40 protein-coding genes, 1 tRNA gene and 1 CRISPR repeat array are annotated in these 52745 nt (G+C 50.4%); of the genes, 23 read left to right on the forward strand and 18 right to left on the reverse strand.

Annotated features, from left to right (window positions below):
* Window positions 1-284: 284 nt before the first annotated feature.
* From cas6e to B153_RS0119415, 7 genes are read right to left on the reverse strand one after another with little or no spacing between them, the layout of a single operon-like run.
* On the reverse strand, window positions 285-941 hold the full coding sequence (cas6e, locus tag B153_RS0119385; protein WP_020598401.1) for a type I-E CRISPR-associated protein Cas6/Cse3/CasE: 657 nt from the start codon (window positions 939-941) through the stop codon (window positions 285-287).
* Window positions 928-1758 carry a type I-E CRISPR-associated protein Cas5/CasD gene (gene cas5e, locus B153_RS0119390; protein ID WP_040761712.1) on the reverse strand — a complete coding sequence of 277 codons (831 nt, stop codon included), beginning with the start codon at window positions 1756-1758 and terminating at the stop codon, window positions 928-930. The genes cas6e and cas5e overlap by 14 nt, the downstream gene beginning before the upstream one ends.
* Window positions 1759-1769: 11 nt before the next feature.
* Entirely contained in the window at window positions 1770-2969 is a 1200-nt protein-coding gene (gene cas7e, locus B153_RS0119395) for a type I-E CRISPR-associated protein Cas7/Cse4/CasC (protein WP_020598403.1), read from the reverse strand.
* A gap of 20 nt (window positions 2970-2989) precedes the next feature.
* A complete protein-coding gene (casB, locus tag B153_RS0119400; protein ID WP_020598404.1) occupies window positions 2990-3583 on the reverse strand; it encodes a type I-E CRISPR-associated protein Cse2/CasB in 594 nt (197 codons plus the stop codon).
* Complete coding sequence (gene casA, locus B153_RS0119405; protein ID WP_020598405.1) at window positions 3580-5193, reverse strand: type I-E CRISPR-associated protein Cse1/CasA; 1614 nt, start codon at window positions 5191-5193, stop codon at window positions 3580-3582. The genes casB and casA overlap by 4 nt, the downstream gene beginning before the upstream one ends.
* Window positions 5194-5201: 8 nt before the next feature.
* Window positions 5202-8102 carry a CRISPR-associated helicase Cas3' gene (gene cas3 / locus B153_RS0119410; RefSeq protein ID WP_245564913.1) on the reverse strand — a complete coding sequence of 967 codons (2901 nt, stop codon included), beginning with the start codon at window positions 8100-8102 and terminating at the stop codon, window positions 5202-5204.
* 24 nt (window positions 8103-8126) lie between these two features.
* Entirely contained in the window at window positions 8127-9119 is a 993-nt protein-coding gene (locus B153_RS0119415) for a helix-turn-helix transcriptional regulator (RefSeq protein WP_020598407.1), read from the reverse strand.
* A 155-nt stretch (window positions 9120-9274) separates the two neighbouring features.
* Here B153_RS0119415 and cas1e point away from each other — a divergent pair, with 155 nt between their 5' ends.
* Entirely contained in the window at window positions 9275-10237 is a 963-nt protein-coding gene (cas1e, locus tag B153_RS0119425) for a type I-E CRISPR-associated endonuclease Cas1e (protein ID WP_020598409.1), read from the forward strand.
* Window positions 10238-10239: 2 nt separating this feature from the next.
* Complete coding sequence (gene cas2e / locus B153_RS0119430; protein WP_020598410.1) at window positions 10240-10524, forward strand: type I-E CRISPR-associated endoribonuclease Cas2e; 285 nt, start codon at window positions 10240-10242, stop codon at window positions 10522-10524.
* A gap of 46 nt (window positions 10525-10570) precedes the next feature.
* Window positions 10571-13587: direct repeats of the CRISPR family, unit length 29 nt; unit sequence ATTTTCCCTACACACGTGGGGATGGACCG.
* A gap of 270 nt (window positions 13588-13857) precedes the next feature.
* On the opposite strand, the gene B153_RS0119435 is transcribed toward cas2e, so the two are convergent.
* The 4 genes from B153_RS0119435 to rpoN form a co-directional block, all read right to left on the reverse strand.
* Window positions 13858-13931, reverse strand: a tRNA-Arg gene (locus tag B153_RS0119435).
* Between the two features lie 53 nt (window positions 13932-13984).
* Complete coding sequence (locus tag B153_RS0119440) at window positions 13985-14782, reverse strand: enoyl-CoA hydratase/isomerase family protein (RefSeq protein ID WP_020598411.1); 798 nt, start codon at window positions 14780-14782, stop codon at window positions 13985-13987.
* Between the two features lie 100 nt (window positions 14783-14882).
* Complete coding sequence (locus B153_RS0119445) at window positions 14883-15470, reverse strand: hypothetical protein (protein ID WP_026262279.1); 588 nt, start codon at window positions 15468-15470, stop codon at window positions 14883-14885.
* Between the two features lie 161 nt (window positions 15471-15631).
* Window positions 15632-17080 (reverse strand): RNA polymerase factor sigma-54, encoded by a 1449-nt coding sequence (rpoN, locus tag B153_RS0119450; protein ID WP_020598413.1) that lies wholly within the window; start codon window positions 17078-17080, stop codon window positions 15632-15634.
* A 155-nt stretch (window positions 17081-17235) separates the two neighbouring features.
* Here rpoN and B153_RS0119455 point away from each other — a divergent pair, with 155 nt between their 5' ends.
* The 16 genes from B153_RS0119455 to B153_RS0119530 all read left to right on the forward strand — a co-directional run bounded on the left by B153_RS0119455 (window position 17236) and on the right by B153_RS0119530 (window position 40384).
* Window positions 17236-18714 carry a nicotinate phosphoribosyltransferase gene (locus B153_RS0119455; RefSeq protein ID WP_020598414.1) on the forward strand — a complete coding sequence of 493 codons (1479 nt, stop codon included), beginning with the start codon at window positions 17236-17238 and terminating at the stop codon, window positions 18712-18714.
* Between the two features lie 360 nt (window positions 18715-19074).
* Complete coding sequence (locus tag B153_RS0119460; protein ID WP_211221694.1) at window positions 19075-20817, forward strand: histidine kinase dimerization/phosphoacceptor domain -containing protein; 1743 nt, start codon at window positions 19075-19077, stop codon at window positions 20815-20817.
* A 9-nt stretch (window positions 20818-20826) separates the two neighbouring features.
* Entirely contained in the window at window positions 20827-21564 is a 738-nt protein-coding gene (locus B153_RS0119465) for a response regulator (RefSeq protein WP_020598416.1), read from the forward strand.
* Window positions 21565-21716: 152 nt separating this feature from the next.
* The gene (locus B153_RS0119470; RefSeq protein WP_020598417.1) at window positions 21717-22454 is read left to right on the forward strand and encodes an HAD family hydrolase; all 738 of its coding nucleotides are present in this window, start codon (window positions 21717-21719) and stop codon (window positions 22452-22454) included.
* A 111-nt stretch (window positions 22455-22565) separates the two neighbouring features.
* A complete protein-coding gene (locus B153_RS0119475) occupies window positions 22566-23711 on the forward strand; it encodes a TIGR03364 family FAD-dependent oxidoreductase (RefSeq protein ID WP_020598418.1) in 1146 nt (381 codons plus the stop codon).
* Between the two features lie 227 nt (window positions 23712-23938).
* On the forward strand, window positions 23939-27187 hold the full coding sequence (locus B153_RS0119480) for a SusC/RagA family TonB-linked outer membrane protein (protein ID WP_020598419.1): 3249 nt from the start codon (window positions 23939-23941) through the stop codon (window positions 27185-27187).
* 99 nt (window positions 27188-27286) lie between these two features.
* Complete coding sequence (locus tag B153_RS0119485) at window positions 27287-28858, forward strand: SusD/RagB family nutrient-binding outer membrane lipoprotein (protein ID WP_020598420.1); 1572 nt, start codon at window positions 27287-27289, stop codon at window positions 28856-28858.
* Window positions 28859-29080: 222 nt separating this feature from the next.
* Entirely contained in the window at window positions 29081-30001 is a 921-nt protein-coding gene (locus tag B153_RS0119490; protein WP_026262281.1) for a metallophosphoesterase family protein, read from the forward strand.
* A 3-nt stretch (window positions 30002-30004) separates the two neighbouring features.
* Window positions 30005-30553 (forward strand): HD domain-containing protein, encoded by a 549-nt coding sequence (locus tag B153_RS0119495; protein WP_020598422.1) that lies wholly within the window; start codon window positions 30005-30007, stop codon window positions 30551-30553.
* Window positions 30554-30555: 2 nt separating this feature from the next.
* Window positions 30556-33348, forward strand: a complete 2793-nt coding sequence (locus B153_RS0119500) for a bifunctional YncE family protein/alkaline phosphatase family protein (protein WP_020598423.1) — start codon at window positions 30556-30558, stop codon at window positions 33346-33348.
* 122 nt (window positions 33349-33470) lie between these two features.
* Entirely contained in the window at window positions 33471-33839 is a 369-nt protein-coding gene (locus B153_RS0119505; protein WP_020598424.1) for a hypothetical protein, read from the forward strand.
* Window positions 33840-33889: 50 nt separating this feature from the next.
* On the forward strand, window positions 33890-35176 hold the full coding sequence (locus B153_RS0119510; RefSeq protein WP_020598425.1) for a DUF5690 family protein: 1287 nt from the start codon (window positions 33890-33892) through the stop codon (window positions 35174-35176).
* 205 nt (window positions 35177-35381) lie between these two features.
* A complete protein-coding gene (gene nadE / locus B153_RS0119515; RefSeq protein WP_020598426.1) occupies window positions 35382-37466 on the forward strand; it encodes an NAD(+) synthase in 2085 nt (694 codons plus the stop codon).
* A gap of 37 nt (window positions 37467-37503) precedes the next feature.
* Entirely contained in the window at window positions 37504-38799 is a 1296-nt protein-coding gene (locus tag B153_RS0119520; RefSeq protein ID WP_020598427.1) for an AAA family ATPase, read from the forward strand.
* Window positions 38796-39515 carry an HNH endonuclease family protein gene (locus B153_RS36780; RefSeq protein WP_020598428.1) on the forward strand — a complete coding sequence of 240 codons (720 nt, stop codon included), beginning with the start codon at window positions 38796-38798 and terminating at the stop codon, window positions 39513-39515. The genes B153_RS0119520 and B153_RS36780 overlap by 4 nt, the downstream gene beginning before the upstream one ends.
* Window positions 39516-39526: 11 nt before the next feature.
* Window positions 39527-40384, forward strand: coding sequence for a DMT family transporter (locus B153_RS0119530; RefSeq protein WP_020598429.1), 858 nt, complete (start codon window positions 39527-39529; stop codon window positions 40382-40384).
* Window positions 40385-40466: 82 nt separating this feature from the next.
* Here B153_RS0119530 and B153_RS0119535 read toward each other — a convergent pair whose 3' ends face one another.
* Window positions 40467-41411 carry an OmpA family protein gene (locus B153_RS0119535; protein WP_020598430.1) on the reverse strand — a complete coding sequence of 315 codons (945 nt, stop codon included), beginning with the start codon at window positions 41409-41411 and terminating at the stop codon, window positions 40467-40469.
* 227 nt (window positions 41412-41638) lie between these two features.
* On the opposite strand from B153_RS0119535, the gene B153_RS0119540 reads away from it, so the two are divergent.
* The gene (locus tag B153_RS0119540) at window positions 41639-42697 is read left to right on the forward strand and encodes a hypothetical protein (protein WP_040761729.1); all 1059 of its coding nucleotides are present in this window, start codon (window positions 41639-41641) and stop codon (window positions 42695-42697) included.
* Window positions 42698-42815: 118 nt separating this feature from the next.
* Here the strand turns inward: B153_RS0119540 and B153_RS0119545 are convergent, their stop codons facing one another.
* Complete coding sequence (locus tag B153_RS0119545) at window positions 42816-45626, reverse strand: ABC transporter permease (protein ID WP_020598432.1); 2811 nt, start codon at window positions 45624-45626, stop codon at window positions 42816-42818.
* A 72-nt stretch (window positions 45627-45698) separates the two neighbouring features.
* Entirely contained in the window at window positions 45699-46760 is a 1062-nt protein-coding gene (locus B153_RS0119550; RefSeq protein ID WP_020598433.1) for a glycoside hydrolase family 130 protein, read from the reverse strand.
* Between the two features lie 179 nt (window positions 46761-46939).
* Between B153_RS0119550 and B153_RS0119555 the strand changes: the two genes are divergently transcribed.
* Together B153_RS0119555 and B153_RS38030 are read left to right on the forward strand one after the other, a co-directional pair.
* Window positions 46940-47182, forward strand: coding sequence for a hypothetical protein (locus B153_RS0119555; protein WP_020598434.1), 243 nt, complete (start codon window positions 46940-46942; stop codon window positions 47180-47182).
* Window positions 47183-47250: 68 nt separating this feature from the next.
* On the forward strand, window positions 47251-47415 hold the full coding sequence (locus tag B153_RS38030; protein WP_020598435.1) for a hypothetical protein: 165 nt from the start codon (window positions 47251-47253) through the stop codon (window positions 47413-47415).
* A gap of 81 nt (window positions 47416-47496) precedes the next feature.
* Here the strand turns inward: B153_RS38030 and B153_RS0119565 are convergent, their stop codons facing one another.
* Entirely contained in the window at window positions 47497-48828 is a 1332-nt protein-coding gene (locus tag B153_RS0119565; RefSeq protein ID WP_040761731.1) for a chorismate-binding protein, read from the reverse strand.
* 85 nt (window positions 48829-48913) lie between these two features.
* Window positions 48914-49327 carry a helix-turn-helix domain-containing protein gene (locus B153_RS35500; RefSeq protein WP_020598437.1) on the reverse strand — a complete coding sequence of 138 codons (414 nt, stop codon included), beginning with the start codon at window positions 49325-49327 and terminating at the stop codon, window positions 48914-48916.
* A gap of 277 nt (window positions 49328-49604) precedes the next feature.
* Here B153_RS35500 and B153_RS0119575 point away from each other — a divergent pair, with 277 nt between their 5' ends.
* Both B153_RS0119575 and B153_RS0119580 read left to right on the forward strand, forming a co-directional pair.
* Window positions 49605-51233, forward strand: a complete 1629-nt coding sequence (locus tag B153_RS0119575) for a vitamin K epoxide reductase family protein (RefSeq protein ID WP_020598438.1) — start codon at window positions 49605-49607, stop codon at window positions 51231-51233.
* A gap of 4 nt (window positions 51234-51237) precedes the next feature.
* The gene (locus B153_RS0119580) at window positions 51238-51579 is read left to right on the forward strand and encodes a hypothetical protein (protein WP_020598439.1); all 342 of its coding nucleotides are present in this window, start codon (window positions 51238-51240) and stop codon (window positions 51577-51579) included.
* Here B153_RS0119580 and B153_RS0119585 read toward each other — a convergent pair.
* Together B153_RS0119585 and B153_RS0119590 are read right to left on the reverse strand one after the other, a co-directional pair.
* Window positions 51576-52256 carry an IS630 family transposase gene (locus B153_RS0119585; protein ID WP_083928226.1) on the reverse strand — a complete coding sequence of 227 codons (681 nt, stop codon included), beginning with the start codon at window positions 52254-52256 and terminating at the stop codon, window positions 51576-51578. The two genes, B153_RS0119580 and B153_RS0119585, sit on opposite strands and share 4 nt — an antisense overlap.
* A gap of 14 nt (window positions 52257-52270) precedes the next feature.
* A complete protein-coding gene (locus B153_RS0119590) occupies window positions 52271-52705 on the reverse strand; it encodes a helix-turn-helix domain-containing protein (RefSeq protein WP_020598441.1) in 435 nt (144 codons plus the stop codon).
* Window positions 52706-52745 lie beyond the last annotated feature (40 nt).

The following is a 52745-nucleotide window of genomic DNA, read 5'->3' on the forward strand; positions in this document are numbered from 1 at the left end:
GTAAACGGTTCATCCCCACATGAGTGGGGAATAGGCACCGATGGTATACCAGCCGTTACGGTCGGGCGGTTCATCCCCACATGAGTGGGGAATAGTCCTGCCCACCAATCCGGTCGTTCGGCCCATGCGGTTCATCCCCACATGAGTGGGGAATAGACTGGAAATTTGCGTAAAAATGAGGTTTTTGCGGGTCAAAGAACATTTATGTCATAAGGCAGACATAGGCATATAAAACCAGCCAGTACCACCGAATCAATGGGTACTGGCTGGTTTATGCTGGGAAATTATTGGGGTCGTGCTACTGAGATTAGCCCAAAACCAAATGCCTTAGCTGGGCCAATGCCACTTATCAAGGCCTGTTGCAGTAGGTTAGGTTGAGACACCTGCAATAAACCGTCGAAACGAACTCCATAAAGTGGAATCGCATTTTTACCTTGGCTGCGTCGGTCAGCACCCAGCCAGAAATCATCAGTGGTTGCATACAACACCTGAAAACCATGCTGCTCTCCTTTCCGACGCAGCCAGACATTGGCAGGTGTGGAGCCATCTTCCTGTTCAATGTTGAGCAGTGCAACCCGGCGCCCCTGACTTTTGCCTTCCCGCTTTTCCTTTTTTGTCGGATTCGCTACCAGCCGAAATGCCAGGGTTTGCCCTACTGAAAAAGCGGGGGATATAGGTTTTAACTCAGGCCGATTCAGAAAGTAGGCTTCCGGCAATTCGTTCCAGTTCGGCTCCGTCAGCGACTGAACCAGTACGGTGGGCAGCGCTGCTCCGTAGCCGACTGATTCCAGGCGAAACAAAACGCCGTGTTGAGCGCGGTAGTCAACGCCCGATTCTGTCTGGAAAGCGTGGGACAGTGTCCGGTGCAGTTCGTAGGGGGAACTGACGTCGCGCAGGGCTTCCCGGCAACGAGGGTTTAAGGTTAGTTTAGACAGGTACATGGCTGTGGTTGATGGTATAGATAAGTACATCACGCGGAGCAAATCGGCGTGGTTCGAAAGAGAGGGGCACGTCTGCCCGCTGTACTTGCCGAACGGGCGTAAGCGTCAATCCGTCGATAGTTGATGAGGCTTCCCCAGCATCGACAACATACCGAAGCGCTGGCATAATCGGAGTCGAGTTGTCGCCCTGCGGCCCCCAAAACTTCCGGGCACGCTGGCTTAAGTTCAGCCAGGCGGTATCCTGAGTGGTGAGTAATGCCTGAGCCAGGGGCTGATTGACCACACTTACCTGTGCTGGCTGATCTGAAGCCGCAACCGTGGCGTACCGAAGCGGCAGACTGGGCAGAAACGCCTTACGCCCCAGCCGTAAGGGCCAATGAGGTTGGTTCAGGGCTTCGTCCAGTGCCCGTAAAAGGGTTTCGTCGTCACTCTCCAAACCTACCAGAAAATAGGCATCGGCGAGGTAGTAGCGTTCAGAAAGTACGGTCTCCTGTAAATCGCTGTCTGAGACGGGTTTGCCCGGTCGCAGTTTAGCTTTGGCCCGTAGCACGTTCTGCGCGGTATGGTAATCGCGTCGAACAACCCCTTCCTGGACCACCCGCACCCCGAAGCGTAGAGCCGACAGGTCGGCCAGGGTACGATTTTTTCCGGCTATTAAATGAGTCGGCGTGGCCCGATCCCAGCCGAGAGCCGCACACAAAATCCCGATCACTCCGCTTTTGGATGGCTCTGTCAGGGTTTCGCGAATACCAAATCGACTACTGACACCCCACGACTGCATAGGCCCAGCCAACCGCATGAATAAGGTATATGACATAGACAGGCAGATTAGGCGTTGATCGAATTACCAAGCGATGCAATCAGAGCCGAAACCTCTTCCTGCACCGAAACACCCGCTCCCTGAAGTGCCTTTACGGCTGCATCAGCATCATCGAGCAATACGCAGGAAGCCGACCCATTGAGGCCATACATCTTTTTGAGTTTGGTATAATGGTGGCTCAGCGCATCGATGGCCCGTTCGGTCAGGCTCTGGTCTTTTGAGGGTTGAATGGGTTTCTCAAAGGCATTTGCCAACGAAACCGGCTGCCCACTTTCCCGCACAATAACCATAATGAAGGCGGGTAGCGAATGAGCGGCAAAGGTGTTTTGCTTACCAGATGGACGCGCCTGAATAAATGCCTCGGCAAAAGCAATCACTCCCTCGCGGGCCGCAGCGGCATCACCGCCTAAATTGCCAACCAGCTGGTTCCAGTCTACACAGGCAAAGCGGTAGAAACACGATGAGGCAAAACCCACCGTCCCAATCATACCGGCTCCGGCGTTATCTTCCGGCTGTAGGTCGTCAACAGCCGTAAAGTAATCGAACTCCATGTTCATGCGGTTGACCGAAATGGCGTGGCTCACCTGACAGGCTGCATCGATGTTTTCGGTAGGGCTGTCGGCCAGCATCCGACCAAACAGAGCTACATCCACCGACCGCACATGTTTTGGATACGTTTTCTTGTATTGGTCGGCCAGAGCCACAAAAGGCTTAACGGCCTCAGCAATTGCCTTGTCATGGTCTTCTTTACCTTTCTTGTCGCCTTTAGCAGGTGGGTTAGACCGGAGTGTGGCAATTTTTTCAGCTACAGCAGCGGTTTCTTCACCGGCCTCTAGCAATAGCGCAGCAGATCGCTGTAACTCTTCGGCACCGATATACAGCAGATAATCGGTCATACCCTTATCGTTCACACCGTATAGAGCCTCAAAAAACTCTTCGGCCATTGCTTTGGCTCGCGCTTCGGTTTGCCCACCCTTTACAAGCAGTTTAGCCACTTCGATAGGTGCCCGCTTGGTGCGTTTCCCAAGCCGGTCATGCATCAGGGTTTCGAATACTTCAGACGTTCGCACTGAACGTTTCAGGCATTGCGAAGAAATGCGTTGCCGCCGGTAGCCGCCAAAGTCGCAGTCTTTAGGTGCTCCACTGTCGTCGCGGTTCAGGTTTGAGGGCGGAAAGTTCTGAAGGATGTGAAATTCAATGGTTTTCATGGAATGAATTGGTTTGGGGTTTATACGTTGGTTTGGTTGATAACTTCGGGGGTTTCCATATCTGAAGCGGCTCCGCCACAAGCGGCCTGCCAGTAGTCCCGCGCCCAGCGTCGGCGGGTTTCGTCAGTATCCCAGGTTAGTAAATCGGTTAGGAGTTGCCCAAAATCAATAGGTATTCTGTCAGCCGTAGCAATTCGTTGGATGATGTTCCGCAGTGGTATCGCCAAATCTTCGACTGGGGTGTCGAGCAGGGCGGAGAAGCGTAGGTCAAGGCTATCCTGACCTACGCTAAGTTCGTACCGTAACTTCCGAAGCGAGGCCCCCATTGAGCGCCGTTTAGTCTCTTCGCTGAAGCGCGGCAACTTCAGTTGGTTGCTTTTATCCCAGAATTTGGTGGCATAGAGCGCAAACAGCGTAGCTATCAGCCGGTAGGTATCGAACGTCAAATTGTCGCCGTCGGGCAAGTGTTGCCCCAGAATACGCACATCGCGGAAGTCACCCAAGGGGTTAGTGGCCGCCCGACGCAGTTCGGCCAGATTGGCGCGGCCAGTGGGCCCTTTTTGTCGTTCCAGAAAGCTGATAAACTCAGCCTGTTGGTTGGTAAGTCGATTCATACTGTTTCGGGTTTATTGCTTTTATCGGTTTTAGGGTAAAGTGTTCCATGTCTGAGAACCAGTTCAGCCTCGGCCTGTGCCTGTAACGTACGAGCATCCTGCTGAAAGGACTCCAGTGCCTGACGGAGGGCTTTTTGTGCGGTCTGGCGGAGCGTTGTTTGCCAGCGGTGTTGTAGGTTTTGTAATTCCTCACCTTCGACAGGCACTGTAGCAACCTGCCCCAGAAAAGTATCGAACACGCTACCCAGGATCAACCAGTAACGACTTTCGGCATCAATCATCTGCACAAAGGCATCGCGGTCGGCCCGTTCTACATCGCCAAGGCGAACACCCCAGGGCTTATTAAGCCGCACACGGGTAGCAAAGGCCCGAACAGCCTCGCGCAATCGACCGGCTACTACGCGGGCATCGTCCGTTGACGCCTGAGGTGAATCAATCATTTGCTGTAAAGCGATCCAGCGACTTGGCTCATTGATAATGCTGGGATAGATGGTTACCCGCTCATGCCGCCAAAGCTCCACTTTTGCCTGATCGTTCACCAGTCCAAACACGTCGGCCAGAAGTGGTTCATGGCGAGCCATATCAAGGCTATCAAGAGTGCTGGGGTCGGCAAGCCACTCAAAGGTGCGGGGGGCATGGCCCTGATGCTCACGTGCCATCATGTAGATAGTACTATCCTGCCAGAGCGCCCGGGATGTGCTGAAGCGTATCGGTAGTTCACCTATCTTTTCGTTGTAGTAATAAGCCAGATGGGGGTCGTCGAAGAGCCGCTCCATTTTGCTACCCTGATTATACCGAACCCCCACAGCCACTTTTCCATCCGAATCCGTTATGAGTTGCAAACGGCGGCTCTGGAAGGTAAACAGACTCCGTACACCATATACCTGCCGGTCTTTGAGGGGCTTTGGTGGGTCCTGCGTTTCCCAAGTAGCACTATGTGCGTCTTTATCCACATTTCCCCAAACCTTTTCAGTTGGTGCCAGATTGAGCAGTAATGCCCGGAATAAGGAGGTCTCTCCATTGACCGAACCACGCAGCCAGAAAAAAGCGCCACCAACCAGCGGCCCGTGGCATAGGTTGAACGGCTGCGCTACTCCCCCTCCCAAGGCGGCTGCCTGACAGCATACCAAAGCGCGGGCGGCTTCGGCAAACGTCATGATCTGCGGAACACTGTCGAGGTCATGGCTAAACAGAAGGGCGTTATTGCCACTCGTAGCTGCGTGTTGTAGCCGCGACAAAGGCGAAATCTCTTTCGCATCGGTTTGCGGATGGCCGTAGAAGGGTCTCACCGGCGACAGTAAATCGAAGTGCGTAGAATACTGACGTAAATAGTCATCTATCCTACTGGCATCGAACTGTCCAGCATCCCAGGTGTTGAACCAGTCGGTTTCGTTGACCAGTTCGGGAAACACCGAGGCTACCAATGCCGCTAAGAGCCGGTTGAGCGAAATGGTTTCCAGCGGGTTATCGGTGGCTAATTCGGCAATATCGTGCGCCCGGATAAGGGCTTCGCGTAGCCCCACCGCTGCGGGTGGAGCCGTTCCGGCGTACCGGTTCCCACGCCACCTAACAGGTAGCCAGGGTTCTTCGAGAAGGTTGAACGTAGTCATGATAAGTATTAGGGTTTATTGTAAATCAATCCCAGCCGGTCATTCAATTCTAGGCGAATGCCCCCAACTATAGCTTTATTATCAGTAAGCTCGATGAGCTGAAAGCGTTTGAGTAATCGGTTTTCTTCCTGCTGTTTCTGCCAAGCTTCGTTCGGCTCTTTCCACAAGGCCGAGACAATGCCGCCCTGGCTAATCCGTACGGCTGCGCCGAATATAGAGCGCAGCAAGTCAGGCGTCATAAACAGTTTTTTGCCACGCCGAATCAACGTGTCCCCATTAGGGTTTAGGCTCCACCCGTCATCGGTGCGATGCAGTAGCAGTACCTCGGCATTAACGCCTTCGGGGTCACGGGTAAATGCCTGTAAATGCTTCGGGATATTGCCGTTCGGGTTATCTTCATCTTCAGTCAGCAGTGTTTCTTTTGCCTGGAATAAATCCTGCATATGGTTTGGCGGAGGAATCAGCCGCCCGTCGGCATCGGCCTGTTGACGGCCATTTCGTGCGCTCCAGTCCTCATCGGCCTTTGCGTAATCAGCCTGAGTAGCAGGATTTAACGGTTCAGTAAAGCGAAAGTTCTGGTTATAAACCCGTTCAACCAGTTCGCGATAGCCGGGTAGCGTTCCATCACCCAGCGGCAATGCCCAGCCCTTGCTTTGCTGTAGTATTGTCCATGTTTGCCACAGTAGTTTACGGCCGTAAATGCGCCCATTAGCCGACAACTCATCTACATCCGGCAGGTCGCCCGGTTCGGCTTCTGGACAGGCGATATATAGTTTAGGATTTTCATAACCAGATGGTCGGTTATCGCGCTGGTGACGATGTAACCGTCCGGCTCGTTGCAAGAGCAAGTCTACCGGGGCCAGGTCAGTAATCATGGCGTCGGCATCGAGGTCCAAACTCTGTTCAATGACCTGCGTCCCTACCAGCAAACCGGGACGGCCAGGGCGTTTGGGGCCAAATCGTTCGCGGGCTTTTTCTTCCCGTTCCTGCCGCCATGCCTGAGGCATACGGGCGTGGAGCAACAGCCGATCTTCAGATGGTAGCAACGTGTCATCGTCCAGCAGGTCGAATAATTGCTGCGCCCGGTCTACTTTATTGCAGATAATCAACACCGTAGCTCCTTCGCCAATGAGCTTTCGGGCCAAATCGGCCATTGTGGTAATCTCCTCGGAACACCACTGGAAATGGAGCCGCTGGCCCCGTTTGCTATCAGGTTTAAAAGGGTGTAACGCCATCCTGCCTCCAGCCGACTGCCAGGCAACCGGATAAGGATCCAGCGTACTATCCTCTACCGAATCGGTCTTTGTACCCCAGGCTGCAAGCATTTGCTGTCGAGCTTCACTAGGCAGTGTGGCCGATAACACAACGACGTTGATGTCCAACGCCCGAAGCCACGGCAGCAATCGCCCGAAAAGGGTGTTCATGTAGGTATCGTAGGCATGGACTTCATCGAAGATGATGGTCTTGCCGCAAAGCGCGAAAAGCCGTAGAAAGAAGTGTTTGGCGTAGAGAACGCCCAGAAAAAGCTGATCTACCGTACCAACGCCATAGGGTACCAGCAGTGCCCGTTTTTTCGGCATAAACCACGAGAGAAGCCGGTTCTTAGCCCCCATATCGCCCGGTAATATCCGCTCGTCATCATCGTTATCTACAATAGAAGCGGTCAAGTTGGCAACCACCAGCAGGGACAGAGCATCCTCGCGTAGCAAGTCATTTCCGTGGACAAGCCGTAGGGCAGCCTCATCACCCACATGCGCACCCAGCAGTTGTTTTTTGGAATTACCCGTTAGAAAAGCGGCCAGCCGGGGATACAGACCATCTGAGGTTGACTGCGAGGGCATGGCCGCGTAAATACCCTGACCAAACCGCCCTGCCAGATAAAAAGCTGCTTCGGTTTTACCCTCGCCAGTGGGGGCTTCTATTATTATAAGGTTAGGAGCATTCTTATTCAATAATACTTTACGAGCGATGCTTTGCAATGGTCGTGGCCTATTACCAAAATGAGCCTTAAACGATTTGACCCGTAGTTTGGCCTGATGTTTCAGCCCAGCCAGTTCATACGCCTTCAATGCACCCTCGTGGCTACTTTTCAGGTAATTCGACAAATCGTCGTTGGCTTGTACCTGGTGGTCATAGCACGTTTGCATGGAACCCAGCCAGTCGGCCAGGGTAGCCCACCCGGCAAACGCCATCATCCAATCGGGCCAGCCAGTTCCTGAACGGCGGTCAATGGACTTTTGGTGAGGGACTGGGGGCCAATCGGCACTCCATACCTTGAAAACAGCATTGGCTAAATCAAGCTGTGCCTGTTTCCAGGGGCTATCACCCAGAACAGCTACTATCCGTTTATCCTCCGCTACTCCATCCGTTATACGTCGTAAGCTTAACTTGCCATGATGAATACCTACACAGGTAGCCAGCGCATCGAGCAAAAATTCGGGCAGTGGTTTACCCTGACGGTCTTCGTCAATGTCAGCGTGCAGCCAACGGCGTACAATGGCGATGGATGCATGACCGTGATGCAGTCGATTCGCTTCGGGATGAATGTGTAACCCCGCATCGGCTAGTTTTTTGACAACCTCCGGTGCTGCGCCCGGTATGCCCTGAAAGCTCGGAATTCCCTTGCCCAGATCGTGTAATCCAATCCAGATGCTGAGAAATCGGCCTGCCCCAGCCAGCGACATACCGATACCGTCAGCCATTTTCTGTTTGAGCGACAGGGGTAGAAAGTTGTCCCATAGTATTTGGGCGGCACTACCTACGTCGATGAGGTGCGCCCAGAGCGGGTGGGTCCAATCGGCGGGTAGTCCGTCGATCTTTTCCCGATTGGTTTTGGCCCAGAAGAGCCGCCAGATGTCCATAAAAAGGGGATTGGTTGATACGGTGGGCAAGCTACTTCGGAACTGCATCTGAAGTGGACATTTCGGCGTCCACTAATCGTTCTGATAACGGGCTATCAACTCTTCGGCTTCCTGCCGTAACCGTAGGCGCAGTTCGGCAGGTTCAAGTACGGTAATTCCGACACCCCAGCTCTGGCAGAACGATCGCAACTCTTCAAAGCCTTCCAGTTCATAGGAAACCACCAGTCTACCATCGGAGCGTTCGGTTTCTATCTGTTGAGAACTATGATATTGTCGTTCGTGGAAGTAGCGGGCTTTCTCTGGCTCTACCAGCAGCCGAAGGGTATAGACTTCGCCCGAATTGATAGCCCCCATCGATGCCCAGAAGTAGGTAGTTGGGTCGAAGTCATCGGGAATCTCAAAATAGTTTTCCGGGCAAGGTACAACCTGACTGATTCGAGTTAAGCCAAAGTTGCGAATCGCCCGTCGCTCATGACACCAGGCAATCAGCAGCCACGCTCGTCCACGTTTCACGAAGCAGTAGGGGTCAATCTTTCGGCCAACCGAATCGGTACCGGTTTTAGCCGTGTGGTAATTAATCTGAACAGACTGCCGCTCATCCATGGCGGCTTCCAGTGCCCGGAAGTTTTCGAGCGCGATGAGGTCGGCAGGTGAATTATCGAAGTGCCATTCCTGCAAGGGTTCTTCCAAGTCGAAGACATAGGTGACTGGCCGGGCACGTTCCAGCAATTTGTCGAAAGCCCGTTTGAGTGGTTCAAAGTGGGGTGTTCCGGCCAGAACCGATCGGCTGGCTTTGGCCGCGATGGCCAGTGCCCGGAGTTCACTATTATCGAAATCAAGGGTTGGGATCTGAACGTATTGGCGGTCGGTCGGTAGCGAGAAGATGCGCTTTCTTCCGATTCGATGCTCCTGTATGGGTAGGCCCTGTTGTTTTAACTGCCCAAGTAATCGCTGTACCTGTTTGTGACTTAAACCGGTAAGGTTGCGAAGCTGACCATAGGTAGGTTGTTGACCGCTTTGTAAGCATTGGCGAATAACCGCCAGGGAAGAGGTGGGTTGAGACATGGTATGGTTAAGGTGGGTGAAGGGTCGAATATTAGGAAAATATATTCATATTACAAGCGGCTTGTTGCTGGTGAGAAAGAGTTGCTGGACATGCATATGTCCACTCAAGTAGACGAGGAAATACACATTTGTCCACTCACATTAAAACTCTTTTTATGAAGCACAAACATACGATGCGCGATTTGCCTAAAATCAGGGATTCGCTGTCTTACCTTTATTTCGAGTATGGCCACCTCGAACAGTCGAAACTGGGCGTTGAATTTGTTAATAAACAAGGTAGTATTCCGGTGCCGGTCGCCAGTCTGGCCGCGTTGTTGCTAGGGCCTGGCACAACGGTAACCCACGGTGCCATCCGAACCGTTGCAGAGGCTGGTTGCTCCATTGTTTGGTGTGGCGAACAGGGAGTTCGCTGTTACGCCCAGGGAGTTGGCGAAACTCACAAGGCGTACCGGCTGATGCGTCAAGCTGAATTGTCAGCAACTCCCGAAATGCGCCAACAGGTTATCGAACGTATGTATCGGGCGCGTTTTCCCGAGCCACTACCACCGGGGCTACGAATCGAACAGATTCGTGGACGGGAAGGGATTCGTGTTCGGGAAGCTTATGCCGATGCTGCCCGTCGGTTTGGGGTAGACTGGAATGGGCGAAGTTATAACCGGACTGATTGGGAGGATACCGATCCGGTGAATAAAGCTCTTTCGTCGGCCAATGCCTGTTTGCACGGGTTAGTCCATGCCGCCTTACTTTCATCGGGCTACTCGCCAGCACTGGGATTCATTCACCAGGGCAAGCAGTTATCTTTTGTGTATGATATTGCCGACCTGTATAAAATGCAGGTGACGGTGCCAGTAGCCTTTTCGGTGGTGGCTGAAGGGGTATCTAAACCAGAAACGCTGGTGCGCAAACGTTGCCGGGATGCATTCACAAATTTGAAGCTGTTGCACCGTATTGTTCCCGATGTTGACAGGTTGTTGCGTCTGGATGTGGAATCCGAAGCTCCCGATGGCTTCGACCCCGACGATGACCCCGCTTTGCCGACACCCTGGTGGAGCAAACCTGCTTCTATAGATCATAATGTGGCTGGAGCGCTCGACCGGGAGCCGACTAAACCTCAATAGCTATGATGGTGCTAATGGTAGAACGGGTTTCGCCTTCGTTGCGGGGCGACCTGGGGCGCTGGCTGATCGAAGTGCAGGCAGGTGTGTTTGTTGGGCGTGTAAGTGAATTAGTTCGAGAGGCACTTTGGGAGCGTGCGACCAATCGAGTTGATGAAGGAACCGTTACGATGCTCTGGCGAACCAATAACGAACAAGGTTTTGATATGCGGACTTGGCAACCCAGACAGTACGTTCCGATCAATATTGACGGCATCTGGTTAACTTTGCGTCCGGGTGCCAATACATAATGTTCGTTTTAGCTATAAAACAGGCCCATACGCGCAGTTTTTCAGTATTTTCCCTACACACGTGGGGATGGACCGTAGCGATCATTCATTTGAGACATTAACCCTTTATTTTCCCTACACACGTGGGGATGGACCGCCACCATACCCGCCAGAATGGGCAGTAACAGGATTTTCCCTACACACGTGGGGATGGACCGACTTCCGGGGCTGGGCCTTCGATCCGGCTAATATTTTCCCTACACACGTGGGGATGGACCGAGCAAGAACGAAACAAGGAAATGCTGCGGGAGATTTTCCCTACACACGTGGGGATGGACCGTACCCTGTTCTCGGTAAAATACTTGTTGGTGCATTTTCCCTACACACGTGGGGATGGACCGATTATAGCCCATGTCTCTAGCTTTTTCTTGAAATTTTCCCTACACACGTGGGGATGGACCGTGAAATAAGTCAAGCGACACGGAAAAGCCGAAATTTTCCCTACACACGTGGGGATGGACCGGGCTGAGGGGTACAGCTACGAGGAACTAGCCGATTTTCCCTACACACGTGGGGATGGACCGATGTGACAGTCACCTCAACTGGACAACTCGAAATTTTCCCTACACACGTGGGGATGGACCGGGCTGAGGGGTACAGCTACGAGGAACTAGCCGATTTTCCCTACACACGTGGGGATGGACCGATGTGACAGTCACCTCAACTGGACAACTCGAAATTTTCCCTACACACGTGGGGATGGACCGGCTTCGGAATTTATCCGAAGCCTTAAAACCTGATTTTCCCTACACACGTGGGGATGGACCGGCGGCAACACTGGGTTTGGCCTGGGTTTTTACATTTTCCCTACACACGTGGGGATGGACCGAGATAAAACGCTTTTGAGTTGGGGGATGTTTATTTTCCCTACACACGTGGGGATGGACCGAATTAGTTTATATAGTACACGAGCAAAAGATAATTTTCCCTACACACGTGGGGATGGACCGAACCGTAGCTGCGGCGACTGCTGCCTGTTTGAATTTTCCCTACACACGTGGGGATGGACCGGATGCAGTAGAGAATAATGCCTGCGTAGATAAATTTTCCCTACACACGTGGGGATGGACCGGCCCACAGGGACCTCCAGGTACAGGTGGATCGATTTTCCCTACACACGTGGGGATGGACCGTTTGCTGTACTCGGTAGCCAGCCGGGCGTTTTATTTTCCCTACACACGTGGGGATGGACCGAAGCAGGTGACGGGCGGGAACTGTGGATCAAAATTTTCCCTACACACGTGGGGATGGACCGGACCAGCGGAACGGCGCTGATGAGTAGCCCTAATTTTCCCTACACACGTGGGGATGGACCGTGTTGCTGTGCCGCCACTGATCGAAACCGCACATTTTCCCTACACACGTGGGGATGGACCGGCGTATGGATTTAAACCGGACGGTTCCCGGGAATTTTCCCTACACACGTGGGGATGGACCGGCCAGTACCATAACCCCGAGTCCAGTGAACGCATTTTCCCTACACACGTGGGGATGGACCGATCCAGTTTATCGGCGTTGGTCATCGTGAAGGATTTTCCCTACACACGTGGGGATGGACCGAATCAAGGGGTTTTGTTTGGTTGCAGCAGGTGATTTTCCCTACACACGTGGGGATGGACCGTAATATCGCTCGGTTTCCGAGTTCGGCTAGTGATTTTCCCTACACACGTGGGGATGGACCGAATCAAGGGGTTTTGTTTGGTTGCAGCAGGTGATTTTCCCTACACACGTGGGGATGGACCGTAATATCGCTCGGTTTCCGAGTTCGGCTAGTGATTTTCCCTACACACGTGGGGATGGACCGGGTGCCAGACCATCCAGCACCCGGTGGGGTTAATTTTCCCTACACACGTGGGGATGGACCGGCGAAATTCCCTGTTATTACAGTTATGCTACTATTTTCCCTACACACGTGGGGATGGACCGTCTACCGCCAGCCGCAAAACTGCTATACGGGGATTTTCCCTACACACGTGGGGATGGACCGACATACACTGCCGAAAGGCGAACCAAGGGTGGATTTTCCCTACACACGTGGGGATGGACCGATCGTCTTACCGGTGGCCGGTGGTCTTTAAACATTTTCCCTACACACGTGGGGATGGACCGGGTGCCAGACCATCCAGCACCCGGTGGGGTTAATTTTCCCTACACACGTGGGGATGGACCGGACGCATTGGCGATTGATGAACGATTTGTTAAATTTTCCCTACACACGTGGGGATGGACCGCCAGTTGAGCCTACAGTTACGTAGTCGACAGCATTTTCCCTACACACGTGGGGATGGACCGACTATTCTGCCGATCGAGCCAGTACTCAGCTCATTTTCCCTACACACGTGGGGATGGACCGGTTTCCGTGTCGGAGAGGGGCGAGGTGCGGCCATTTTCCCTACACACGTGGGGATGGACCGCAGCTTGCTCGTACCTCATCCGAGCTAAAAGGATTTTCCCTACACACGTGGGGATGGACCGGACTCATGAAGCTAGGGGGCTTTGGCGGAGGTATTTTTCCTACACACGTGGGGATGGACCGCGATTAAGCGCGACAAGATGGATTCAGACGGAATTTTCCCTACACACGTGGGGATGGACCGACATTCAGAAGGATTACACAGTCTAACTAACCATTTTCCCTACACACGTGGGGATGGACCGGATACAGGCGAAACGGCACCGGATGGCGATTAATTTTCCCTACACACGTGGGGATGGACCGGTAACTGTCAACCTCACGAAGGCCCGTTTTTAATTTTCCCTACACACGTGGGGATGGACCGAAAGGTGGTCTTGTTCCAGTCCTATCGACAAAATTTTCCCTACACACGAGGGGATGGACCGGTGTTTGGTCAGGAAAACATCGTAGCGGCCCGATTTTCCCTACACACGTGGGGATGGACCGAAAGTAAACTTGGGATTGAAGCTCTGCCCATCATTTTCCCTACACACGTGGGGATGGACCGCATATTACGCTCCACCTTCCAGCAGGAGTTAAATTTCCCCTATACACGTGGGGATGGACCGCTAAAATGTCCAGGGTCATTGATAAGCGCATCAATCATGAATCGTTGGAGAATGTGGCAGAATGGCTATCACATAATAAGGCCAGCCAGAAGAGAATACCTTGTGGAAAGTCCAATCAAAAAGGAACCATAAAATAAATAGTTCTGAAAGATGGCTTTTAGGGGTTATAGGACGGTGAAATACAGGATAGTAGAATGTGTGGTATCCCTTGTGGTGACCCTAAACGAAAAAACCACTTAACATTTTGTGTTAAGTGGTTGATAATCAGAGTGCACTCGTAGGGATTCGAACCCCAAACCTCCTGATCCGTAGTCAGGTGCTCTATCCAATTGAGCTACGAATGCATTTCCCGTTGATTGGGAGTGCAAAAGTAGGAAGAAAAAGCACGATTGTCAATCTATCTGCCCGAAAAATTTGGTTTTCTTTTCATCAGGAAAGCGCCAATGCCTTCCAGGGTATCGGTCGATCGCCCTAAAGCGTCCTGATTGTCAGCTTCTTGTTCGAGCTGGTGGTCAAGGTCTGAATACAACGATTGATTCAACACTTTTTTCATGGCTCCAATAGCACGGGTAGGGGCTGACGCATAATAGGCTACTACGTCGTTTACAACATCGTCAAGCTTGGCTGTGGGAACAGATTGGCTTACCAGGCCCATTTGAGCGGCTTCGGGACCATATACCCGGCGCCCTGTACTGCATAATTCAAACGCGCGTTGTGGGCCGATTAGCCGAGGGAGGAAAAACGTAGAGCCTGCATCCGGCATCAGGCCGATGTTGACAAATATCTGGCTGAAATAGGCTTCGTCTGCACATACAATTAAATCACAGGCCAGGGCTAATGAGCAGCCTGCCCCAGCCGCCACGCCATTAATTCGCCCAATTACGGGTTTAGGTAGGTTCCGAATGGCGCGGATCATGGGATGGTAGGTACTCCGCAACGAGTCGCCCAGGTGTAGAGAGCCGTCCGATGAGGCCGCTTTGGCAAACCCCTCTTTAAGATCGGCGCCCGACGAAAAAGCTTTGTCGCCTGCACCAGTCAGCACGACAACCCGTACCCGATCGTCGGCGCCAGCCGCTTCGATAGCTACGGTGATATCCTGAATCAGTCCGGGGCTTAAGGCATTATATACCTGGGGGCGATTCAGGGTGATTCGGCAAACGGAATCGTTGATCTCGTAAAGTAAGTTTTCGTACATACCAGGTAAAGCGAATAATTTGTCAAGTATAGCCATTGGTGGGCAGCTAAACCACGACAATGACTGTCAATGACCCTAAAATGACGTAAAGCGAATGACTTTAGATGAGCCAGAAGACGGTCAGCAAACTTACGCCAAAACCTAATCCTAAACCGGCTGTGATTTGTGAAAGTGTATGGGCATTAAGCTTCAACCGCGCACTTGCGACACATCCTGTCAGAAGAACGAGCAGGAGCAAAGGGAAAAAGAGATCGTTGATGCTGAATTTAAGCATAATACTACCGATCACACCCACTACTCCACCAATACCTACACTGTGGGCGCTGATTTGCCAGCTCAGGCTAATCAGACCTACTAACAGGATAGAGATGGCGGTACTGGCTAATAAAACACCAATTTCGGGCGCTACGGTCGATACCAGCTCCATCCGAAACGTGAATAAATACGCCAGAAATAAGTAAATGATAGCCGTCAGAAAATAGGGCAATCGTCGGTCCTCCAGTGTGTGGAGTTGCAGGCTTTTGACATAGCCACTACGAAAGAGGTAGTAGATCAGCAGCGAGGGTACTGCAAACGTACCGACAAAGATCAGCACCAGTAAGCTGAGCCGTAACGAACTGGAAAAGGCATCCATACCCAATACACTGGGTACCTGAAACAGCAAGACGCCAAACAGCAGTGTAGGCATCAGCAACGGATGAAAAATTACCGAAAGAAAGCGAGCAAAAGACGTTGTCAATGATGAATTATGAATGATAAATGATAAATACTTTGCCGGGTAATCAAGATGCGTTTCTGCAAAGTTAACCTTTGTGACGCTTATCATTTATCATTCATAATTCATAATTATTAAAGCTGTTTTCGTAACCGGGCTACCGGAATATTGAGTTGTTCGCGGTATTTGGCTACCGTGCGCCGGGCAATGTTGTACCCCCGGTCATTTAGTATTTTCTCCAGCTTGTCGTCCGACAGAGGATGCAGCTTGGGTTCGGCATCAATCAGATCTTTCAGGATATTTTTTACTTCCCGGCTGCTGACATCTTCGCCCGTATCGGTCGAAATGCCTTCCGAGAAAAAGTATTTGAGCGGATAAATCCCGAATTCGGTTTGTACAGCTTTGCTGTTGGCTACCCGCGAAACGGTCGAAACGTCCATGTCGATCAACGTAGCAATGTCTTTCAGGATCATGGGTTTAAGCCGCGATTCGTCGCCCGTCAGGAAGAAGTCATACTGGAAGCGAACGATGGCGTTCATCGTTTTGAGCAAGGTTTGCTGGCGCTGTTTGATGGCATCGATAAACCATTTGGCGGCATCCAGTTTCTGCTTTACGAACGTGACCGTTTCTTTCAGGGATTTATTCTGCTTTTTGCTCTTGTCGTAGGTGTCGAGCATATCGGCAAACGACCGGCTGATGCGTAGCTCAGGGGCGTTTTTGGAATTCAGTGTCAGTTCGAGCTTGCCGTTGTTATTGGTCAGAATAAAATCAGGCACCAGGTATTGGGCGGCTCCGGCTTCATCTTCTACAGACCCGGGTTTAGGGTTAAGCTTGATGATGATGTCGATGACTTTTTTAAGCGAATCGTCGCTGATATTGAGTCGTCGCTGGATTTTGTCGTAATGTTTTTTGGAAAACTCATCAAAGAAATCCTCGATGATCCGAATGGCCAGGATGTTGTAGGGGTCGGCCTGGTCTTTCCGCCGGAGTTGCAGAACCAGGCACTCCTGCAGGGTACGAGCGCCAATGCCGGGTGGATCGAACGACTGAATTTTATGCAGAATATCCTCGACTTCTTCGGTTGAGGTAAACACATTCTGCCCGAAGGCCAGATCGTTGACAATGGCCTGCAACGATCGACGGATGTAGCCATCGGCTTCGATACTGCCAATAAGCTGAAGCCCCACGATTCGTTGCTGTTCGGTCAGATTAAGATAGCCAAATTGCTGAAGCAAGGCATCGGTCAGGCTCGAACTGGTGGCCAGAGGCATTTCGCGTTCCTCTTCGGCATAGTTGCCGTCGCCCTGCATTTTGTAGCCTGTATAGTCTTCATCTTTGATGTAACTATCGATGTCCAGATCGTCGTCACGTTCTTTGTAATCGTCTACCTCATCGTACGGATCGTCTTCCTCTTTCTGCTCATATTCTTCGTCCATACCCTCTTCCAGGGCTGGATTAATTTCCAGTTCTTCTTCAATTCGGGTGTCTAATTCAGCGGTTGGTATCTGGAGCAGCTTGATAAATTGTATCTGCTGCGGAGATAGCTTTTGCTGAAGTGATTGGGATAGGCTTAACTTCTGCATGTTGATGCTATAAGCGGTAGAGTTGATCCGTTATGTTGAGCGGTTAAGTTGGTAGCGCAAAACTGCCCCTCACAATTATCAGACCAAAATAGTCAGTTTTTTGTTTTTGTGCACATAAATTTTCTGTGAAGTTGTTAGGCACTACCTTCGCGCTCATGACAAATAAGCTTTACGATACCTCATTAAGCCTACTGACGGATCTGTATCAGGTGACGATGGCCTATGGGTACTGGAAATCGAAAACGGCTGAGAAAGAAGCGGTTTTCAATCTGTACTTTCGGAAAAATCCATTCAACGGGGGCTTTACGATTGCCTGTGGGCTAGCTAATGTGATTGGCTATATTCAGAACTTCGGATTCTCAAAAAAAGATCTACGGTACCTCCGAACGCTCCAGGGCAATGACGGAGAGCCGATGTTTGAAGAGGCTTTTCTGGAGTATCTGGCCAATTTAAAGCTGACCTGTAGCCTTTCGGCCATTCCTGAAGGCACCGTTGTTTTTCCTAACGAACCCATGATCCGGGTACAGGGGCCTATTCTGCAGTGTCAACTGCTCGAAACCCCGCTCCTGAACCTGATCAACTTCGAATCGTTGATTGCAACCAAAGCGGCCCGGTTGCGGCTGGTGGTTGAAACGGATAAGCTGCTTGAGTTTGGTTTGCGGAGAGCGCAGGGAGTCGATGGAGGCATGACGGCCAGCCGGGCTGCTTACATTGGGGGCTGTGATGCTACCTCCAATGTGCTGGCTGGAAAGCTGTACGATATCCCTGTGCGGGGAACTCACGCGCATAGCTGGGTAATGTCGTTCGACGACGAACAGCAGGCGTTTGATACCTACGCCCAGGTACTGCCCAACAACGTTACCCTCCTGGTCGACACCTACGACACCCTGCAGGGCGTTCGGCATGCCATAGAAACGGGTAAGAAATTGCGGGCACAGGGCCACCGACTGGCTGGTATCCGGCTCGATTCGGGCGACTTAGCGTATTTGAGTATCGAAGCTCGTAAACTGCTCGATGCTGCCGGGTTTCAGGATACCGATATCGTAGCCAGCAATGACCTCGACGAAACAATCATCAACAGTTTGAAGCAGCAGGGAGCCAAAATCAATATTTGGGGGGTAGGGACCAAACTCGTTACCGCTTTCGACCAACCGGCACTGGGCGGGGTTTATAAATTAGCCGCTTTACGGAACGATGCAGGGGAGTGGGCTTATAAAATGAAGCTTTCAGAGCAGGCGATTAAAATATCGACGCCGGGTATTCAGCAGGTTCGCCGGTTTCGTGACGAGCGCGGATTCCTGGCCGACATGATCTACGATACTGAAGTTATGAATGGATCGTCTGGAGCCACCACGATGATTGACCCACTCGACTTTACCAAACGACGTCGTTTTGATGCCAGTCATCCCTACGAAGACCTACTGGTACCCGTATTTCAGGATGGCCAGTATGTATATACTTCACCGGGCATTCATGACGTACGGGCGCGGGTACAGGCACAGCTCGCAGACCTGCACCCGGGCGTAAAGCGTTTTGTAAACCCGCACATTTATCCGGTTGGGTTAGAAAAACGGCTGCACGATCATAAGACGGAACTGATCCTTAAGCTTCGGGAAGGGCAAACTAAAAAATAAGCAGCGAACCGAAATCGTAGCATGCACCAGGGTGTGGACCAACCCAGGCGAAAGTGGATCAGTCCTGAGGAATGGATGGGTGATTGTAGAGTTTGAACATAGCGTTTTGATTGAGCAGGTGTGATTAAAAACGGAAAGCGGAAATAAATACTAGCTACCTACTGATAGGTAAATATTTACAAATAAGTCTTATTCTAAAATCAGTAACAAGAGAACCTATGTCAACCCTATGCTTTTTCTTGCCAACCACCATTTTTTTCTTGTGGAAAAAATAATTGTCTAGAAAAACAAGGGGTTGAGTAGATTTGCGGACAGAGGGGTTGTTGAATGCCTATTGACTATCACACCATGCAGTGCTGTTTGCGTGCCTTTTTCGTGCTTATCGGAGGGTTATGGATAATCACATCGAGCCGAAGCATCGCGCAGGAATCTTCCTATCTGAAAGTACAGACCAACCGGCTACAAAAGGCCCAGCAGGCCGAGCAGGATGCGCGGGCAAAAGGAGATTCGTCGCTGCTGGCCGAAGCCTACTATCTGTACGGTAAAACCTACTCGTTTACGGGCGATTATCAGAATGCGCATCGGTATTTTATCAAATCACTTCGTATTCTTGAACCCAAAGGTTTTTCGGAAGAACTGAGTCGGCTGTACTATCGGCTGAGCAACATCGAAATCAAGCAAGGGCATTTGAAAGAGGCTGTGCGGTATGGTCGCTATGCCGTTCATATTGCGCAGGTCTTAAAGTCCGATACCGCAATTTCCCGAGCCAGTATCGGGATGGGACAGGCGTACGCAAATATCTGGACAAGTCAGCGGCCGCAATCCCGGATACCGTACGACAGCAGCCTTTTCTTTTATAGGGAAGCCGAAGCGGCCTGTCGACGGTTAAAGGACAGCGTTGGCGTGGCCGATGTCTATTCGGCTTTGGGCGAACTCCTGGCCATTGCCCGAAAACCACAGGCGGCTACCTATCTGGAAAAGGCATTAGCGTTGTTCCGAATCAAAAAGAAAGAGGATATACTCTTGAAAGTGACGCCACAACTGGCTGGTGTTTACCTCGATAATGGGCAGCTCGATCAGGCATGGCAACTACTAAGTGAGGCCGAAAAACACTATACATCCCGAAACCTGCATGACTACGACACGCAGATAAGTATCGATCTGCAGCTTGTTCGCTACTATGAAAAGACGGGTCAGTGGAAATTGGCCTACGAACGTCTACAGCAAGTGCAAAGCCTGCAGAGCTATGCGTTTCAGGCCGATCATCAGGGGGCCATCACCCGACTCAATGTTGAGTACGAAACGGAAAAGAAAGAAGCTCTGCTGAAAACGCAGAATCGTGAGTTGACCTTACGTGCTGAAAATCTCCAGAGCCAGCGTCGGTTTACCTTTACCCTGTTGCTACTGCTTGGGCTGGTAACGGGTATGAGTCTGGTATTTTTTCGGCTGTATCGACGGAACCAGCGAATCAGCCGCCGAAACGAAGCACTGGTGAAAGAACAGAACCACCGGGTTAAAAATAACCTGCAGGTAGTTGCCAGTCTGCTAAACCTTCAGGCTAAACGGCTGTCGGATGAAACGGCAAAAAAAGCCGTAGAGGAGAGCCGATTGCGTATTCAGTCCATGGCCATAGTCCATCGGCGGCTGTATGATGGAGACGAACTGGCACAGGTTGATCTGGAAGAATTTGTCCGGGAGTTGGTGCAGGGGGTGTTAAAAACCTTTGGATACCCAACACTGGAGCCGCATCTAACGATTGATGCCCTTTCGCTCACGGTCGATAAAGCTGTACCCCTGGGGTTGATCCTGAATGAATTGATAACCAATGCCTGCAAATATGCGTTTCCTGCCAGTAGTACCCCTCAGCTCTGGATTCGCTGCCGCCAGCAGGGAACACAGCTTGAGTGGGTGGTGGCTGACAATGGCCCTGGTTTCGATAAGGCAGAAACGTCATTCTGGGACGATGGTGTTGTTGTACAGCGTACGTCTTTTGGCATGGCCCTGATTGATGCACAGGTGGCTCAATTGTCTGGAACCTATTCGTTTAGCCTTGGCGAAAGCGGCAGGGGAACCCGGTTTAGTATGGTCTTTAAACTGTATTAATGAGGATTTATGAATCCGTTAACGATTCTGATTGTTGAAGATGAAACCATTACCGCCATGGACCTTCGCGAAACGCTACAGGAAGCGGGGCATACGGTTGTGGCGATTGCCCGTACGTTTGAGCAGGCATTGGAGGCTGTAAAAGTTCACCGGCCTGATCTGGCGCTGATCGACATTCAACTGGAAGGCTCAAGTGCCGATGGCATTACAACCGCACGCGAACTGCTGGAAATTCATCGGATGCCGATTATTTATTTGACAGCCAATTCGGAGTCATCAACCTTTCACGCGGCTAAAAAAACGCTTCCGGCAGCCTACTTGCTCAAACCGTTTCGGCACGACGAGTTGAAATTACAGGTTGAACTGGCTTACTATTATTTTCAGTCAATGCTCAAAGAGCCGCAGGAGGCCTTGTCGGTTGGGTATTTGTACCTGCCTGTTGATAAAGGATATGAGCGCGTAAATCCGAATACGGTACTGTACGTGGAAGCTGACGGAGCCTACGTGAAAATTTACCTGACCAATGGCAAAACACACCACATCAGTACCAACCTGAGCCATCTGGCCCAGTACTTTCAGGCCGCTAATTTCTATCGGCTTTCCCGTTCACTGCTCATTAACCTCGACTATGTAGAGCGCGTGGAACCGAATTATCTGTTTTTTACGGATTACCGACCGGCTGTCCAGATTCCAGCTACCAGCCGGAAAGAACTGCTGAAAAAACTGACCATCGTACGAACCAAATAAAACGAGATTCGCTGCCTGGGTGTTTTTGGATAGCTGTTGGGACAGATCGAACAGGCCAGAATCCTAAAAATATTCTCTATTTCTTAATACAAAGCGGGTAGCACGTACTGAAAAAATCCGTTGCTTTACTTCTCCTCAGACAAATTCAATCCATGCAACCCATTGAATTAGTGGTTTTTGATATGGCAGGCACCACCGTTACCGACCACCACGAGGTGGAACGGTGTTTTGCCGAAGCCGCTGCCCAAACCGGCCTCTTCGTTACCGACGAACGAATACTGGCGATGCAGGGCCTTGCCAAACGATATGTGTTCGAAACACTATGGAAAGAACAACTTGGCGAGTTGCATCCTGATATTCAGCGGCAGGTCGATGTGTCGTATGCCTCCTTTCGGCATATTCTGGAAGCCCATTACCGAACGCATGGCGCTACACCAACCGAGGGATGTCTGGATACGTTTGCCTATCTGCGGAGCCAGGGGATTGCGATTGCGCTTACCACGGGTTTTTACCGGGTCGTAACGGATATTATTCTGGAAAAACTGGGTTGGCTCGACGGACTGAACAAAGACTATATAGGTGGGCCAGAGAGCATAATTCAGCTTTCCATCGCCAGCGATGAGGTAGAACGCGGACGCCCCTATCCGTATATGATTGAGCGGGCCATCAAACTTCTCCATGTGAGTAGCCCTAAAGCGGTGATTAATCTCGGCGATACACCTTCCGATTTGCTTTCAGGTCGGGCAGCCGGGGTAGCGCTCAATCTGGGTGTTACCAACGGCACCCATTCCCGCGATCAACTGGAAGCCTATCCACACGATAAATTACTAAACTCGCTTCGGGAATTGCCCGACCTGATTGCCCCCCGGAAAGAAACGATTGAACTATAGAAGAAGAAGGAATCAAGGGAAGGGGGCAGAAAAGGGAAAGACGTTACGTACTTCTCCTCCCTTTCCTGCCTCCTCCCTTTATTCCCTCTCCTCCCTTTCCTCCTTTGATGTATGCCTACTTACGATCTGATTGTTGTTGGTGCCGGAGCACTCGGGACCTTTCATGCCTATCATGCCGCTAAAGCCGGACTGCGGGTGTTGCTGCTCGAAAAAGACCGCTATCCTGTTCAGGCTACCGTACGAAATTTTGGGCAGGTTGTTCCTTCCGGGCTGGCTGGTCGATGGTTCGACTATGGGCGTAGGAGCCTGGAAATTTACCAGCGTATTCAGCAGGAAACGGACCTGACTGCTCGGGCCAATGGTACCATTTACATCGCATCGGATGCCGACGAATGGACACTGGCGAATGAGCTATATGACCGATACCAGCGCGTGGATTATCCATGCTCTTTACTGACCAAAGCTGAATGTCTGGTTAAATATCCCACGTTGCAGCCTGAGTATGTAGTGGGCGGGTTGTTTTTCCCGGATGAAATGAGTGTAGAGCCCGAACAGATGATTCATCGGCTCATTGCGTACGTCCAGCAAAAATACGAGGTGGATTACCGACCTGGCTCGGCTGTTATTGATGTGCAGCCGGATGGGGGAGGGGCTACCGTAACCCTTAGCAATCGCCAGCGCTTTCAGGGAAATCGGGTACTCGTTTGCGGGGGGCATGAAGTTCGTCTGTTGTACCCCGAAATTTTGGCTAACGCCGGATTGGTCGTCAGCAAACTGCAAATGCTGCTGGCTGAGCCTGTAGCTGGCCTTCAGCTTCCCGGAAATATCCTGACCGGATTGACCATTCGGCGGTATGAGTCATTTCAGGAGTGCCCTTCCTATTCGAGCCTAAAAACGCCGGATTCGCTGGCTGAACTCAAAAAATGGGGCATTCATATTCTATTCAAACAGGCCGTTGACGGGTCGATCATCATTGGCGATTCGCATGAATACGCCGACGCTACCCAGGCCGAAGATCTGGGATATCATACGCAGGATTATATCAACGACCTGATGCTGACCGAAGCCCGGCGGATAGTTTCGTTTCCGATTACCATCAAGAAAACGTGGGCCGGTTTTTATAGCCAGACTCCTGCCGAAATCTTCGAGTACGATGTCGATCCGGCTATTCGAATCGTGACGGGCATCGGCGGCAAAGGCATGAGTTCGGGAGCTGGCTATGCTGAGGAGAGTATCCGTAATTGGCTGGATGTATAGGTGTAGACAGGAAGAAATCGAAACATAACGATAAGGTAAAATTGGCTTAATGTTTCGCTGTAAACGGCTTATGTTGTTGATAATGAAGTAAACTAAGGGTAATACTGGCGTGATAGTCGAAACCTACTTTTGCGGGAAATTACTTAAGCAATACTAACCTGCAAAAGCGTATGAAGCCTTCTTTACCGTCTTCAGCGTCATTAACCGGCTCATGTCGACGCCTGTTGATGACGCTTTTAGTTAGTGCGGTGCCCATCCTGTCGGTTTGGGCGCAAACTGTATCCGGGCGAGTTACCTCAGCCGACGATAACCAACCGCTACCGGGAGTGTCGATTGTGGTGAAAGGCTCCTCTACAGGTACTACCTCTCGGGCCGATGGGACCTATTCACTGAATGTACCCGCCAACGGTACGCTGACGTTTTCATTCATTGGCTATCAGACTCAGGAGCTTACCATAGGAAACCGGACTACGATCGATGTGGCTATGGCCGTAGGGACGGCTACCCTGAGCGAAATAGTGGTAACAGCACTGGGTATCAAAAAAGATATTCGTCAGACAGGGGTAGCCATTCAATCGGTCGATGGAGCACAACTGCTGAAAGCGCGTGAACCGAATCCGATCAACTCCCTAACGGGAAAAGTAGCGGGGTTGACCATCGGTGCCTCGTCGGAACTGCTTGGGCGCCCGAACATTTCGTTGCGGGGTAACTCTGATGTACTCTTTGTGGTCGATGGTATTCCCATCACGTCCGATACCTGGAACATCAGCGCCGACGACATTGATACCTATACGGTACTGAAAGGCGCTTCCGCATCTGCCCTGTATGGCTTTCGGGGGAAGAATGGGGCCATTCTGATTACGACCAAACGCGGAACGAAAGACAAGCGTGGTTTTTCGGTGGAAGTGAATACGAGCCAGATGTTCGATCAGGGGTTCATTGCCATTCCGAAAGTACAGGATGAGTACGGCCCTGGCGATCACGGAGTTTATGCGTTTGGCGATGGAAAAGGCAACGGTCTGAACGATGGCGACTACGACATCTGGGGACCAGCTCTGAATGGTCAGTTAATTCCTCAGTACGACAGCCCGGTAGTGCCCGGCCAGACCTTCACGACTAAGTTCCCGAATGGGGCTACCTTTACCAGCGACCGTCAGCCAACGGCCTTCATTCCTCGTGGTAAAGACAACCTCCGTCGGTTCATCCAGACGGGTATCCTGTCGAACAACAACGTAGCGGTAGCGGCTACGGGTGAGAAATACGATATGCGTTTTTCGCTGTCGTATAACTACCAGCGTGGTCTGGTACCCAACACCAAACTGAACGTAGCCAATTTCAACATCACAGGTGGCTATAACTTTTCACCCAAGCTGCGTTTCGAATCGAGTCTGAACTATAATCGGCAGTTCACGCCCAACTTTCCCGATGTGAACTACGGGCCTAACTCGCTGATCTATAACATTATTGCCTGGGGTGGTGCCGACTGGAACATCGATGATATGAAGCAAATCTGGCAACCGGGCAAAGAGGGTACGCAGCAGATCTACGCCGAATACCAACGGTACAACAACCCCTGGTTCCTGGCCAAATACTGGTTGCGTGGTCATTACAACAACAACGTGTATGGCTATGCGTCATTACGGTATCAACTGGCCGATGGGCTGCAGCTGACCGCAAAAACGCAGTTGACGACCTACAATCTGCTCCGTACCGAAAAATTCCCATATTCGGCAACAACCTATGGTCGGGAAGAAGCGCGGGGTGATTATCGTGAAGACCGTCGGGCCCTGTTCGATAACATCAACCAGGTGTTGCTGCAGTACAACAAAAAAGTGACGCCCGATCTGACCATCAATGCCCTGGCGGGTGGCGAAGCACGGGTTTTTAACTACAACTCCGATTTTGCCAGCACCAACTACCTGAACGTTCCGGGCGTATACAACTTTGCCAACTCATCGAACGCATTGATCGCCAATAACTTTCAGGCCGATATGCGCGTACTGTCGGCTTATTATTCGGCAGACTTCACCTTCCGCGATTATGTAACGCTGACCACAACGGGCCGGATGGACAAACTCTCGACCCTTCCGAAAGGCAACAATGCCTACTTCTATCCGTCTGTAGCGTTGAGCACGGTTCTGTCGGACTACATTAATCTGCCAACGAACCTGGGAATTTCGTTCCTGAAACTGCGGGCGTCGTATGCCAATGTAAAAGATGGTCTGACCCAGTCGACGATTGGCACAACCCCCGGTGCTTCGTACCCGCTGGGATATGGCGTTGATTACAGCTCGTCGTATGGTGGGCCAACGTACCAGAACTCGGCGGTATATTCACTGCCGCTCGTGTACAACAACAAACCGTCGGCCTATTACACCAATACGCTCAACAACCCGAACCTGAAGCCGAACTCGACCTCGCAAACGGAAGTAGGTCTGGACATTCGTTTCCTGAACAACCGACTAGCCCTGGATGCGGCTTACTTCATCAGCAACGACGGCCCTCGTATTTTCACCCTGCCTTCATCAGAATCAACGGGCTATACAGGACGGCTGGTGAACGGGATCATGACTCAGAAGAAAGGTGGTGAAATCTCGTTGACGGGCCAGGCTCTACGGACTGCCAAAGGTTTTAACTGGGATATTGTAGCCAACTACTCGACCTATACCGAGCGGCTGAAGGAAGTGTACCCGGAAGGCGGTATCAACACCCTGGCCTCCAACTATTTTGTAGGCAGCAGCAGCAGTTCGCGCTTTATCAACATTGGTGACCGGACCGATGGATTCTATGCGGGATCGTTTATCCGTACGCCCGATGGGCAGTTGATCAACGACGCGGGTGGACGACCCATTGTCAATCCGGTAGCGCAGTTTCTGGGGTATGTAAATCCGAAATTTGTGTGGGGCATCAACAACCGATTCAGCTACAAGAACATCAATTTCAGCTTCCAGTTCGATGGACGCGTGGGTGGTATCATCGGCGATTATGTCCGGCAGAAAACGTTCCAGGGCGGTCGTAACATCGAAACCATCCAGGGTGCGTTTGGCGAAGCCCGTAAAAACGATGTGCAGGCTGTTAAATCGTATGTGGGTGAAGGCGTGGTGTTGACCAGTGGCTCGATCAACTACGATGTAAACGGGAATATCCTGAACTACGGCGAATTGAAATACGCACCGAACACCACCAAAACCTACGCACAGGATTACATTGCCCGGGTGTATGGTCAGGCCGAATCATATCTGATGAGCCGGAGCTACGCCAAACTGCGCGAAGTAATCATTGGCTACACGCTGCCCCAGACGGCCCTGCGTCGGCTGGGTGTAAAACAGGCTAGTGTGTCGGTCGTTGGTCGTAACCTACTCTATTTTGCGAAGTACAAAGACATCGACCTCGACCAATACCTGACGGGTGGCGTTTCGGGTCTGCAAACGCCAACCACCCGACGCTACGGTATCAACCTGAATCTGGTATTTTAAAACGTTTGGCACCCTAAATCCCCTAAAGGGACTTTGGCCACTATTGGATTAAGTCCCCTTAGGGAATTTAGGAGTAAACCGACTATCGACTTTATAATCATGAAACTTCATAAACACATACTCCTTCCGGTTTTGGCGCTGGGGCTGTTGCTGACCAGTTGTGAAAAACCCTTCGATCAGCTTGAACAGGACCCGAACCGGCCTACGAGCGCACCCGCTTCGCTGGTGTTTAATGGTGTGCTGAACGATATGTACAGCATTGCGGGCGGTGGTGCCTGGAACGATTCCCAGCGTTACAACCAGTTCTACGCCAGCAATTACAACTACTACGCCACCAATGAGTATTCCTGGACATCGACTGGACTGTATTACACGACGCTGAAAAATGTGGTAAAAATGGAGCAGGAAGCCAAACGGGCGGGCTTACCGGATGTAAACGCCTATTCGGCACTTGGGAAATTTTTCCGGGCCTATTTTTTCGAGCAAATGACCAAGCGGCTGGGCGATATTCCAATGACGCAGGCCTTGCAGGGACTGGACAATCAGACGCCAAAATATGATTCGCAGAAAGATGTGTACGTCCAGATTTTGAAGTGGCTGGACGATGCGAATAGTGACCTGGCTACGCTGATTGCCAAAAATGACAACAACCTGACAGGCGATATTTACCTGAACAACAGTCTGACCAAATGGCAGAAAGTGGTCAATAGCTATAAGTTGCGGGTGTTGGTTAGCTTGTCGAAAAAAGAGTCGGATACCGATCTGAACATCAAAGCCCGTTTTGCTGATGTGGTGAACAACCCCACCAAGTATCCATTGATGGCGTCGATGGATGATAACCTGCAATATATCTACAACAATCAGTACAACAAGTACAATCGGAATCCCGACAACTTTGGTCAGAATGCCACGCGCGAAAATATGGCCGCTACGTATTTAGGAACATTGACCTTGCTGAAAGATCCCCGGACGTTCGTGGTTGCCGAACCCGCTACGGCCAAAGTGGCTACAGGTGTTAAACCAACGGATTTTGCTGCATTTGTCGGGGCATCGTCGGGCGAAGATCTGGCTATCATGTCGTCGAATGCCAACCAGGGGTTGTATTCGTTCCAGAATAGGAAACATTACTACAGCACCTATACGGCTGAACCGTACATCCTTGTCGGGTATCCTGAATTACAGTTTTCCCTAGCCGAAGGGATCAACCGGGGCTGGGTGGCTGGCAATGCCGAAGACTATTACAAAAACGGTATTCTGGCATCCTGGGGATTTTATGGACTGAAAGATGGAGCCAATACGGTATATTTCTCGGCCGATGGTGGGTATAAAGTGTTCAATACGTATACGGTCAATGTAAGCTTTGCCGATTACTACGCGCAGTCGGCGGTGAAGTATGCAGGCAATTCGGCTGATGGGTTGAAGCAGATTCTGACCCAGAAATACTTGGCCTTTGCGCAGCAGTCGGGTCTGGAAGCGTTTTATAATCAGCGTCGGACGGGCGTACCCACGTTTTTGGTTGGTCCTGGAACAGGGAACAGCCAACGGATTCCGCTCCGCTGGCAGTATCCGGCTACCGAACGGTCGTACAACTCGGCCAACAATACAGCGGCTGTTCAGAGCCAGTATGGCGGTAATGACGACATCAATGCCGCGATGTGGAGTTTGAAATAAACCCTTACCGACAGCCCATGTGAGCAATTGCATGGGCTGTCGTGATAATTGGAAAAAACTACGATACCAAACATCAGTCAATTGGTAGCCTTGTTGTCGAAACCGTTCTCGGTAAAAGCCGAGAGCGGTTATTGGGCGTTTAAGGGGATTCCTTTATTTTTAACGCATTCCTGTTTATCAACGCCCCTAACTGGCGTATTTTTAACCAACTGCTTTCCGTTTATGAACCGTCGAACCCTTCTTAAATCGGCTAGTTTACTCCCTTTTGTTCCTGAGTTAACGGTTGAATCCTCCCCCCAGCATCTGGCGCGTAAACGCAGTGTTCGGTTTGCCTACGTGGGCGATACGCACATTACGCCCGAGACAACACCGATGAAAGGTGTGGCGCAATGCCTGCATCATGTGCAAAGCCAGACTGATAAACCCGCGTTTGTTCTGCACGGGGGCGATGTAATCATGGATGCGCTAAAAGAAGATCGGTCTGGAGTACAGAAGCAGTGGGACGCATGGCATACCGTTATGAAGGCTGAAAACTCATTGCCCATTGAGTACTGCATTGGTAATCACGATGTTTGGGGGTACGACGGCGCCAAGAGTGATCCGATGTATGGTAAAAAATGGGCTGTCGACCTGATGCGCATTGGAGAGCGATACCGTAGCTTTGATCGGAATGGCTGGCACTTTATCATTCTTGATAGCGTGCAGTTGACTCCTGAAAATAAGTGGTATACGGGCTTTATCGACCCGGAGCAGTTGGAATGGCTAAAGACCGATCTGGCAAAAACCAACTCGAAAACCCCCATACTGATTCTGTCGCATATCCCCATTTTCAGCCCTACGGCCTTTTTCAGCGAAAGCAACGTGAAAAATGGCAACTGGGCTATTTCGGGTGGGCTGGTGCTGAACAATACACCCGAATTGCTAAAACTATTTTACCAGTATCCCAATATTAAAGCCGCTTTGAGCGGGCATATGCATTTGCTGGATCGGGTCGATTACAACGGCGTGTCGTACTTCTGCAATGGGGCTGTGTCGGGAAACTGGTGGAAAAGTGATGTGTATCAGCAAACGAAAGCCGGGTATGCTCTTTTTGACCTGTTCGACGACGGAAGCATTGAACGAACTTACCTTCAGTACACATAATCTATGCAAGTTATCGCTGACCTTTTTGCCCAGGGCGGGCAGGATGCTTATTACGGAGAGCCTGTAACCCAGATTGAACACGCATTGCAATGCGCCCATCTGGCCGAGAAGGCCGGAGCCGATGAAGAAACCATTGTCGCTGCTTTTCTGCACGATATTGGCCATTTGCTTCCGCCCGATTTAGCCAATGGCTACATGGATGGGTACGGTACGGTAGACCATGAACGGCTCGGTGCCGACTACCTGCGCGAGCTTGGTTTTTCGGAGAAAGTAGCGCAACTGATTGAGCATCATGTGAATGCTAAGCGGTATCTGGTGTATAAAAATGCGGCCTACTTCGATCGGCTATCGGAGGCTAGTCTGAAAACGCTGGAATTTCAGGGCGGCCCCATGAAACCGGGTGAAGCGCTGGCCTTTGAAACGAATCCCTATTTTCGGGAGATTCTACAGGTACGCGGTTGGGACGAACAGGCTAAAATACCCGGATTGCCCACGCCCGATATGGCGTATTACCTGGCAATGGCCCAACGGGTCGAGAATTCTGCCAATTAAGTATGAGAGTCATACCGTTTATTCTTCTGTTCATTTCCCTGCATACGTTTGCCCAGCGTACCTATACCACATTGCAGGTGCCCGGGCGGGCGGAGTTCAGCAACATTGATACTGCCGGTACATCCGTGTTACCAAGCGGCCGGTATGTGACGCCAGCAGGACGAACCATTCGCATTACGAACGATCCGTTTGGGCTGACGATTTCCCCTAACGGCCAACGGGCCGTGTCGTTACACGATGGGGTATTGACGGTTCTAAACCTGACCCATTCCGGAACTTCTCAGCCTGCGTCGGTGACCGCTATCCGTATTCCCGATTATGCCGGTAAAATTCCGGAAGCCTTAAAAGCTGGCTCGTTTCTGGGCGTTGCCTTTGCCCCTGACAACAAAACGGCCTACCTCAGCAACGGCGATAAAGGGCGCGTACTCATCTTCGACACCGATCAGCTCCGAACCATCGACAGCATCAACCTCGATGGCAATGGCTACACCGACAGCTTTACGTCAGACCTGCTCCTGAACGGCCGTGAACTGTTGGCTCTCGATCGAGCCAATTTTCGGCTGGTTCGGATCGATCTGGCAACCAAACGAATTACGGCTTCGATCCCGACCGGACGGCAACCGTTTGGACTGGCCATTAGCCCGGATCGGCAACTGGCATTTGTGGCCAATGTAGGGCTGTATGCCTACCCCAAAGTGCCCGGTGTAACCAAAGAAAATCAGGAAACGATGGCCCTGAAGTTTCCGCCTTATGCGGCCCATACCAAAGAGTCGGAGGAGGGTGTTGAGGCCGAAGGTCGCCGGATTCCGGGTTTGGGAAGTCCTCTGGTCGATGAAGCCATGAGCGTCTGGACGGTGAACCTGCGAACAAACAAGGTTGTGCGTAAAATCAAGACGGGGGTTCAGATTGGCGAAATGATCGAGGAAGCCGAAGTAGTAGGCGGTGCCTCGCCAAACTCAGTGGTGGTCGGCAGTCGTTATGCGTATGTTTCTAATGCCACCAACGACAATATTTCCATTATCGATTACAAGCCGGGTGGCCGTTCAGCTCCCAAACTGGCTGGAACCATTGCCCTGAAAATTGACCCGAAACTGGATCGGTATCGTGGGCTGATGCCCTTTGGTATGGCGCTAACCAAAGATGAAAAAACGCTGTATGTGGCACTGCTGGCCTTCAATGCGATCGCGGTTGTCGATGTACCGACTCGCACCGTTCGCGGGCTGATTCCGACCGGATGGGGTCCGACTCGGGTAGCGCTATCGCCCGACGAAAACGTGCTGTATGCCATTTCGGCGCGTGGGTATGGTGCCGGACCGAACGGTGGGGCCAGCTTTATGAAACCGCCACAGGGGACATACATTGGTGATATTCAACTCGGTACATTCCAGGCTATTCCCGTGCCAGACAAACCCCAGTTAGCGACTTACACGAAGCAGGTGCTGGCGAATACCTATCAGGCTGTTATCGTTACCGACGATGGCCGGAACCCCTTACCGGCTCTGCCGAAAATACGCCAGACACCCGCCAGTAAATCGCCCATCAAATACATTGTTTACATCACCAAAGAGAACCGGACGTACGATGAGGTGCTGGGCCAACTACGGACTGGGAATGGCGATTCAACCCTTGCCCGATTTGGTCAGGGGGTGACCATCAAAACCCGCGTGTCGACCAGTCGAGGCAATAGCGGACGAACAACCGATACGGCCCTGGATAGCGTTCGGATCACGGCTGCCGATGTGATGCCGAATCACCTGCGGGTGGCGCAGCAGTTTACGTTTTCAGATAATTTTTACTGCGATTCGGATGCCAGTATTCACGGTCATCACTGGATGATGGGCACCATTCCGAATGAGTGGGTGGAAGCCAATGCGGCCTCAAAAGGGCGATTCGATGCGGATTCCAAAGCACCGGGCCGACGATTTCCCAAAACATCGGGTGCTATCGACCCGGAAGATTACAATGAAATTGGCGGTCTCTGGGAAGCGCTCGAACGCAACAAAATCCCGTTCTACAATTTCGGGGAAGCCAACGAATATGCCGGATCGGTAGAAGAATGGACAACGACTCAGTTTGGGGCTGCCCAGCCCGTTGTGTTTCCCATGCCGAAAGCCGTGTATCCACATACCTCCCGCGATTATGCCGGATACAATACCAACGTGCCCGACCAGTACCGGATGGAGCAGTTCGAACGCGAGTTTACGGCCAAATGGCTGGGCAAGAGTAAGCAAAGCATGCCCCAACTCGTAACCATGCAGATTCCGAATGATCACGGCGCCGGTCCACGACCGGATTTCGGCTATCCTTATCTGCATTCATACATGGCCGACAACGATCTGGCCGTGGGGCGGGTATTGCATTTTCTGTCGCGCACGAAGTACTGGAAAAACATGCTGGTCATCATTACGGAAGATGATCCACAGGGCGGTGTTGACCATATTGATGCTCATCGTTCGATCCTGATGATGGCGGGGCCGTATGTGAAACGCGGCTACGTGTCGCATACCCATGCCAATTTCGGTTCGATCCTGAAGGTGATTTATAATATCCTCGGCGTCCCGTATGTGAACCAATACGACCAGACGGCCTCGCTTTTGCAGGACTTTTTCACCGACAAACCCGACTTCCGACCCTACGACGCGATACTGCCCGACAGCCGGGTGTTTGATCCGCAGGCAGCCATGAAGCCCTACAAAAAACCGTTCGACTGGCGCAAAATCCAGAAAGGTCCCGAAATGGACGACCGCGCTGACCAGCGTGCCGAACACTACCGCCAGCAAAACGGCGATTACTGATCGAATGGAACGCTACACCAACTGTTCGCATTATGCTTAATTGTGCTTCGTTGCTTATCTTGCATCAGCGGGGTGGGGCGTAGCCTCTTACGCTCATTCACACGCACTCATTAACCCTTTTTATGCCGAATACAGCCCAACTTTTAGAAGATAGCTTGCTGGTAATCTGGAATAACCGAAATGCTGACCAGCGTTTGGAGGCAATGAAAAGAGTATATGCTCCAGACATCCATTTTTATGAAAGCAACTCAGGCAAAGCGATCATTGGACACCAGGCCATCAATGAACTGATTACGAAATTACAGGCAGAATGGCCGATCGAATTTCAGTTCGAGTTGAACAAGCCATCACAAGTGAACCATTCAATACAAATGATTTCCTGGAATCTTGGCCCTCAGGGAGTTCAGCCTGTGGCAACAGGTATGGATGTGGCCGTTATTGAAAATGATCAGATTAAATCATTATATTTATTTTTAGACGCAACCGAATAGAGACTGCTTTTCAATAACACGCTTCACGCATCAACCTAAACGTCTCCTTTGTGAAATCACCTGCTTTTCTTCGTAACCCTACGGCGTTTGTACTGTATGGCGCTACAGCCGCGTTTTGCACCTATGCCTGCATGTACGCCTTTCGTCGGGGGATTACAGCGGTCACGTTCGAAGGGATGATGTTTGCCGGAGTGAGTTATAAAATCTGGCTCGTAACGGCCCAGGTGTTTGGGTACGCCGTGTCGAAAGGGATTGGCGTAAAGGTCGTGTCGGAAATGTCGCCCAGTCGTCGGGCCATCAATATTTTGTTTTTTGTGGGGGTGGCCTTACTGGCCTTGCTAGGCTTTGCGCTGGTTCCTGCTCCCTGGAACATCGTTTTTCTGTTTCTGAATGGCTTGCCGCTTGGGCTGGTGTATGGAACCATGCTGGGTTTTCTGGAAGGCCGACGCCAGACGGATGCGCTGGTGGCTGGTTTGACAGCTTCGTTCATTTTTGCCTCGGGCTTTGTGAAAACGGTGGCACTGACCATCAAAAGTGCCTGGGGCGTCTCGGAGTTCTGGTTGCCGTTTGTGACGGGCAGTCTGTTTATCCTTCCCATGCTGCTTTCTATTTACGCGCTCACGTTGCTACCACCGCCTACCGACGAAGACCGGGCATCGCGGACACTACGTAAGCCCATGGATGGCGATGAGCGACGTGCTTTTGTGGCCAATTTTCGTCCGGGCCTGATTCTGCTGATCCTGTCGTATGTGTTGTTATCGGCCTTCCGCGACTTCCGGGACAATTTTGGCCCCGAAATTCTGAAAGATGCAGGCGTCGAAAACCCCGGTATTTTCGCTAAAACCGAAACGCTGGTCGCTGTTGGGGTGCTGATTATTATGGCGATGCTCCAGCGCGTGACCGATAATTTCCGCGCCTTTACCTTGCTAAATGGCCTGATGCTGGCGGGCGGGGCGCTGGTTGGCCTGAGTACCTATGCCTACGCATCAGGTATGGTATCGCCCGGAAACTGGTTTCTGCTGACGGGTTTGGGGTTGTATATGGCTTATGTGCCTTGTAACGGGCTGTATTTTGAGCGGTTGATTGCTTCCTTTCGCTACGTCAGTACGGTTGGATTTATCGTTACCCTGGCCGACTGGTATGGGTATCTGGGGAGTGTTGGTGTGCTGCTCTACAAGAATTTCGGCCATGCCACGATCAGTTACCGCGAATTTTTTATCTACGGCGCTTACATCATGGCCGTTCTGTACATCGTACTGGTCATTGGTTCCTACCTCTATTTCAAAGGGCGTTTTCAGGCCGAAACTGTACTTCGGGAGAGGGCAAGTGTGGCCTAGAAGGGGATAAGCCCACTTCTCTTTTAGAATGCAAATCCGCAGAAGGCGGCAGGATTTTTATTGTTTTCCCTTCGCAAATCTATTTTAGCCTCATCTTTGTTATGCTTGCAGTACCTTGTTTCATGGGCGTCGAGCTTTGAGTAAGTAGTTGCTGTTGGAACTGCCCACTCTTTCGCTCTTTCGCTCATTCACTCATTAGAAATACATGAAACTTCTGAAAATTGCCGCCGGAGTTCTGAATCAAATTCCATTAGCCTGGGAACACAACAAACAAAATATTATCAACGCCATTGAAGAAGCGCAACGTCAGAATGTGAGTCTGCTCTGTCTGACCGAGTTGTGTATTTCGGGTTATGGCTGTGAGGATGCTTTTTTTGCGCAGAACACCATCGACCAGTCTATAGCTTCCTTATTGGATATAGTGGAGCATACCAGCGGCATTACCGTAGCTGTAGGCTTGCCTCTACGACACAATAACCGCACCTTCGATGTCGCCTGCCTGATTTCTAACAAGCGGATTCTGGGCTTTACAGCCAAGCAGTTTATGGCTAATAATGGGGTGCATTACGAAACCCGATGGTTCCAGCCCTGGCCGCCCTACCTACGGGATGAGATCAAAATCGGTGATTTTACCTACCCCTTTGGTGATGTCGTTTTCGATTTATCAGGCATTCGGATTGGGTTCGAGATTTGCGAAGATGCCTGGGTCGCCAGTCGGCCGGGGCGACTGCTGTATGAGCGCGGTGTCGATATTATTCTGAATCCCACGGCCAGCCATTTTGCCTTTCTGAAATCGCAGGTGCGTGAACGGTTTGTCGTCGATGCATCACGATCCTTTGGGGTAAGTTACGTGTATAGCAACATGCTCGGCAACGAAGCGGGCCGGATGATCTACGATGGCGATGCGATGGTGGCCTCGAATGGTGAACTACTGGTATCGGGTCCACGGCTGAGTTATGAAGATTTTCTGATCGTTTCAGCCGTTGTCGATGTGGAACTGACGCGCCTGAGCCAAACCCAGAATCGGGCAAATCTCGCCCTAGCTTACCCAAACCTGCGGGTTACCACGACCTTCGACTGGCCCGACATGGCCCCGGTGATTCAGAAAGCTGAACTCGAAGCCTGGGAGCGGGGGGGCTATCTGAAAGAAGAAGAATTTGCCCGAGCGGTAGCCCTAGGCCTGTTCGATTACCTGCGAAAAAGTCGTTCGCAAGGGTACGTACTGTCATTGAGTGGAGGAGCCGATTCGTCGGCCATTGCGGCTCTGGTCTTTCTGATGATTCGGATGGCTGTTCAGAACATTGGTCTGGATGGCGTGAAGAAAAAGCTAAGCTATATCAAGGCCATTCAGGCGTGTAAAACGCCGGAGGAAATGGTCGGTAAACTCCTGACGGTGATGTATCAGGGCACCGAAAATTCTTCCGACGATACGTTCAACTCTGCCAAAACGCTGGCCGACGACATCGGCGCTTCGTTCATGAATATCATGATAAACGGGCTGGTCGAAACTTATCGTGGATTGATTGAGGAACAACTGGGCCGGAAGCTCTCGTGGGATACCGATGATCTGGCGTTGCAGAACATTCAGGCGCGGGTGCGGGCTCCGAGTATCTGGATGCTGGCGAACCTGAACAATGCGCTGTTGCTCAGTACATCGAACCGTTCGGAAGCGGCTGTGGGGTATGCGACGATGGATGGCGACACCGCAGGCAGTATCAGCCCAATTACGGGGATCGATAAACATTTTCTGCGGGGCTGGTTGCGCTGGCTCGAAACCGTTGGCCTGAACGTGAAAAACGAGTGGACACCTGCCGACCGCACCGGAACGGTCAGTGATCCGGCGGCTTCCGATCAGTTGATTAAAGTAAAAGGGTTGAGCGTAGTTAACAACCTGCAACCAACCGCCGAACTGCGCCCCCTGGACAAGAAGCAAACTGACGAAGACGACTTGATGCCCTATGATGTGCTGAATTCGATTGAGGAATCTGCCATTCGGGATAAGCAGCCGCCGGTTGAGGTTCTGAAGATGGTTGAAGTACGGTATGCGGGTAGTTACGACCGGGATCGGCTGTTGCTTTGGGTTGAGCGGTTCTTCAAACTCTGGAGCCGCAACCAATGGAAGCGCGAACGGTACGCGCCCTCCTTCCACCTCGACGACCACAACCTCGACCCCCGCTCGTGGTGCCGCTTCCCAATCCTGTCGGGTGGTTTCGAAAAAGAGCTGGCTGAAATGCGCGACTGGGCCGCCGACCAGAAGCCCAACACCCGGAAAGGCAAGATTGGGTTTTAGGAAAGCCTATCGTTAAATTTGTGAAAAGCTGTTGGGTATGATTACACCAGAAGAATTCCCCTATATCAAATCCCTGTACGTAAACGACTGTTACGCGTACCAAGATTTCGATATTACCCTACATGACTACAAACCATTTAGTCATTTGATTTTGACGGGCAAGAATGGTTCGGGGAAGAGTACGATTTTAGAACATTTACATAACTACATTTCTGGATGGCAAACCATAGATGGTAGATGGTTTCAGGCTAGTAATAACTCTCTTTTACTGTATATTGGTACTTTACGAAACGAAAGAGATGGTAAGCTAAAAACCTATAAACGTTATGATGAAACAGATAATGATTATCGCCAAAGATTGATAAACGAGCTCAATAAATATGAGCGAGTAATCCCATCAATAAATACAGTTGTAGAAGTTTTTTGGGAACAAAATAAATCACTAATTGTCTACTCTTATTTTAAGGCCAAACGTGGGTATCAGTCTCAGAAAGTCGAAGGACCATCAAAAGAATCTGATTTTACTAGTAAAATTGATTCGCCCGAATCAACGGCTTATTTTACGTCATCATTCAAACAGTATTTGGTCAATAAAAAAATAGATCAAGCATTTGCCCAAATCGATCAACTAACAGAGGAGGTAAAAGTTACTGAAGCTTTTTTTGAGACGTTACGTGAAAAGCTTAGTGATATATTTGATATTAGAATTAATTCTATTGATTTTGATCATAAGAATTATGAGTTTTATCTTCATTTAGAAGATGGTCGTAAACTTACGTTCGAAGTTTTACCAGAAGGTTTTTCAGCTGTTCTGACTATTTTAATGGACTTGTTTATGCGGGTTGATTTAATCCGCAAACAACTAAATGAGTACACCTATAATCCTTGTGGAATAGTCCTGATTGATGAACCAGAAGCACATTTACATCTTCAGTTGCAGGAGCAAATTCTGCCTCTATTAACAAGCCTATTCCCGAATATTCAATTTATTGCTGCTACCCATTCACCAGCCGTTATTGCCAGTATAAAAAACGCGACCATTTTTGATCTAACGACCAAAGAAACCCGTATTAGCGAAGAAGCCGTTGGGCGAAGCTATTCGGATTTAATGATGTCGCATTTTGAGTTGAACAATGAGTATTCCAATATTGCGGATGGGATCATTGCTCAGGTTGATAAGGCTGTGGCCGAATTTGGAAATAACCCTGCTCGTTTGCGCGAAGTATTACAGCCGATCTATGATGCGAACAGCGCCTATTTATCACCTACGTTAAAGGTGAAGTTTGAATTATTAATGGCTGAACAAGAGGCCAAAGCAGTTGCCCATTCATGATTAATGTGACTCGTGACTTGGCATCACCCGAGTCATTACGTATTACCCCCGTTATTCAAGCCTATATTGATGCGTGTCTGGAGTACGAAGTGGATCAGACACTTCCTAAAGAAGACCGTACTATTGCCAAGCCGGAATGTAGCAGTTCCTATCGTACTGATGACGTTCTGGAGGCACTGCATCAGGTTTTTCTAGGTAAATGCTACCTGACAGAGAAGGTATTTGAGAGTGTCAGTGAAATAGAAATAGATCATTTCATACCGCGCTCAGAAAGGCCGTCTTTAAAATATGCCTGGTCTAATTTATACGCTTCAGACCACAAGGCTAACATAAGCAAACCAAAGATTTCTCCACCTGGCGGGTACCTTGATCCCTGTAATCCTGAAGATGACGTTGAAACACAGATTTTATACAGCCTCTCAATGGATGATACGCCACATTTTCGAGCATTAGATCCCCAGAATCAAAAAGCAATTAATACAGCGTCATTGCTTAATCGATTACATAAAGACTTGAGAAAGGCCATACAGGATAAACACAATGCGGTTTTAAAAATGATGGCAGAGTGGGGAGCAGCACAAAAAACCGGGGATAAACAGCGGGAGTTTGAATTGGAAATTGCCTTAAAGGAGGTATTGTCCCGGCGAAGTAACTTCACGATGCTGATACGCTCAAGCTATATAGTACGCCGTTTACCGCCTGAATTCTTCGATTAAGCTGGGCTTGCATGAAAACAATTCTTTTCGGTCTTCTCTTTGCGGCACTTTGGGCATCGGCTTCAGTAGCGACCAAGTTTGGGGTACAGTCGGCCCATCCGTTGATTCTGGCTAATATTCGGTTTCTGATTGCGGGTAGCGGAATGCTCCTGTTTGCGTATAAGCTACAGCGTGTGTCAAACGCCTGGCCTACGCGTACCGAATGGGTGCGGTTAACAATCTTCTCGTTACTGAATACGACTATTTACCTGGGTGCGTTTGTATTGGCTATAAAACAGGTATCGGCAGGTATCGGAAGTTTGTCGACCGCTACGAATCCATTGTTTATTGCTCTGTTGTCGGCCTTGTGGCTGCGTCGGAAACCAGGCTGGAACGAAATCGGTGGTTTATTGCTGGGCCTGATTGGGGTAGGGGTTGCTACCTATCCGCTTCTACAAAACAGCTATGCCACGGTCGAAGGGTTACTGATTTTGCTGGTGGGCATGATTTCGGTGTCGGCCGCAACGGTGTATTATGCCCGTTTCGAATGGCGGCTACCCAATCTGGTTATCAACGGCTGGCAGGTGTTTCTGGGAGGATTGCAACTAATACCCTTTACGCTACTGTTTGCTGATTTCTCATCGTCTCACTACGACACACGGTTTTGGGCGTCAGTATTGTGGCTCATTCTGCCGGTGTCCGTAGCGGCTTTGCAGTTGTGGTTTTACCTGGTTCGGCAAGACCCAATTCGGGCATCTCTCTGGCTGTTTCTCTGTCCAATCTTCGGGTTTGCTTACTCGTACCTACTTATGGACGAGCCCATTACGCTTTACACGCTTGCAGGAACTGCCTTAGTGATCGTTGGTTTGTGGTTGGGAAGGAAAGCGTAGAGACGCATCCTTGCGTCTCATATGCGTCAGCCCTGTTCGTCAACAGTAAAACCGTCCGGCCATGAGACGCAAGGATGCGTCTCTACTCTTTTAACACCGTCATCTCAACGCGTCGGTTAAGCTTTCGGGTTGCTTCTGAGTTGTTGCTGGCAATCGGTCGTGTTGGGCCAAATCCACGGGTACTGATGCGATTGGCGGCTATACCGTTCTTTACCAGATAGTCTTTCACTACCTCAACACGCTGTTTGGAAAGACGAAGGTTTTCATCGAAATCGCCCTGGTTGTCGGTATGCCCCGCCAACTCGATTTCGGCCGTCGAATGCTCCTGCATAAAGGCCAGAAGCTGATCCAAGGTTGGCTGGGCTTCGGGCAGGAGTTCGGCTTTGCTCTGTACAAATTGAAGCGCTTTTAATTGGGTAGTGGTTCCGGCGGCAACAACCAGCGGTGGGGGCGTATATATCACTTTGGCGTCCAGTGTTTTAGGCGGAGTGATACGTGAACGGCCAGCGGTTGTACTGTTGCTGGCTGCTGGTTGCTCCGAAACGGGGGGCGTAGTCGATGGGGCCTTTACGGGAGGTGTCGTAACCGTTGAGGTGGTTGTATGTACCGGAGCAGTGGTGTTTTTACTAACGGGATTGGAGGTTGAGCGATAGAGTAGGGTCGGATTCTTGGACCGATCCATGCTAACGGCGGTTGGCGAAGAGAAAGAGAGTTGCTCATCAAGCGTGATATACCCTTCTGCTTTTGCCGTAAAAATGTACGACTGCTTTGGGTCAAGTCTGAGTTGATAGGCACCCTGAGCATTGGTTGTCTGCTGATCGCGGATGGCTCCAGCCTGATTTTTGGCGATAACCGTAGCTCCGGCAATAGGTACTTTGGTCTGACCATCCAAGACAAATCCCTGCACGATGGCAGTACCAGTTGTTGGCGAGACCTGATGGGTCGGTGTGGTTTGGGCCCAGGCAACTGATACTACCTGACTACAGAAAAGGCACCCGGCAATCACTATATATTTAATACACGTCATAGTTTAAAGGCAACGTTGAAACGTACCTCAAAAGTACGTTAAATGCCTTAGAAATGGGCTATTGACGGTGGCTGGAGGTGCTATTTCAAAGTCGGTTTTTGGGGTGATAAAATGGTTCGTAATCTGCTGATAGTCAATGTATTGAATAGTGAAAATAATTGTCGAAAAATGAACGGTAAAATGTGTTTTTTCGTTACTATTGTATGACACAGAAAACCAACGCAACGATGCATTCCCCGAACGCTCAGGCATCCCTTGCACCCGCTTCGACGGGCAATTTGCCGCTCGACGATAGCTGGCGGAAGTCTATTCCGGCGCAAGTGTTTCTGAACCATTTTTTCTCGATGGACTACCATATCCATCACCAGAACGACCTCTTCGACCTTCCTAAATTTCCCATTTTTCAGCAGTTTTATGGGCGTGTGACGGACGAGAGTCGGAAAGCTTTGGAAAAATTATTGCTCAATAGCTGGAGTGCCGAGTATGCGCTTCGGATTACCCCGGTTGTTAACGACGAACAGTATCTGCAAAGCTCTCTGCACTGGACGTTTCCCCAGGCCTATTATAGCGCGTTGTTCAGCGCACGGGCATTTCTGGCGGTTCAGGGCATAAATGTGAGTAACGAAGAATTGATTCGGAAGCGGATCGGGAATATGGTCGTGCGTGGCTATTACCCCGCTTCAATTGGTTATTATGCCCTTGGCCCGATCAACAACTACCGCATTCAACGGTTGCCGATGGCCAAACGGTTTAGTGTAGCGGCTAAAGGAGACTTGCTGTTGCCTTCGCGTGAGGGTTCTGTGCAGGCCGAACTGGCACAGTTTCTGAAAACCACCCGGGATCAACGGGTGAAAGCTTTGCGTAATGCGATTCAGAATAACCCCAAAACGGCCCTGCGTAGTCCCAAAACGGGTGAGATTTTACAGAAGTTCAGTGTTGAACAGTACAAACAACTGGCCAAGCAAATTGGCTATACGACCTATTTCGATATGTTGAGCCGGCTACGGATTTCATCGACCAATCGGGAAATTGAACGGTTTGTCGATTCAGAAATTGATGTGAAGCTGTTTCATCAGAGTCTGGTTAATATTGTTGCCCACGTCAACTCTGTACATGAAGCTTACATTGCGAAAGCACTGGGTGTACAGGCCTATCGGCAGTTGGTCGCCAAGTTGCCATCGTATTTACAGGAGAGCTTTGTGCGCGAACGAATGAACACCATCATCGCGCCCATGTTGAGTACCCCGGCTTCGGATCATGATTCGTTTCTCCGCATGGCCGCTTAAAAAGAAAGGAAATAGTCAGGATTGCCTAGTAGGGCATCTATAAAGTGAAAACCCGGTCGATGGTATGTTGGCCGGGTTTTGTTTTGAGAGGGTAGGTTTTCTGTTGATTCACAACGGGCTAAAGAATTTTCGTGTTATCCCGCTTGTTTGGTTCCAGCCAGGCTCCTAAAGGGTCGATACTAATTCTACGGGCATTGGGTAGGGCAGGAAGCGATATAAATCGTTGATCCGGGTTAGGATGTACTAATTCACGATACAGTTCATGACCAGTTTCGTCCAGCACGACCAGTGGGATATAATCGTTGATTGGGATCGGAAGACGTTTGCCGTTGGGTCCCTCACGCCATTTGCTGGAAAGGATTTCAATCGACAGGCCGTTGGGCAAGTTTGCTACGCGTCCTACTTTAAAATCGAATGCTAAAGGCTCACTCAGGTATGTTTTCAGGTAGTTTAAAGTGTCGGGCAACTGGGCTGACAACGTCTGAGCAAAGGCGACCGACGTGGCAGACGATGGATGCTCAATAGCCTTCTGATAAAACTGGCCAATGGTCATACTGAGGGGCTTAGCTCCCCAGATTTGCTCGACGCTGGTCAAGGCAAGCGCTCCTCGTCCCCGTTCAACGGCATCATTTCCGCTCGATTGCAGTAGCGCAGGTACTTTTCCTCGATTGCGCTGTCGACTTTTGGCGTACCAGGTCGCCCGTTGTGCCAGACGGGCTCGAAGTCGATCGGAACCATATTCCTTCGCGACAAACTGCAATGCCAGGTATTCAGGTAAGCTTTGCGAAATAAACCCATCGCCCGGTTGGCGAACAGGCTTCAGTTTGTGCACTAACCATTGCTTGAATACCTCCCGCGAAATCAGATAGTCGATCTGGTCGAGTTCCGTTGGTTTTCGATAATCGGCTGTCCAACCCTGGCTTTCGGCGAGTTGAATATAGCCCGGTTGGGAACTTACGTCGGCCTTGTTTAAAGGGGTTTCGGTGATTGTTAACCCTGCATAGGGATAAGGACCAAAAATCTGTTCACCCTGCTGGAGTGCCGTTTTAACCGATCGTAGCATGTGCTGAATCAGATACGGGTGATGATGGCGCAGCTGAATCTGAACAGCTTTGCCCGATACAGACGAAAAAGCGCTTGCCTTTGTGGTATAGCGGATCGGCTGGCTATCGACTACGGATGCCGATAGTTGATTCAGATGCCATACTGATAAGCCTAATACAGAAAACAGGGCAACAAAGGCAACCGGATAGGGGCGCTGAAATCCAACAGACCATTGCCGGATGCGTTCGGAGAACCGGGCTGATACGCCCCGGTTCCAGGTCAGTAAATACGTTGTGATAAAGAGTCCGGAAACAGCCCACCATACGATATGCTGCGCTGGGCGAAGCACCGCATTAGCCCCGTAGCCGATCAGATCGGAATAGGTGAGGGAGCCGGGTAAAAAACTGTACGCGTAACCTGTCTGCCCATTTTTAGCCGTCAGGTAGCCAATGAATAACCCCGCAAAAATCAGCAAATTGATGAGGTGGCTCACCAGTCGATTGTTGACCAGAACCGCTATTAAGGCACCAAGGATAATCAACTGGCAATAGCGCAGGAACCCATCTATGAGCAGGTCATCGGCATAAAGTATCCAGTCGATGTCATAGAAATCATTACCTAGCTGCACACCAAGGCCGGTCAGGAAAAGAATCAAGGTGAGTAAGGCGGCTACGCCAAACAGGGCCAATACTTTAGCGATCAGAAAAACAAAATTCGGTTGAGGGAGCGTATCATGAATTGACCAGAAACCAACCGTGCGTTCCGCGAAAATCAGCTCGCCCGTCATGACCAGTAAGAATAGCCCAATAAATACGCCCATGGTTATTCGTAAGGCAGTCATCTGTGAGGTAATGGGCAGTACCGGGAAATTCGGATGGTCTGATAGGCCAGTTACAGAGAGAATAGATAGCAGGGTGAGTAATCCCAGGGTGATAAAAAAGATGGGCTGACGAATCAGATTCAGAAATTCGAATAGAGCCAGTCGGAGGGTGGTTGTCCAGGTCAACCGATTGCCGAACTGTAAATGCACAACAGGTAACGGGTGGTTCGATGGTTTTAAACGGGCCGACTGTTTTTGCTTTGGAAGGATATCGGGTCGTTTTTCAGTAAAATAATCGAACGAAAACCTTTGCTCGGCGTAGGCCAGTAGCCCCAGGGCTAATCCTAACCATAGCATCCGGTTAATAAGAAACAGGTCTGAAAAAACGAGTAATCCCGACGGTTGATCGCTGAACGCCATCGCGTCGACGGATTCACGTGCCATGCCCACGCCAAATGGGTCGAGCAAATGGCCTAAGTCGGATTCTCCCAGCACATTCTGCCCCGATTCGGTAAGCAGAAAATAAAGAACAACTACAAACAGGCTCACGTAGGCGCCCCGAATGCTTCTGAGAAAAACAGTAAGCGCAAACGGGACACTTATAGCAATGAGAATATTCTGGGTCACCAGCCGAATAAACCCATCAACCAGCGCCAGTCCGACTGCCGGAGTATTCAACTTATAGAAGGAAAGAAAAAGCAGACTACCAAGCGGATAAAACAGCCCAAGTAACAAGACCGTCGTATACGTACCCAGAAAGTGACCCGCAAAATGCATTCGGGGCGTAATAGGTAAGGTAAACAGATAAGGCGTTGTCTGGTAATCGAGGTCTTTTGTGAGTGACTGCCCAGCCAGTAAGGTAGCAATCACCGCCAGCATAACCCCCAGCGACGACAAAATCAGGTAGACGATCTGAGTCGTTTCGGCATAGGCATATACCGTGCTCAACTGGCTGGTATACCAGATTCCCTGAGCAAAGGTCAACAGGGCGTAGAGATAAAACGTGGGCTGACGCAACTGGTAGCGCAGCTCAAAACGAGCAACAGTAAGGAGTGGATGGATCATACCCCAAGGTACAAAATCCAGCCTTTTTGTCAATACAAGCGTAGGGGCTATGCGGAGTAAGTGCTTACGGAATTACACACGTACCAGTTCGGCCAGACCTACACCTGAGTCGGCCGCTCCGTAATACATCCAGATTCGGCCCGAATCGGGCCATTGAATCCAGCCATTTGAAAAAACGACGTTAGGAAAGAAGCCTTCCCGCTCCCACGGATGTTCGGGCGTCAGCAGGGGCAGATCGGACCGATCAAGTACCCGTGCCGGATCATCTTTGTCAAGCAAGGCAAGCGCCAGCGAATACGCGTGTGTAGCGTCGGCACCGTGATAGCAGACCAGCCAGCCTTCGTCGGTGAGTATAGGCTCAGGGCCAGCCCCGATTTTTCCCCCTTCCCAACTGTAGGAATGCCCCAGCGGATCGGTGTCTATATGGCCCCGCCCGCCAAACAAAAATCGGTGGTTGCCCCAATGGATACTATCTTCCGATTCGGCCAGCCAGATCGACGGTTTGCCAATTTCCGACACCATAGGCCGATGCAGCAGCCTATATTTCCCGTTGATTCGTTTAGGAAACAGGGCTACATCTTTATTCGGTGGGGGCAAAATCATGCCGATGCGTTCTACATGCTCAAAATCGGTTGTTACAGCCAGCCCTACCCCTGGCCCATGTTCAGATACGGCCGTATAGGTGATCCAGTATTTGCCCTCCAGAAACGTAATCCGGGCATCTTCGATACCAAAGGCTTCATCCAGGCGGGTTGGGAATAAAAAGGGTTTCTCATCGATCTGGAAGTGAATGCCATCCCGACTGCGGGCCAGTCGTAAATGACTCATGGAGGTTAAATAGACCTTTCCGCCCACTGAAAGTAGCCGGGGGTCGTAGGGCTCGCTGGGCTCGGGAAAGCTCCTGACCGATAGGGTGGGGATACCATTTACTACCTCGATGAGTGGGATGCGAATAAGGCCCGGTTCTGCTTTGGGGGCTTCGGCGACACGTAATAGAAGAATAACTTCGTCGTTGAAGAGGCAGGCAGCCGGGTTAAAAGCGCCTAAAACCTCAAATCCCTCAACGCTAGGCTTCACATCATGCGTTTGCAAAATGGGCTGGTCTGATAGTCGCCGGAGCTGATAATTTTTCATTCACTAAGGCCAAATGGCTTTTTTTATCAGTATGTGCAACAATTGTGGCACTATTATGCATAAACTTGATAGCAGGCTTGTAGTTTTGAGCTTTTATTGAATAAGTTTGAGCGCTGGCTAAACCTTCGGGGAAAGAGCCGCGTTATGTCGATTGAACCAACATTTATCCTTTATTGACCATGATTTACCAGCCAACGTTTGATCAGGATGAAGACGTGCTGATGTTGAACCCTGATCCCAAATTTGCTTTTGATGACGACGACGATTTTGACGACGATGACGTTGACTTTGATGAAATAGACGACCCCGGTGTCGATTCAGAGTTTGGGGCCGATGATCTGGATGATTTCGATGAAGACGATCTGGAAGAACTGGACGATGATGACATCGAGGACGATCTGGACGACGATAGCATGGAATAATTAGCCCGGCCCGTATAACTCAGAGAGCGATTTCTGAGTTATACGCTTGTCGAACCAAATACAACGTTATGAAACCAGATCCGGCTGAAGAACCCTTAGTGACGACTAAAAACGCTGACGAGGAGGGTACCGCTCCCGATTCAGAAACCCAGTCGTCGGCTGCCAGTGAAGCAGGTGATCGCACCACCGAAGATGGCTCCCGCGCACCCAACGACCCGGCCGAAGGAGCTTAATCCAATGATTGAATGAGTGAATTGTTGACTGATCTGAATAGAAAAGCTTGCGCCAGCCTATTCAATCAGTCAACAATTCACTCATTCAATCATTACAGAAAGCAGCGTCTGGCACTTCATCTCGGTTTCCTGCCATTCGCGTTCGGGAACTGAGTCTTCGGTGATCCCGGCACCCGCATAGAGTGTTGCCCGTTTGCCTTCGAGTTTCATGCAGCGGATATGTACGAAGATATGACTCGATGGCCCTTCCTGATTCGTATCGATGTTGACAGGGCCTAAAAATCCACTATAAAATTCACGGTCGTGAGATTCATGTTGCTGGATGAACCGGAAGGCTACGTCGCGGGGCGTACCGCAAACGGCCGACGTTGGGTGAAGCAACCGGAGCATGACGGTGCCTAACTGTGGGTAGCGCACGGCTTGGGTATCGACCGTAAACGAAGTGCCCAGGTGCATCAGATTTCCGGCAATAACACTTTTGGGGCCTTCCTCGATGTATTCCCTCAGCCGAATCTTCTTAAAACATTCGATGATGTAGCGGCACACGATGGCCTGTTCTTCAATCTCTTTCTGCGACCACATAGCTTCTGCCGGGCGCTTGGCTGTTCCATCCGGATTATAGGCCGATTGCGTACCTGCTAAGGCCGCCGTCTGGAAAATACCGTCGGCATTTTGGCTTACCAGACGTTCGGGCGTGGCACTGATCCAGATTTGTCCTTTTTCGGGAATCGAAACCGCCGATACAAACGCGTTCGGGTATTTGGCGCAAAGCGTATCGAAAAGCGCAACAGCATTGGGGGCGTCGGCAAATACGATCTGTTTGGTGCGTGATAAAACCACCTTGCGAAACTCGCCCCGTTGCATGGCCTCTACGGCTTCGGCCACATTCTGAATATACTGCTCCTGCGCGTGAGGTTCGTCGATAGCTACTGGTTGTCCCGGAACTGACTGCGGCCCTGTGTGTGCCGCTTTTCGGACGGCTTGCCAGAATTGACCGGCTTTTCCTGATGTATGTTGAGAACTAGTAGCCTGATTGGAAAGAGCCGGGGAGTTGCTCGAAAAAGTCGCCTGAATATCGGCCCGCAAAAAGAGCGTTTGCGAGATGTAATCCGTTGTGTCTAAGTGCTCATCCGGCTGTGCCTCAACATGTATACTTCTGGCCAGATTGTCGAAAGGGCTGATCACGAAACCCGCAGGTAATTCTTCCAGATCGGTCGAAACCCGGGGTAAAACAGCATCGAACGACACAATCAAATGTTTATCCTGCTGGTTAGGTAACCGCCAAACGGCTGCCGGAAAGCCCAGCGACAGAGCGGCATCCCAATAATCGACGGCACTGGGAGCCGATACGTACGGACGACGTACAGCAGACAAGGTATTTAATTCAACTTTATTTACAGACTCAGATTGCATAGCGAACAGCCGATCAAATCGGTACGACTGTAAGAATAACAAATTCTACGATGAATTTGTGCTCTCAATGCTCGAAACTCTTTGGCTAGGCTGATAATAAGGGTGAGTTGTCGGATGGTGGAGTAAAATCGAAGCCTGAATTTTGTAGTGTGTTGTATATGTAGGCAATATACCGCTCCTGAAACTGAATGGTGTGCTGCTGTTGCTGGATAATGGTCTCTTTATCGTTTAGGAGGTCATTCTGCTGGGCAAGTTGTTCCAGTACCCAGGTAGCTGGAATCGGTTCCCCGTTTTCGTTTTTAGCCAGATGATAGGTTTGTAGGGTCTCGGGGGTAGTGTCGAGGGCTTTGGCTAGTTCAGGCAGACGTTTAGCACACGCCGTCTCATCGTTTTCCAGCCGATAATACGTGGGCTGACTCATACAGAGTTTATCCGCCATCTGTTCCTGGGTAATTCTTTGGTCCTTCCGAAATCGTTTGATGTTGATAGACAGAAACATGGTTATCAGAGTGATGTGGTTGGACAGAAAATGCAGAACTATGACAGTAGTTTTGTCGATTAGTCACTAATAGATCGTGTATTATTTATTTATTTATTTATTGTACGATCGTAACGCATTGACTGACAATAATATATGTATTGATGGAGGGCATTGAGAAAGCTTTTGCTTACTAAATTGTGAGAAAAAATGAATAAAATGTGAATAAAAATTGAATAAATATGAATAAGGCTGTGTAGTGCTCCGCTATAGATTTGGGCCATCAACTGTTTCTGAAATGGCTCTTGTCCACTCCTTTTTAAGCGATACCGATGCGAATGCCAGCGCAACGCTCTATGCCTTACTAAAGCGTATGGATGTAAAAGTAACTCGGGCAACCGTGCAAGAGTCGTTGGAGCGGCACCCCGATTTTCCTAGCCTATTGAGCTTGAGCGATGTGCTGACCGACTGGCAGGTAGAAAGTGCAGCCCTGCAACTCAATACGACTGAACAATTTCGTGAGCTACCCTTTCCTTTTATCGCGCACCTGCGTAAAGAAGGAGGATGGTATGTGCTGGTAACGGCGCTAAAAGGCGACCGAATTACTTATGTTGATACAGCCGAAGGGCAGCTTACCGAATCATTGGCCGATTTTGAGCAACAATGGTCAGGTGTTGTGCTTCTAGCTGAAGTATCCGAACTATCCGGTGAGCCTGAATATGCACCGAAGCGTAAACAGGAATGGCTGACCGACTTGCGTGGCACGTTTGTGTTGGGGAGTATAGGACTTCTTTTTCTGTTGGCTGTTTTAGGGGTAGCCAGTACGTTTAGTCGTTTGGATTGGCTTTGGCTATTGACCAAAACGGTGGGCTTAACGCTGAGTGTGTTGCTGGTGCTAAAACAACTAGGTAGCAGAAACACACTAACCGACCGTTTGTGTCGTATCAATAGCAAAACGAATTGTGATAACGTGCTGAACTCGCCAGCAGCTAAGCTTTGGGGCTGGCTAAGCTGGACTGACGTTGGGCTGCTCTACTTTTCGGGTGGTTTGTTGGCCGTTTTCGTAACAGGAATTTATCCGTCTATCCGCCCGGTTCTACAGGCACTGGCGTTGCTGGCTGTTCCTTATACATTGTTTTCGGTTTATTATCAGGCCCGTGTGCTGCGGCAGTGGTGTACGTTGTGCCTGGGCGTACAGGCTGTGCTATTGGCAGAAGGTACACTCGCTGTCCTGTCTTTAGAGGGCTTACCTAATTCGTTACCACCGTATTTACTCATACTGACTGTTTTTCTATTGCCTACCCTGGTTTGGGTTACCCTAAAACCCTTACTAACCGCAGTAGCCAAAAGCCGTCATGAGCATCAGGAGTTAATGGGCTGGAAACGAAATCCTGAGTTATTCCATGCATTACTCATGCAACAGCCACAGATGCCGCCCATACCCGACGACTTGTACCCAATTGTATTAGGTAATCCAGATGCCGAGCATACCATTACAATGGTCACCAATCCGTACTGCGGTCCCTGTGCCCGAACGCATAAGGAACTGGAGACTCTGCTTAACCGCAACGATAATATTAATGCCAAGATCATTTTTACCTGCGATGGCGCAGAGGGGCTGGCAACTCAGGTGGCCATAAGATCAATGGCATTAGTACCGCATGGAAAAGCAACCTTGGCGTTAAGAGACTGGTATGGACAGACAGAAAAGAATGTGGATGTGTGGGTTGAAAAATATCCGGTAGATGCTGATGGGACCGATTGGCTTTCGGTGACTGAGCGATATACTGATTGGTGCCGATTGGCCGATATTCAGGTGACTCCGACACTATTTGTAGATGGATACCAGTTGCCGGAGCAGTATAGGTTAAGCGATTTGCGTTGGTTGGTAAATGAACTTGACTCGCAAGCCATAAACCTCAGCTAAGTCTATGAAAACGGCTTTATTTATCATGTTTCCGGTTCCAAGCCATTACAACATTTGTTTTGGGCTGGCCGATAGCCTACGTAAGAAGGGGTATCGGGTTGTATTTGCTGGTACGCCAACCTTGCGAACGCATATTGAAAGCCAGGAGTTTGAATTTGCCGAATTGGCGTACATGAAGGAAATAGTCGTTGCGAACTGGCGGATAGCATTAGGGCTTTTTATTGTGAATGTGTTCGAGAAAAAAGCCCGAAGGGTTCGTTACAGAGAATTTCTGACTTCGGTTGATGCAGTTCAATACGTTTGCAAAACCATATCACCGAATGAGATTTATTGCACTGTAAATTAAGTTTCTTTATATTTTAGGTTTACTGGGTTGACCTTCACATACTGCCGGTTCAAGGTATCCCTGGCTTTGTCGACAGTGAACTGCCAGGTAATCTTAACCTGCTTCTGATTGCGTTCCTCCGACCAAATCAACACGTGCTTTTCTAACTCGTCCTGAGTGGGTATCCGTCGATTCAAACACTGACGGGACAAAGCCGAAAACTCCACCTCAATCATGTTCAACCACGAACCGCACTTGGGGGTATAATAAAGCTCAAAACGAGTCGCCAGTTTGGCTGCTTCCCCAGCCGATAGACACTCATAAAAGGCGTTGGGCGTGTGCGTGTTCAAGTTGTCCTGCACCAGCCTGATTTTGACCGCATCAGGGTAAGCCGCTGCTACTTCCTGCATGAATGCGGTGTATTCTTTTTTTGTCCGCTGCCTATAGACCTTCATCAGTCGCTTACCCGACAAGGGTTCTATCGCCCCCATCACCACACAGGACCCATGCTTACTATAGGCATAGTGCTGTTTGGCTACCTGATCCGGGCTACAAGCAAGCCCCTCGACCACTTCGCCAATCAAAAAGCACGGGCGTTCATCGAAGCAGACTACTGGAAAGGCCCCATCGTACACCAGCGCATATAAGAGCAGCAAGGTCTCCAGTCGGAACACGTACTCACTGTTGATCTGGCCAATACACCATTGCCGTTTTAGATGGGGCTGTAACTCGTTTTTTTCAGAATCGTTCCAGCCTGGGTATGAGACAGATGCTCACAATACCCTAACTCAACGACTCGATTGGCCAACAGCCGTAGCGACCATTGGCTATGCCCATCCGGTGATTCACTACAAGCCAGAGCCGTTATTTTAGCCCGACTCTGGCCACTGATTTCCATAGGTCGACCACTGCGGGGGGCATCCTTGAGGAAGGCTAGTTGGTTTGTTTGGTACTTGCTAGCCCAAGCCGAAACCGTGTTGTAGGTGCTATCTATGGTCTTAGCGACGGCTTGAAAGGTTTTACCTTCGTGGAGTTCCAGCAAGGCTGTAGCTCGTTTGAATGTTTTAGCAGGCAAACTACCTTTGCTTAGGAGTTGGCGCAGGTGATTCCGATGCTCCTCGCTCAGGGTTACGTGTTGCTTTTTCATGGCCCTAAAATATAAAGAAACTTAATTTACAGTGCATTTA

The sequence above is a fragment of the Spirosoma panaciterrae DSM 21099 genome (genome assembly GCF_000374025.1).
Taxonomy (GTDB): Bacteria; Bacteroidota; Bacteroidia; order Cytophagales; family Spirosomataceae; genus Spirosoma; species Spirosoma panaciterrae.

What these genes read in the sequence shown, in the direction of transcription:
- B153_RS0119490 (WP_026262281.1), top strand. Translation starts at nt 29,081, where the DNA reads ATGAACCGTCGAACCCTTCTTAAATCGGCTAGTTTACTCCCTTTTGTT.
- B153_RS36780 (WP_020598428.1), top strand. Translation starts at nt 38,796, where the DNA reads ATGATTAATGTGACTCGTGACTTGGCATCACCCGAGTCATTACGTATT.
- B153_RS0119550 (WP_020598433.1), bottom strand. Translation starts at nt 46,760, where the DNA reads ATGAAAAATTATCAGCTCCGGCGACTATCAGACCAGCCCATTTTGCAA.
- B153_RS0119535 (WP_020598430.1), bottom strand. Translation starts at nt 41,411, where the DNA reads ATGACGTGTATTAAATATATAGTGATTGCCGGGTGCCTTTTCTGTAGT.
- B153_RS0119545 (WP_020598432.1), bottom strand. Translation starts at nt 45,626, where the DNA reads ATGATCCATCCACTCCTTACTGTTGCTCGTTTTGAGCTGCGCTACCAG.
- B153_RS0119440 (WP_020598411.1), bottom strand. Translation starts at nt 14,782, where the DNA reads ATGTACGAAAACTTACTTTACGAGATCAACGATTCCGTTTGCCGAATC.
- B153_RS0119415 (WP_020598407.1), bottom strand. Translation starts at nt 9,119, where the DNA reads ATGTCTCAACCCACCTCTTCCCTGGCGGTTATTCGCCAATGCTTACAA.
- B153_RS0119475 (WP_020598418.1), top strand. Translation starts at nt 22,566, where the DNA reads ATGCCTACTTACGATCTGATTGTTGTTGGTGCCGGAGCACTCGGGACC.
- B153_RS0119580 (WP_020598439.1), top strand. Translation starts at nt 51,238, where the DNA reads ATGAAAACGGCTTTATTTATCATGTTTCCGGTTCCAAGCCATTACAAC.
- cas5e (WP_040761712.1), bottom strand. Translation starts at nt 1,758, where the DNA reads ATGTCATATACCTTATTCATGCGGTTGGCTGGGCCTATGCAGTCGTGG.
- casB (WP_020598404.1), bottom strand. Translation starts at nt 3,583, where the DNA reads ATGAATCGACTTACCAACCAACAGGCTGAGTTTATCAGCTTTCTGGAA.
- casA (WP_020598405.1), bottom strand. Translation starts at nt 5,193, where the DNA reads ATGACTACGTTCAACCTTCTCGAAGAACCCTGGCTACCTGTTAGGTGG.
- cas7e (WP_020598403.1), bottom strand. Translation starts at nt 2,969, where the DNA reads ATGAAAACCATTGAATTTCACATCCTTCAGAACTTTCCGCCCTCAAAC.
- nadE (WP_020598426.1), top strand. Translation starts at nt 35,382, where the DNA reads ATGAAACTTCTGAAAATTGCCGCCGGAGTTCTGAATCAAATTCCATTA.
- B153_RS0119590 (WP_020598441.1), bottom strand. Translation starts at nt 52,705, where the DNA reads ATGAAAAAGCAACACGTAACCCTGAGCGAGGAGCATCGGAATCACCTG.
- B153_RS0119480 (WP_020598419.1), top strand. Translation starts at nt 23,939, where the DNA reads ATGACGCTTTTAGTTAGTGCGGTGCCCATCCTGTCGGTTTGGGCGCAA.
- B153_RS0119505 (WP_020598424.1), top strand. Translation starts at nt 33,471, where the DNA reads ATGCCGAATACAGCCCAACTTTTAGAAGATAGCTTGCTGGTAATCTGG.
- B153_RS0119500 (WP_020598423.1), top strand. Translation starts at nt 30,556, where the DNA reads ATGAGAGTCATACCGTTTATTCTTCTGTTCATTTCCCTGCATACGTTT.
- cas3 (WP_245564913.1), bottom strand. Translation starts at nt 8,102, where the DNA reads ATGCAGTTCCGAAGTAGCTTGCCCACCGTATCAACCAATCCCCTTTTT.
- B153_RS0119540 (WP_040761729.1), top strand. Translation starts at nt 41,639, where the DNA reads ATGCATTCCCCGAACGCTCAGGCATCCCTTGCACCCGCTTCGACGGGC.
- B153_RS0119465 (WP_020598416.1), top strand. Translation starts at nt 20,827, where the DNA reads ATGAATCCGTTAACGATTCTGATTGTTGAAGATGAAACCATTACCGCC.
- B153_RS0119495 (WP_020598422.1), top strand. Translation starts at nt 30,005, where the DNA reads ATGCAAGTTATCGCTGACCTTTTTGCCCAGGGCGGGCAGGATGCTTAT.
- cas1e (WP_020598409.1), top strand. Translation starts at nt 9,275, where the DNA reads ATGAAGCACAAACATACGATGCGCGATTTGCCTAAAATCAGGGATTCG.
- B153_RS0119520 (WP_020598427.1), top strand. Translation starts at nt 37,504, where the DNA reads ATGATTACACCAGAAGAATTCCCCTATATCAAATCCCTGTACGTAAAC.
- rpoN (WP_020598413.1), bottom strand. Translation starts at nt 17,080, where the DNA reads ATGCAGAAGTTAAGCCTATCCCAATCACTTCAGCAAAAGCTATCTCCG.
- B153_RS0119530 (WP_020598429.1), top strand. Translation starts at nt 39,527, where the DNA reads ATGAAAACAATTCTTTTCGGTCTTCTCTTTGCGGCACTTTGGGCATCG.
- B153_RS38030 (WP_020598435.1), top strand. Translation starts at nt 47,251, where the DNA reads ATGAAACCAGATCCGGCTGAAGAACCCTTAGTGACGACTAAAAACGCT.
- B153_RS0119445 (WP_026262279.1), bottom strand. Translation starts at nt 15,470, where the DNA reads ATGCCTACACTGCTGTTTGGCGTCTTGCTGTTTCAGGTACCCAGTGTA.
- B153_RS0119470 (WP_020598417.1), top strand. Translation starts at nt 21,717, where the DNA reads ATGCAACCCATTGAATTAGTGGTTTTTGATATGGCAGGCACCACCGTT.
- B153_RS0119575 (WP_020598438.1), top strand. Translation starts at nt 49,605, where the DNA reads ATGGCTCTTGTCCACTCCTTTTTAAGCGATACCGATGCGAATGCCAGC.
- B153_RS0119455 (WP_020598414.1), top strand. Translation starts at nt 17,236, where the DNA reads ATGACAAATAAGCTTTACGATACCTCATTAAGCCTACTGACGGATCTG.
- cas2e (WP_020598410.1), top strand. Translation starts at nt 10,240, where the DNA reads ATGATGGTGCTAATGGTAGAACGGGTTTCGCCTTCGTTGCGGGGCGAC.
- B153_RS0119555 (WP_020598434.1), top strand. Translation starts at nt 46,940, where the DNA reads ATGATTTACCAGCCAACGTTTGATCAGGATGAAGACGTGCTGATGTTG.
- B153_RS0119565 (WP_040761731.1), bottom strand. Translation starts at nt 48,828, where the DNA reads ATGCAATCTGAGTCTGTAAATAAAGTTGAATTAAATACCTTGTCTGCT.
- cas6e (WP_020598401.1), bottom strand. Translation starts at nt 941, where the DNA reads ATGTACCTGTCTAAACTAACCTTAAACCCTCGTTGCCGGGAAGCCCTG.
- B153_RS35500 (WP_020598437.1), bottom strand. Translation starts at nt 49,327, where the DNA reads ATGTTTCTGTCTATCAACATCAAACGATTTCGGAAGGACCAAAGAATT.
- B153_RS0119485 (WP_020598420.1), top strand. Translation starts at nt 27,287, where the DNA reads ATGAAACTTCATAAACACATACTCCTTCCGGTTTTGGCGCTGGGGCTG.